Annotated in this window: 57 protein-coding genes and 6 pseudogenes (1 of these 63 cut by a window edge); 29 read left to right on the top strand and 34 right to left on the bottom strand. The window is 58.3% G+C overall.

The annotated features are described in order from the left end of the window. The 3 genes from ftsE to rpoH all read left to right on the top strand — a co-directional run. A protein-coding gene (gene ftsE / locus CAI21_RS07560; RefSeq protein WP_116301735.1) for a cell division ATP-binding protein FtsE crosses the window boundary here: on the top strand, positions 1–272 show its 3' portion. It extends 403 nt beyond the left edge of the window; only the last 272 of its 675 coding nucleotides appear in the window; the start codon falls outside the window, past its left edge; its stop codon occupies positions 270–272. Continuing rightward, complete coding sequence (ftsX, locus tag CAI21_RS07555) at positions 272–1231, top strand: permease-like cell division protein FtsX (protein WP_116301734.1); 960 nt, start codon at positions 272–274, stop codon at positions 1229–1231. The genes ftsE and ftsX overlap by 1 nt, the downstream gene beginning before the upstream one ends. 243 nt (positions 1232–1474) lie before the next feature. Further along, positions 1475–2344, top strand: coding sequence for an RNA polymerase sigma factor RpoH (rpoH, locus tag CAI21_RS07550; protein WP_116301855.1), 870 nt, complete (start codon positions 1475–1477; stop codon positions 2342–2344). Positions 2345–2417: 73 nt separating this feature from the next. Here rpoH and CAI21_RS07545 read toward each other — a convergent pair whose 3' ends face one another. Both CAI21_RS07545 and radC read right to left on the bottom strand, forming a co-directional pair. Further along, positions 2418–2666, bottom strand: coding sequence for a hypothetical protein (locus tag CAI21_RS07545; RefSeq protein WP_147305057.1), 249 nt, complete (start codon positions 2664–2666; stop codon positions 2418–2420). Between the two features lie 52 nt (positions 2667–2718). Next, positions 2719–3393: a RadC family protein gene (gene radC / locus CAI21_RS07540; protein WP_116301732.1), complete on the bottom strand. Its 675-nt coding sequence runs from the start codon at positions 3391–3393 to the stop codon at positions 2719–2721. A 109-nt stretch (positions 3394–3502) separates the two neighbouring features. On the opposite strand from radC, the gene coaBC reads away from it, so the two are divergent. The 4 genes from coaBC (at position 3503) to argB (ending at position 8668) form a co-directional block, all read left to right on the top strand. Continuing rightward, positions 3503–5134, top strand: coding sequence for a bifunctional phosphopantothenoylcysteine decarboxylase/phosphopantothenate--cysteine ligase CoaBC (coaBC, locus tag CAI21_RS07535; RefSeq protein WP_116301731.1), 1632 nt, complete (start codon positions 3503–3505; stop codon positions 5132–5134). Between the two features lie 43 nt (positions 5135–5177). Beyond that, positions 5178–5567: a hypothetical protein gene (locus CAI21_RS07530; RefSeq protein WP_116301730.1), complete on the top strand. Its 390-nt coding sequence runs from the start codon at positions 5178–5180 to the stop codon at positions 5565–5567. After that, entirely contained in the window at positions 5510–7669 is a 2160-nt protein-coding gene (locus tag CAI21_RS07525) for a phosphomannomutase/phosphoglucomutase (protein WP_258868037.1), read from the top strand. The genes CAI21_RS07530 and CAI21_RS07525 overlap by 58 nt, the downstream gene beginning before the upstream one ends. Before the next feature lie 96 nt (positions 7670–7765). Then, the gene (argB, locus tag CAI21_RS07520; RefSeq protein WP_116301729.1) at positions 7766–8668 is read left to right on the top strand and encodes an acetylglutamate kinase; all 903 of its coding nucleotides are present in this window, start codon (positions 7766–7768) and stop codon (positions 8666–8668) included. Positions 8669–8783: 115 nt separating this feature from the next. On the opposite strand, the gene CAI21_RS07515 is transcribed toward argB, so the two are convergent. From CAI21_RS07515 to icd, 6 genes and pseudogenes are all read right to left on the bottom strand, one after another. Beyond that, positions 8784–9425 (bottom strand): DUF4124 domain-containing protein, encoded by a 642-nt coding sequence (locus CAI21_RS07515; protein ID WP_116301728.1) that lies wholly within the window; start codon positions 9423–9425, stop codon positions 8784–8786. A 287-nt stretch (positions 9426–9712) separates the two neighbouring features. After that, positions 9713–10714, bottom strand: coding sequence for a 6-phosphofructokinase (gene pfkA / locus CAI21_RS07510; RefSeq protein ID WP_116301727.1), 1002 nt, complete (start codon positions 10712–10714; stop codon positions 9713–9715). Positions 10715–10723: 9 nt separating this feature from the next. Further along, entirely contained in the window at positions 10724–11374 is a 651-nt protein-coding gene (gene pyrE / locus CAI21_RS07505; RefSeq protein ID WP_116301726.1) for an orotate phosphoribosyltransferase, read from the bottom strand. Between the two features lie 58 nt (positions 11375–11432). Further along, positions 11433–14072, bottom strand: coding sequence for a phosphoenolpyruvate carboxylase (gene ppc / locus CAI21_RS07500; protein WP_116301725.1), 2640 nt, complete (start codon positions 14070–14072; stop codon positions 11433–11435). A 182-nt stretch (positions 14073–14254) separates the two neighbouring features. Beyond that, the gene (locus CAI21_RS23690) at positions 14255–14671 is read right to left on the bottom strand and encodes a CBS domain-containing protein (RefSeq protein WP_116301724.1); all 417 of its coding nucleotides are present in this window, start codon (positions 14669–14671) and stop codon (positions 14255–14257) included. Positions 14672–14775: 104 nt separating this feature from the next. Beyond that, positions 14776–16013: pseudogene (icd, locus tag CAI21_RS07490) on the bottom strand (isocitrate dehydrogenase (NADP(+))); the annotation flags it as partial. A 597-nt stretch (positions 16014–16610) separates the two neighbouring features. Between icd and CAI21_RS07485 the strand changes: the two are divergent. From CAI21_RS07485 to CAI21_RS07480, 3 genes and pseudogenes are all read left to right on the top strand, one after another. Further along, positions 16611–17633, top strand: a pseudogene (locus CAI21_RS07485) (acetyl-CoA C-acyltransferase); the annotation flags it as partial. 86 nt (positions 17634–17719) lie between these two features. Continuing rightward, positions 17720–17965 (top strand): hypothetical protein, encoded by a 246-nt coding sequence (locus CAI21_RS25510; RefSeq protein WP_309544677.1) that lies wholly within the window; start codon positions 17720–17722, stop codon positions 17963–17965. A gap of 184 nt (positions 17966–18149) precedes the next feature. Beyond that, entirely contained in the window at positions 18150–18923 is a 774-nt protein-coding gene (locus tag CAI21_RS07480) for an exodeoxyribonuclease III (protein ID WP_116301723.1), read from the top strand. Positions 18924–18998: 75 nt separating this feature from the next. Here the strand turns inward: CAI21_RS07480 and CAI21_RS07475 are convergent, their stop codons facing one another. Together CAI21_RS07475 and CAI21_RS07470 are read right to left on the bottom strand one after the other, a co-directional pair. After that, positions 18999–19277, bottom strand: a complete 279-nt coding sequence (locus CAI21_RS07475) for a glutaredoxin family protein (RefSeq protein ID WP_116301722.1) — start codon at positions 19275–19277, stop codon at positions 18999–19001. A gap of 99 nt (positions 19278–19376) precedes the next feature. Further along, positions 19377–19973 carry a transglycosylase SLT domain-containing protein gene (locus tag CAI21_RS07470; protein ID WP_116301721.1) on the bottom strand — a complete coding sequence of 199 codons (597 nt, stop codon included), beginning with the start codon at positions 19971–19973 and terminating at the stop codon, positions 19377–19379. A gap of 271 nt (positions 19974–20244) precedes the next feature. On the opposite strand from CAI21_RS07470, the gene CAI21_RS07465 reads away from it, so the two are divergent. From CAI21_RS07465 to CAI21_RS07455, 3 genes are read left to right on the top strand one after another with little or no spacing between them, the layout of a single operon-like run. Then, positions 20245–20976, top strand: a complete 732-nt coding sequence (locus CAI21_RS07465; protein WP_181919309.1) for a PA14 domain-containing protein — start codon at positions 20245–20247, stop codon at positions 20974–20976. Further along, positions 20973–21173 carry a PA14 domain-containing protein gene (locus tag CAI21_RS07460; RefSeq protein ID WP_258868036.1) on the top strand — a complete coding sequence of 67 codons (201 nt, stop codon included), beginning with the start codon at positions 20973–20975 and terminating at the stop codon, positions 21171–21173. Before CAI21_RS07465 ends, CAI21_RS07460 begins: the two co-directional genes overlap by 4 nt. Positions 21174–21202: 29 nt before the next feature. Continuing rightward, the gene (locus tag CAI21_RS07455; RefSeq protein ID WP_116301718.1) at positions 21203–21754 is read left to right on the top strand and encodes a hypothetical protein; all 552 of its coding nucleotides are present in this window, start codon (positions 21203–21205) and stop codon (positions 21752–21754) included. Positions 21755–21811: 57 nt separating this feature from the next. On the opposite strand, the pseudogene trxB reads toward CAI21_RS07455, so the two are convergent. From trxB to CAI21_RS07440, 3 genes and pseudogenes are all read right to left on the bottom strand, one after another. Beyond that, positions 21812–22773, bottom strand: a pseudogene (trxB, locus tag CAI21_RS07450) (thioredoxin-disulfide reductase). A gap of 180 nt (positions 22774–22953) precedes the next feature. Continuing rightward, positions 22954–23322, bottom strand: a complete 369-nt coding sequence (locus CAI21_RS07445) for a response regulator (protein ID WP_116301717.1) — start codon at positions 23320–23322, stop codon at positions 22954–22956. Positions 23323–23624: 302 nt separating this feature from the next. Continuing rightward, positions 23625–25172 (bottom strand): AmpG family muropeptide MFS transporter, encoded by a 1548-nt coding sequence (locus CAI21_RS07440; protein WP_181919308.1) that lies wholly within the window; start codon positions 25170–25172, stop codon positions 23625–23627. Positions 25173–25314: 142 nt separating this feature from the next. On the opposite strand from CAI21_RS07440, the gene CAI21_RS07435 reads away from it, so the two are divergent. The 3 genes and pseudogenes from CAI21_RS07435 to CAI21_RS07425 all read left to right on the top strand — a co-directional run. After that, positions 25315–25644 carry a Rieske (2Fe-2S) protein gene (locus CAI21_RS07435; protein ID WP_116301715.1) on the top strand — a complete coding sequence of 110 codons (330 nt, stop codon included), beginning with the start codon at positions 25315–25317 and terminating at the stop codon, positions 25642–25644. A gap of 286 nt (positions 25645–25930) precedes the next feature. Then, the gene (locus tag CAI21_RS07430; protein ID WP_116301714.1) at positions 25931–26341 is read left to right on the top strand and encodes a tetratricopeptide repeat protein; all 411 of its coding nucleotides are present in this window, start codon (positions 25931–25933) and stop codon (positions 26339–26341) included. Positions 26342–26719: 378 nt separating this feature from the next. After that, positions 26720–27748 (top strand): annotated as a pseudogene (locus CAI21_RS07425) (response regulator); the annotation flags it as partial. 77 nt (positions 27749–27825) lie between these two features. Here the strand turns inward: CAI21_RS07425 and nfi are convergent. The 3 genes from nfi to CAI21_RS07405 form a co-directional block, all read right to left on the bottom strand. Continuing rightward, positions 27826–28524 (bottom strand): deoxyribonuclease V, encoded by a 699-nt coding sequence (gene nfi, locus CAI21_RS07420; RefSeq protein WP_181919307.1) that lies wholly within the window; start codon positions 28522–28524, stop codon positions 27826–27828. Beyond that, positions 28521–28814 (bottom strand): DUF6763 family protein, encoded by a 294-nt coding sequence (locus CAI21_RS07415; RefSeq protein ID WP_116301712.1) that lies wholly within the window; start codon positions 28812–28814, stop codon positions 28521–28523. Before CAI21_RS07415 ends, nfi begins: the two co-directional genes overlap by 4 nt. Positions 28815–29099: 285 nt before the next feature. Continuing rightward, positions 29100–30143, bottom strand: a complete 1044-nt coding sequence (locus tag CAI21_RS07405; RefSeq protein ID WP_116301710.1) for an NADP(H)-dependent aldo-keto reductase — start codon at positions 30141–30143, stop codon at positions 29100–29102. Between the two features lie 286 nt (positions 30144–30429). Here CAI21_RS07405 and CAI21_RS07400 point away from each other — a divergent pair, with 286 nt between their 5' ends. Then, positions 30430–31071: a hypothetical protein gene (locus CAI21_RS07400; protein WP_147305056.1), complete on the top strand. Its 642-nt coding sequence runs from the start codon at positions 30430–30432 to the stop codon at positions 31069–31071. A 170-nt stretch (positions 31072–31241) separates the two neighbouring features. On the opposite strand, the gene CAI21_RS07395 is transcribed toward CAI21_RS07400, so the two are convergent. Continuing rightward, the gene (locus CAI21_RS07395; RefSeq protein ID WP_116301708.1) at positions 31242–31655 is read right to left on the bottom strand and encodes a VOC family protein; all 414 of its coding nucleotides are present in this window, start codon (positions 31653–31655) and stop codon (positions 31242–31244) included. A gap of 359 nt (positions 31656–32014) precedes the next feature. On the opposite strand from CAI21_RS07395, the gene CAI21_RS07390 reads away from it, so the two are divergent. Further along, positions 32015–33967, top strand: a complete 1953-nt coding sequence (locus CAI21_RS07390; protein ID WP_181919306.1) for a right-handed parallel beta-helix repeat-containing protein — start codon at positions 32015–32017, stop codon at positions 33965–33967. A gap of 152 nt (positions 33968–34119) precedes the next feature. On the opposite strand, the pseudogene CAI21_RS25850 reads toward CAI21_RS07390, so the two are convergent. Further along, positions 34120–34659: pseudogene (locus tag CAI21_RS25850) on the bottom strand (DUF1349 domain-containing protein); the annotation flags it as partial. Positions 34660–35152: 493 nt separating this feature from the next. Between CAI21_RS25850 and CAI21_RS07380 the strand changes: the two are divergent. The 3 genes from CAI21_RS07380 to CAI21_RS07370 are packed head-to-tail and all read left to right on the top strand — an operon-like array spanning position 35153 to position 38394. Next, positions 35153–35773: a hypothetical protein gene (locus CAI21_RS07380; RefSeq protein ID WP_116301705.1), complete on the top strand. Its 621-nt coding sequence runs from the start codon at positions 35153–35155 to the stop codon at positions 35771–35773. A 5-nt stretch (positions 35774–35778) separates the two neighbouring features. Then, complete coding sequence (locus tag CAI21_RS07375; RefSeq protein ID WP_181919305.1) at positions 35779–37368, top strand: sensor histidine kinase; 1590 nt, start codon at positions 35779–35781, stop codon at positions 37366–37368. A gap of 42 nt (positions 37369–37410) precedes the next feature. Then, on the top strand, positions 37411–38394 hold the full coding sequence (locus CAI21_RS07370; protein WP_116301703.1) for a hypothetical protein: 984 nt from the start codon (positions 37411–37413) through the stop codon (positions 38392–38394). A 130-nt stretch (positions 38395–38524) separates the two neighbouring features. Here CAI21_RS07370 and CAI21_RS07365 read toward each other — a convergent pair whose 3' ends face one another. From CAI21_RS07365 to CAI21_RS07315, 11 genes and pseudogenes are all read right to left on the bottom strand, one after another. Continuing rightward, a complete protein-coding gene (locus CAI21_RS07365; protein WP_147305054.1) occupies positions 38525–38776 on the bottom strand; it encodes a hypothetical protein in 252 nt (83 codons plus the stop codon). Next, a complete protein-coding gene (locus CAI21_RS07360) occupies positions 38773–39105 on the bottom strand; it encodes a hypothetical protein (RefSeq protein WP_116301701.1) in 333 nt (110 codons plus the stop codon). The genes CAI21_RS07365 and CAI21_RS07360 overlap by 4 nt, the downstream gene beginning before the upstream one ends. 133 nt (positions 39106–39238) lie before the next feature. Next, positions 39239–39598, bottom strand: coding sequence for a hypothetical protein (locus CAI21_RS07355; protein WP_116301700.1), 360 nt, complete (start codon positions 39596–39598; stop codon positions 39239–39241). After that, complete coding sequence (locus CAI21_RS22865; protein ID WP_147305053.1) at positions 39595–40071, bottom strand: hypothetical protein; 477 nt, start codon at positions 40069–40071, stop codon at positions 39595–39597. The genes CAI21_RS07355 and CAI21_RS22865 overlap by 4 nt, the downstream gene beginning before the upstream one ends. A gap of 127 nt (positions 40072–40198) precedes the next feature. Beyond that, the gene (locus tag CAI21_RS07345) at positions 40199–41056 is read right to left on the bottom strand and encodes an alpha/beta fold hydrolase (protein WP_116301698.1); all 858 of its coding nucleotides are present in this window, start codon (positions 41054–41056) and stop codon (positions 40199–40201) included. A gap of 69 nt (positions 41057–41125) precedes the next feature. Continuing rightward, positions 41126–41248: pseudogene (locus CAI21_RS24675) on the bottom strand (DNA-3-methyladenine glycosylase I); the annotation flags it as partial. A gap of 203 nt (positions 41249–41451) precedes the next feature. Beyond that, the gene (locus tag CAI21_RS07335; protein ID WP_116301697.1) at positions 41452–41664 is read right to left on the bottom strand and encodes a hypothetical protein; all 213 of its coding nucleotides are present in this window, start codon (positions 41662–41664) and stop codon (positions 41452–41454) included. Between the two features lie 25 nt (positions 41665–41689). Continuing rightward, on the bottom strand, positions 41690–42094 hold the full coding sequence (locus CAI21_RS07330; RefSeq protein WP_116301696.1) for a GFA family protein: 405 nt from the start codon (positions 42092–42094) through the stop codon (positions 41690–41692). A gap of 130 nt (positions 42095–42224) precedes the next feature. Continuing rightward, on the bottom strand, positions 42225–42857 hold the full coding sequence (locus CAI21_RS07325; protein ID WP_116301695.1) for a glutathione S-transferase family protein: 633 nt from the start codon (positions 42855–42857) through the stop codon (positions 42225–42227). A 62-nt stretch (positions 42858–42919) separates the two neighbouring features. Further along, a complete protein-coding gene (locus CAI21_RS07320; RefSeq protein WP_220347786.1) occupies positions 42920–43471 on the bottom strand; it encodes a putative glycolipid-binding domain-containing protein in 552 nt (183 codons plus the stop codon). Positions 43472–43621: 150 nt separating this feature from the next. Beyond that, on the bottom strand, positions 43622–43969 hold the full coding sequence (locus CAI21_RS07315) for a winged helix-turn-helix transcriptional regulator (RefSeq protein ID WP_116301694.1): 348 nt from the start codon (positions 43967–43969) through the stop codon (positions 43622–43624). A gap of 115 nt (positions 43970–44084) precedes the next feature. On the opposite strand from CAI21_RS07315, the gene CAI21_RS23685 reads away from it, so the two are divergent. From CAI21_RS23685 to CAI21_RS07305, 3 genes are read left to right on the top strand one after another with little or no spacing between them, the layout of a single operon-like run. Continuing rightward, positions 44085–44531, top strand: coding sequence for an NAD(P)-binding domain-containing protein (locus tag CAI21_RS23685; RefSeq protein ID WP_220347785.1), 447 nt, complete (start codon positions 44085–44087; stop codon positions 44529–44531). Then, on the top strand, positions 44447–44947 hold the full coding sequence (locus tag CAI21_RS23680; protein ID WP_220347784.1) for an imine reductase family protein: 501 nt from the start codon (positions 44447–44449) through the stop codon (positions 44945–44947). Before CAI21_RS23685 ends, CAI21_RS23680 begins: the two co-directional genes overlap by 85 nt. Before the next feature lie 11 nt (positions 44948–44958). After that, on the top strand, positions 44959–45966 hold the full coding sequence (locus CAI21_RS07305) for an alcohol dehydrogenase catalytic domain-containing protein (RefSeq protein WP_220347783.1): 1008 nt from the start codon (positions 44959–44961) through the stop codon (positions 45964–45966). 146 nt (positions 45967–46112) lie between these two features. Here the strand turns inward: CAI21_RS07305 and CAI21_RS07300 are convergent, their stop codons facing one another. After that, positions 46113–47003: an alpha/beta hydrolase gene (locus tag CAI21_RS07300; protein ID WP_116301693.1), complete on the bottom strand. Its 891-nt coding sequence runs from the start codon at positions 47001–47003 to the stop codon at positions 46113–46115. 106 nt (positions 47004–47109) lie between these two features. Here CAI21_RS07300 and CAI21_RS07295 point away from each other — a divergent pair, with 106 nt between their 5' ends. Continuing rightward, positions 47110–48126: a GlxA family transcriptional regulator gene (locus CAI21_RS07295; RefSeq protein ID WP_116301692.1), complete on the top strand. Its 1017-nt coding sequence runs from the start codon at positions 47110–47112 to the stop codon at positions 48124–48126. A 45-nt stretch (positions 48127–48171) separates the two neighbouring features. Then, entirely contained in the window at positions 48172–48459 is a 288-nt protein-coding gene (locus tag CAI21_RS22860; RefSeq protein ID WP_147305052.1) for a hypothetical protein, read from the top strand. Between the two features lie 734 nt (positions 48460–49193). On the opposite strand, the gene CAI21_RS07290 is transcribed toward CAI21_RS22860, so the two are convergent. The 3 genes from CAI21_RS07290 to CAI21_RS07275 all read right to left on the bottom strand — a co-directional run bounded on the left by CAI21_RS07290 (position 49194) and on the right by CAI21_RS07275 (position 51750). Beyond that, on the bottom strand, positions 49194–49592 hold the full coding sequence (locus CAI21_RS07290; RefSeq protein WP_147305051.1) for a hypothetical protein: 399 nt from the start codon (positions 49590–49592) through the stop codon (positions 49194–49196). Positions 49593–50140: 548 nt separating this feature from the next. After that, a complete protein-coding gene (locus CAI21_RS07280) occupies positions 50141–50395 on the bottom strand; it encodes a hypothetical protein (protein WP_147305050.1) in 255 nt (84 codons plus the stop codon). A gap of 467 nt (positions 50396–50862) precedes the next feature. Further along, a complete protein-coding gene (locus tag CAI21_RS07275; protein ID WP_116301688.1) occupies positions 50863–51750 on the bottom strand; it encodes a hypothetical protein in 888 nt (295 codons plus the stop codon). A gap of 353 nt (positions 51751–52103) precedes the next feature. Here CAI21_RS07275 and CAI21_RS07270 point away from each other — a divergent pair, with 353 nt between their 5' ends. The 3 genes from CAI21_RS07270 to CAI21_RS07260 all read left to right on the top strand — a co-directional run bounded on the left by CAI21_RS07270 (position 52104) and on the right by CAI21_RS07260 (position 54603). Then, complete coding sequence (locus CAI21_RS07270) at positions 52104–52655, top strand: histidine phosphatase family protein (protein WP_116301687.1); 552 nt, start codon at positions 52104–52106, stop codon at positions 52653–52655. Positions 52656–52958: 303 nt separating this feature from the next. Then, positions 52959–53873: a HEPN domain-containing protein gene (locus CAI21_RS07265; RefSeq protein WP_116301686.1), complete on the top strand. Its 915-nt coding sequence runs from the start codon at positions 52959–52961 to the stop codon at positions 53871–53873. Between the two features lie 97 nt (positions 53874–53970). Next, a complete protein-coding gene (locus tag CAI21_RS07260; protein WP_181919304.1) occupies positions 53971–54603 on the top strand; it encodes an ankyrin repeat domain-containing protein in 633 nt (210 codons plus the stop codon). A gap of 402 nt (positions 54604–55005) precedes the next feature. Here CAI21_RS07260 and CAI21_RS07255 read toward each other — a convergent pair whose 3' ends face one another. Next, the gene (locus CAI21_RS07255; RefSeq protein ID WP_116301684.1) at positions 55006–55398 is read right to left on the bottom strand and encodes a hypothetical protein; all 393 of its coding nucleotides are present in this window, start codon (positions 55396–55398) and stop codon (positions 55006–55008) included. Positions 55399–55618 lie beyond the last annotated feature (220 nt).

Raw genomic sequence — 55618 nt, 5'->3', positions numbered from 1 at the left:
CCATTACCTTGTCCGGCGGCGAGCAACAGCGCGTGGGGATTGCTCGCGCTGTGGTCAGCCGCCCGCCGATTTTGATTGCCGACGAGCCGACGGGCAATCTAGACCCTGCGTTATCCGCCGAGATCATGGGCTTATTCCAGGAGTTCAATCGCGTTGGCGTCACCTTGTTAATCGCCAGTCATGACTTGGAGCTGATTCGCCGCTTAGGGCAACGCGTGGTATGCCTTGAGCACGGCGAGGTGATCGACGACTGGGCGGGGGTGGCGGCGTAATGGCGGCCGGGAACCCGCGCGCACGGTCTAATCGGCTCCGGCAGTCGGTGGACGCCTGGGGTAGTGCCCACTTACGTGCTTTATTCGCCTCGCTGGGGCGCTTGTATCGGGCACCGTTACCGAGCTTGATGACTGCGGCGGTCATTGCCATCGCGCTAGCGTTGCCGGCGGGCTTTTTGCTGATGTTGGCTAACGCCGAGCGCGTCGTCGGTAGTTGGGAAGGCAATGCCCAGATCTCCCTATTCCTGGAGCTAGGAACCGACGCCGAACATTATCGAGCGCTGGCCAGGGAGCTGCGGGGGCATACCCAAATTGACTCGGTGGACGTGATCACGCCAGAGGCAGCGCTGGAGGAATTCCGGCGTTTATCCGGTTTCCAGGAAGCTATGGACTTGCTGGACGATAATCCCTTGCCGCCGGTTTTGGTTGTCCGGCCGGTATCGGGGCTGACGCCGGCGGAAGTCGACGAGCTGGTTGGCGACTTGCAGACACAGTCCGCTGTCGAGCAATTACGGCTCGACCAAGAGTGGTTGCAGCGGCTGCATGGCATTATGCAGCTTATCCAGCGCGGCATATGGGTGATTGCGGTTTTACTGGCCGTTGCGGTGATCCTGGTCGTAGGCAACACGATTCGGCTGGATATCCAAAATCGCCGCGACGAGATTGTGGTAGCCAAATTGATTGGTGCCACCGATGCTTTTATCCGCCGTCCCTTTCTGTACGAAGGTATCTGGTATGGCATAGCCGGAGGCCTCTTGGCTGCCTTATTGATCGAAGTCGGACGTTTGTTGCTGGGTGGGCCGGCGCGGGAGCTGGCTGTCTTATACGGCAGTAGTTTCTCGTTACAGGGCTTGGGTTTTGTCGGCATTCTCCGATTGACTCTGGCCGGAAGCCTGTTAGGCTTATTGGGCTCTTGGACGGCGGTGGGGCGCCATTTGGCTGCCATCGAACCACGTTGAGTAGCGCCCGCCTAGGATGGGCAGGCGGCGAGTCTGAGACGACTGGCGAGATCGACGGGCTCAGGGAAGAGTAATGTCGTTGTTCATGGATTGAACACTTCCTTCGGACGCGAATTTCCTCCGCGTTGAAAACTCTTTCCTCGGCCACAGGTCTAACTGAACGTGCGGGACGCATAATGAGCCGTTCCCCACCCGCCAGAGAGTGACATGGAACGTTCCTACACCTAAGGGGGGTCAATGGAAATGAGCTCCGCCTTGATTACGCCACAAGGCCCGAAACTTCTTGTCCAAGTGGGCAGCGAAGAGTCTTATATTCACACGGTCAACCGTGTTCCCATGCTGAGTGCCGAAGACGAGTATGCGCTTGCCGTTGCATATCGCAATGAGAGCAATGTCGGAGCTGCTCGGCAACTGGTGATGTCTCATCTGCGCTTTGTGGTTCATATCGCCCGTAGCTATACCGGCTATGGTCTGCCGTTGGCGGATCTGATCCAGGAAGGCAATATCGGGTTGATGAAGGCCGTTAAACGCTTCGATCCGGAGGTTAAAGTTCGGCTGGTTTCGTTCGCCGTGCATTGGATTCGTGCCGAGATCCATGAATTCATTTTACGAAACTGGCGTATCGTCAAAGTGGCCACTACCAAGGCTCAACGTAAATTGTTCTTTAACCTGCGCGGTCGTAAGAAACGGCTAGGCTGGTTGAGTTACGATGAAGTGAGAGCGGTGGCAACGGACTTGAACGTGAAGCCGGAAACCGTACTAGAGATGGAATCCAGGCTTAGCGGGCAGGACGTCGGTTTCGATGCGAGGCCGGACGATGACGACGAAGACAGTGTTGTCCGAGCCCCAGCGGCTTACTTGGAAAATAACAGCCTTGATCCCGCAACCGAGATCGAGCAGGACGATTGGCGACGCTATCAATCCAAGGCGTTGCATCAGGCGCTATGTCGGCTCGATGAGCGGAGTCGCGATATTGTACAGCGGCGATGGCTGGGCGAGCAGAAAACCTCGCTGCAAGAACTGGCCGATGCCTATCATGTTTCCGCCGAGCGCATCCGGCAACTCGAGAAAAATGCGATGAAGAAACTTCACGCCGCGATGGTCGTTTCTTAGCATTCCTTTTAATATCTAGGCTTGATGCATAAGAGGGGGCGCTTTCTTGGTGCCCCCTCTTTTTGTCAGGCTCTTAGCGGTCGTTCTGAAACCAGTCTTGCGACTCCCAGGGCTGAGAACTTTCCAAGCGTTCTTGCAGTGCTTGCCGATTGAGCGAATCGAGTTCTTGTTGAGCATCCAGGCGAGTGCTCGAGCCCATCATCGCTTTGCGGATTTCGCCGCCGCCGCGGGGAAAGAACAACAGCACTTGCATGCCGTAAGATTCGCGCCCTACGGCAACGTCCCACTCCTTGCCTTCGACATCGATGAGTGTGCGCATCATTCTCCCCTTGGAAAGTCCGGAACAGTCCGCACGCGACGCTTCCCTTAATCGATTACAGTAGGCCGCGCTCCGCGAACGATACTGTCATACCGTCGCCGACAACGAAATGATCCAATAGGCGAATATCCACTAAAGCTAATGCTTCCTTCAGTCGTCGCGTCAATGCTTCGTCGGCACGACTCGGCTCGGCAACCCCTGAGGGGTGGTTGTGAGCAATAATGAGCGCTGCGGCGTTGTAGCCCAAGGCTTGTTTCACCACCTCGCGAGGATACACGCTGGCGCTGTCGATAGTGCCGCGAAACAGCTCCTCGAAGGCGATTACTCGGTGGTGAGTGTCGAGAAACAGGCAGGCAAAGACCTCGTGGGGTTGGTCGCGAAGGCGAGCGAGTAAAAACCGGCGGGTATCGTCGGGGCTGGTCAGTGCATCGCCGCGCTGCAATCGCTCCCACAAATGGCGGCGCCCCATCTCCAACACCGCTTGTAACTGCGCGAACTTCGCAGGCCCCAGACCAGGGTGCAGGCAGAACCGAGCCAAATCGGCTTGTAATAACCCGCGCAGGCTGCCGAAGGTTGCAAGCAGCTCCCGAGCCAGATCGACGGCCGTTCGGCCTCTGACGCCGGTGCGGAGAAAGATGGCGAGTAATTCGGCATCGGATAAGCTTTGTGTCCCTTGAGCGAGTAATTTCTCGCGCGGCCGTTCGGTTGCCGGCCAATCCGTTATCGGCATGTGACCCTCCTGGTCGTAAGCTTGAGAAAATTATTGTGTGTTTGCTTTACTTTGACGAGCGTGACGTTTCGGTTAATCTGTCGCCACTTTCCCGCAGTTTCCAAATGATATGCCAACTTTACTCGGTAGCAACATCTTACTTGGCGTGACCGGCGGCATCGCTGCGTATAAAAGTGCCGACCTGGTGCGTCGGCTCAAGGACGCAGGGGCCGAGGTCCGGGTAGTGATGACGGAGGGGGCGACACGTTTTGTCACGCCGCTGACGTTTCAGGCTGTCTCGGGCAATCCGGTACGGCTCGATTTGCTCGATCCGGCCGCGGAGGCTGGAATGGGGCATATCGAGCTGGCGCGTTGGGCGGATACGATCCTCGTCGCTCCGGCCAGTGCAAACTTCATGGCTCGCCTAGCGCAGGGCATGGCGGATGATTTGCTAACGACCTTATGCCTGGCCACCGAGGCGCAATTGGTCCTGGCTCCGGCGATGAACCGCATCATGTGGCGTAATCCTGCGACACAAGCGAATGCGGACCTCTTACGAGGGCGTGGAGTCCGTTTGCTCGGCCCGGGCGAAGGGGAGCAGGCTTGCGGCGAAGTAGGCGCCGGACGGATGTTGGAGCCGACCGAGTTGGTAGCGGCCTTGATGTCTGGCGAGGAGTTGGCGGGCGTGGAGGTATTGATTACCGCCGGGCCGACCCGCGAGCCGATCGATCCGGTGCGTTACATCACCAATCGCAGCTCCGGCAAAATGGGCTTCGCGGTGGCCGCCGCCGCGCAAAGGGCCGGTGCGCGCGTTACCTTAGTGAGCGGGCCGGTTGCCTTGCCGACGCCGGTAGGCGTTGAACGAGTCGATGTCGAAACGGCTGCGGAGATGCATGCGGCTGTGATGGCGCGGGTCGAGCAGACAGACGTATTCATCGGCTCGGCGGCCGTTGCCGACTATCGTCCGGCCGCGGCAACACAATCTAAGATCAAAAAGAACCAAGCAGAGATGGCGCTGGCGCTGGCACGTACCGAGGATATTCTCAGTGCGGTGGCCGCACATCCGGCCCGCCCCTTTACCGTTGGTTTCGCCGCGGAAACCGATCGGCTTGCCGAATATGCCCGAGGTAAGCTGGCGCGTAAACGCTTGGATATGATCGCAGCGAACTGGGTTGGCGGCGAAACCGGGTTCGATAGCGCCGACAATGCCCTTGAGGTTTTCTGGCCGGAGGGGCACCAAGCCTTGGAACGGCAGCCGAAGGCCGAGCTTGCCGAAGCACTCATACGACTCATAGCCAAACGGTACCATGAAAAAATACAACTTAAGATTCTCGATTCGCGCCTGGAGCGCGATTTTCCCCTGCCTAGTTATGCAACCGACGGCTCTGCCGGTCTGGATTTGCGCGCTTGCCTGGACGCGCCCTTGACGCTGGCGCCTGGAAAAACCGAGCTGATCCCGACCGGGATCGCGGTTCACATGGACGATACCGGTTTGGCGGCGATGATTCTGCCGCGTTCGGGGTTAGGTCATAAACACGGTATCGTCTTAGGTAATCTGGTCGGTTTGATCGATTCCGACTACCAAGGACAAATCTTCGTATCTTGTTGGAACCGATCGGAAACGGCGTTTACCGTGGAGCCCGGCGAGCGCATTGCTCAGCTTGTGTTCGTACCGGTGGTGCGGGCCGACTTCGAGCTGGTCGACGAGTTTGCCCCGAGCACGCGCGGCGATGGTGGTTTCGGTCATTCTGGGCGTCACTGAGCGGGGTCGTACGACACGCCGGCGCAGGGCAAAGGGATAGGCTATGAAGCTCAGCGGACGACGGCAAAACAAGGCGAGCGAAGCTGTGCGACGGGAGCAGGGAGCATCGCGCAGTAGCCGATTCCTGTGGTTGCCTTATTTAGCGATACCGCTTGCGGTTGCGCTAGTCGCAGCGTTGGTTTTGAGTAGCGTTGCCCGACAAGCGTTACAGCGGGATGCCGAACGGGCGGCGCTTGAGCAGGCCGGACAGCATGCTCAGGAAGCATCCGCCGTGCTGGCCAATTGGTTACGCCGCGATTACTCGCGGCTAGAGCGCTTGGCTCGCGAGGAAGGTTTGGGCGAGGTGTTGGCCGGCCTGCCGGAGGGGGCGGGTTTTTGCCTGTCGAAACCTATATCGATCGTTTTCCAGACGCTCAGCGCCTATTACTGGTAACGGGAGAGCATTTCGAGCCGGACCTGCAAGCCGAGCCGCCGATCGGTTATGCGATGGTCGATATGGCCATGCAAGCCCGCGAGACGGGAGAGCGGCCAGCGGCCGAGGTTCATTTCCCAGGGCGAGACGAGGCCCACGTTAATCTGCTGCAACCGGTGGTCGAGAACGGGGTCGTTATCGGGCATCTCGTACTGACTTACCCTATGAATTACGTCCGCAACCTGCTGCCGGCGCAGTTGGGGAGCGGATGGCAGTTGCAACAAGCTACCGAGCGGGACTGGGTGACGGTTCTGCAAAGTGGGCGGCTGGGCGAGCATTTAGCGGGAGCCGACGTGCAGGATAGCCGTTGGCATTTGCGGGTGTTAGCCGATCCGGGGTCGCAATCCGGCCGTCTGCCGGTATCGGTGTGGGCGCTATACGGTGCGGTCTTTGTGCTGCTAACGCTAAGTAGCGCCTTCGTTGCCGGGTATTTGGCGCGCCGACGTCGCGCCCGGCAGGAGGCTCGCTTGGCGAGTAGATTAGGAGGTGCCAAATCTACTGGTACGGAGCCCGCCGTCGCAACGCAGGAGCTGCAGCCGGTTGCTGCCGAGCCCTTGCCGAGTGTGGCAGGTCTAGCCCTGGAAGAGGTTTATCAGGAGAGGGTGATGGAGCACCGGAACGCGGACTCGGCTCAGGAGGAGCGGTTGGTTGTGCGGGAGGGGCGTGCCGAGGAGGCGCCGACGGCATCGCTCGATGCGGCGATTTTGCGCGCCTACGATGTGCGCGGCGTTGTCGGTGCCGGCCTTAATGCGGATGTGGTGCGTTTACTAGGCCAAGCCATCGGCAGCGAGGCGGCCGATCACGGCCAGCAGGAAATCGTCGTCGCCCGCGACGGACGATTGACCAGCGAAGAACTGGCGATTGCGCTTATCGAAGGACTACAAGCAGCCGGGCGAGATGTCGTGGACATCGGGCGGGTGCCGACGCCGTTGATGAACTTCGCGACCTTTCATCTGCAGACCGGTGCCGGAGTGATGGTAACCGGCAGTCATAACCCTCCCGAATACAATGGCTTAAAGATAGTCGTCGGCGGTCGGACGTTATCTGGCGAGGCGATTCAAGCCCTTGGGAAACGGGTAGAACAGGGCCGTTTTGTCGCCGGCGAAGGCGGTTATCGTCGCCTGGATATCCTGCAGGATTATATCGAACGGGTCGTCGGCGAGATTACCTTGGCGCGGCCGTTGCGCATCGTCGTGGATGCCGGAAACGGCGTCGCCGGCAGCGTCGCCCCGGCTGTTTTTCGAGCCTTGGGTTGCGAAGTCGAAGAGCTGTATTGCGAGGTCGACGGTCGTTTCCCTAATCACCATCCCGACCCCACCGTGCCGGGAAACCTGATTGGGTTAATCGACCGCGTGCGCACGCTTGAGGCAGACGTGGGTTTGGCATTCGATGGCGATGGAGATCGGCTCGGCGTGGTTGACGGGGAAGGCCGTATTATCTGGGCCGACCGCCAGATGATGCTGTTCGCCCGCGATGTGCTGATGTGTCATCCCGGGGCCGATATTGTGTTCGATGCAAAATGCTCCGCCGATTTAACGCAGCTGATTTTGGATCACGCCGGCGTGCCGGTCATGTGGAAAACCGGCCATTCCATGATCAAAAACAAAGTCCACGAAATCAATGCGCCGTTAGGGGGCGAGTTGAGCGGCCATATTTTCTTCAACGACCGTTGGTATGGCTTTGACGATGCGGTCTATGCCGGTGCTCGTTTGCTGGAAATACTGGCTCTGGACCCGAGAGAGCCGGCGGCTGTTTTCGCAGAGTTACCGGATGCCCTGAGCACGCCGGAAATACGTGTCGACCTGGCCGAAGGCGAGCCGGAGCGGATTATGGCTACCTTGTTGGCCGACCCGGGAGCCTTATTCGAGCAAGCCCATTACACCCTGGTCGATGGTATTCGTGCCGATTTCGCCGACGGCTGGGGCCTGGTTCGTGCGTCGAATACCACGCCAAGCCTGGTGTTGCGTTTCGAGGCGCGCGATGAGGCGGGGATGGCGCGGATTAAGGGCATGTTTCGGAAGCGTTTGTTAGAGCGCTTTCCTGAACTCAGTTTGCCTTTCTAGCCTTCTACGAGCGTGTTAGCGGCCACTTAAGCTTGACACTGTCCCTGGAATCAGCATGCTTGCGTACCTGCACGTTTATCACCGGAACGGAGAGCCATGAGCGCACCCGCGACCCAAGTAGCCCACGTACTGATCGAAGCCCTGCCATATATTCAGCGTTTCAGCGGCAAGACCATCGTCGTTAAGTACGGCGGTAATGCCATGACCGAGGAACACTTAAAGCACAGCTTCGCCCGCGACATCGTTTTGATGAAACTGGTGGGATTTAATCCCGTCGTCGTACATGGCGGCGGGCCGCAGATCGGCAAGTTGCTCGATCGGATCGGCAAGGAGAGCCGGTTTATCGAGGGGATGCGGGTTACCGATGCCGAGACCATGGACGTTGTGGAAATGGTGCTTGGCGGCTTGGTCAACAAGGAAATCGTCAATCTGATCAATGCTAAAGGCGGACGCGCTGTCGGCTTGACCGGCAAAGACGGCGACCTGATTCGTGCGCGTAAGCTGACCTTGAGCCGCCGTCAGGCCGAGCAAGGTAGTGAGGATGTCGATATCGGTTTTGTCGGCGAGGTGGCGAGCATCGACGCCAGCGTCGTCGATATGCTCGACCACGGCGAATTCATACCCGTTATCGCGCCGATCGGTGTCGGCGAGGATGGTCGTTCCTATAACATCAATGCCGATTTGGTGGCCGGAAAAATTGCCGAGGTACTGGGTGCGGAGAAGCTTATTCTGCTGACCAATACGCCCGGCGTGCTCGATAAGCAAGGCGAGTTGTTAACAGGCTTGAATGCTGCCCGGGTGGAGAGCTTGATCGAAGACGGCACGATTCAAGGCGGTATGTTGCCAAAGATTCGTTGTGCGTTAGATGCCGTGCAAGGCGGTGTGCGCGCTGCGCATATCATCGACGGCCGAGTGGAGCATGCGGTGTTGCTGGAGCTGTTTACGGATCAGGGGGTGGGTACTTTGATCCATGGCAGCGGTCAAGGGGGCGCCGAATAAGCGTCCCGAGCACCGAAAGGGGCACGCGCCCCAGGCTTGCCAACCCATAAAGCCCCGCCTTAGCAGGGTGCTTGCGGAAGTTATCGCCTGTGCCCCGTAAGGGGCTACAGGCCCCCTAGCGTTCCGCCGCCTCTCGCCTGAGCAGGTACTGGAAGCGCTCGATATCGGCCTCGTAGCGGGCTTCCGTCGTGGCGATTTCGGCTTCTGTCGTGGCGATGAAGACCTGGTTTTCCTCAATACGAGCACGTAGCACCTGGATGCGCTCGTGAGCGTCGTCGGCATCGCGCCCGGAACGCTCTAAGTCGGCGGCCCGTTGGCGAGCTTGGTTAAGCTGACCTTCCAGGTTGACGATTCGGCCTTCGGCAAGATGAATGCGGCCGCGCAAGGCTTCGATACGATCGTCCCGAATGCGTTCGATATCCCGCACGCTGGAGAAGGTAAGCCTTAATACCCGGTCGTGTTCGGCTTGTCGTGCGGCTTCCTCTTCCAAGCGCCGGCGTGTCTCTGCTTCCGCTTGCTGTTGCCGCTTTTCCGCCTCGATTTCTTCGCGGGAGCGCGCGGGTGCTACGCGATCAAGCGTTCGGCCGTCCGAGCTTTTTACGTCGCGCCCCTGATGCGCGTGCTCCGGTGGCACATGGTCGCTGTAATGCACATTGCCGTGTTCGTCCACCCAGCGATATAGCCGTGCTTCGCCGAGCACCGGCAGCGCTAAACACAGGGGTAGGACGAGTTGAAAAAGCCTGACGGTTGCCTTCATGGTCGTTTCTTCTTGTTTTCCTGTCGCTGTTGCCGTCTCGGGCGAATGGCGAAGCGAGACCCGAGATCATTTTATAATTCATCTGAAAATCAACGAATCATCTCCGTTATCTACATCCTAACGTATATAACGAAAAAGAGGGGAAGATCGCTACCGTTAAGCATCAAGAGCAGAAAGAAGGTAATTAAAACAAGGTAATGCTGGGAGCACGTCATGTCGCTCCCAGCGCTTTTCTTCCGGTTGGCCTGTTCGGTTTGGCCCCGGAAGCCAAAGTTATCATGCAGTGTCTAGGTGGCGAGTATCTGGGCAAGATCTATGAGTTCGTCGGGAACCACTTTTTTGTTGCTGACAATATCTTGCAGCGGTACGGTGACCACTTCAGCCTTGCGCACGCCGACCATGACGTTCGACGTCCCCGCTAACAGATAATCGACCGCAACGCTGCCCAGATACGAGGCCAGTACGCGGTCGTGGCCGGTTGGGCTTCCCCCGCGCTGTACGTGGCCGAGGATGCAGGCTCTGGCCGGATAGCCGGCCACACCGAGGTCATGCGTCAACTGGCTCGTCAGTTGTGGGTCCTCGCCTTCGGCGATAACGATCAGGCTGGAGAACTTGCGGCGCCGCAGGCTGTCGTTGAGCCGTTCGCAGATCAATTGGAAGTCGATCGGGTGGCCGGGCATGATGATGTTCTCGGCACCGCCGGCGATGCCGACGGAGGTGGCGATAAAGCCCGAGCTTCGCCCCATGACCTCGACGACGAAAACACGCTCGTGCGAAGTCGCGGTATCGCGCAGTTTATCGATCGATTCCAAAGCGGTATTCACCGCCGTGTCGAAACCGATGGTGTCCTCAGTGCCGAAAATATCGTTGTCGATCGTGCCCGGTAAGCCGATGACCGGAAAACCGGTTTCCTCTTCCAGCCGGTGCGCCCCGGTCAACGAGCCGTCGCCGCCGATGACGACTAACGCCTCGATGCCGGCAGCGCGTAGTCGTTCGGCGGTATCCGCCCGTACCTGCGGATCGCGAAACGCATCGCTGCGATCGGTTTTGAGGATTGTACCGCCGGTTTGCAGAATATTCGCCACCGAGGTGCGATCCATACACTGCCAATCCCCATTCACTAGCCCGCTATACCCTTTGCTGACCCCATATACTTCGACGCCGCGGGCTAATGCGGTCCGGGCGACGGCCCGGATAGCAGCGTTCATCCCCGGCGCATCGCCGCCGCTGGTGAGGACAGCTAGGCGCTTTAAATCGCGGCATCGTTTAGGGCTGGGTATTTTCCACATAGGGTTTCCTTAGCGGGTGCCGTACTCGTGACGGTAAGCCTGGACGGCTGCCAGTTCCTGCGCAAGCTCGCCTTTCTGCGTTAAATAATCCACGAGCGTATCCAACGATGCAATGCTCACGACGGGCACCTTGAACTGGGTCGCTACTTCCTGCACCGCCGACTGGCTGCCTGTGCCGCGCTCTTGCCGATCCAGGGCAATGGCTACGCCTGCCAGTTCGGCGCCGGCGGCATCGATCAGCGTTGCCGATTCCCGCACCGATGTGCCGGCGGAGATCACATCGTCGATGACGAGTACTTTGCCGGCCAAGGGTGCGCCGACAAGCGTACCGCCCTCGCCATGATCCTTGGCTTCCTTGCGGTTAAAGGCAAACGGCACGTCCCGGCCATGCTCGTCGGCGAGCGCAATCGCTAACGCGCTCGCAAGCGGTATGCCCTTATAGGCGGGCCCGAACACCATGTCGAACTCAACGCCGGCCTCAATGACGGCACGGGCGTAAAAACGGCCTAACTCGGCCAATGTCCGGCCGGTATTAAAAAGCCCGGCATTGAAGAAATAGGGGCTGCGACGGCCCGATTTGAGGGTGAACTCGCCAAACCGCAATACGTCGGTTGCAAGGGCAAAGTCGATAAAGGCTTGTTGGTAGGTTTTGTCGCTCATTGTGGTTCCATCTCGGCTGTCCCGCTGGCGGCAAGTCTGCCGCCAGCGGGCGCCGCGATCAACCGGTATTGCGCATTCCGGCCGCAATGCCGTTAATGGCGACCATCAAGGATTTGCGAACTTGCTCTTCTCGCCCGTGTCGAACCCGATACAGAAGCTCGACCTGAATGAGGTTGAGCGGATCGACGTAGGGGTTACGAACCTCCACCGATCGGCGGGCGATCGGGAAGTCGCCGAGCGGGTGGTCTTGGTCTGTCACTTGCAGTACGGCTTCTAAGGTATTGCGGAAATCCTCGCGCAGGCTCTCGCCCAAGCCATGCAGCTCCGGCGGTACCAGGCGGCGGTCGTAATGGGCCGCTACGTTCGGATCGCCTTTCGCCAACACCATGCCAACCATGTCGATAAAGGCCCGGAAGAACGGCCATTCTTCGAACATCGCCCGCAGCTCGGCTTCGTGACCGGCATCGAGCACTTCCCGCAGCGCAGTCCCGACGCCCAGCCAAGCGGGTAGTAGTAGCCGTGTTTGGGTCCAAGCAAAGATCCACGGGATCGCCCGTAGCCCTTCAACGCCGGTTGTCGGTTTACGCCGCGCAGGGCGGCTGCCGATGGTTAGCCAGCTGATTTCGTGCTCCGGCGTGGCGGAACGGAAATAGTCGATGAATGCGGGCGTTTCCTTGACCAGGCCTCGGTAGCGCTGCATGGCCGTCTCCGAAAGCCGGTGCATGACGTCGCGCCACTGCGGTTGCGGCGGCTTGGGCGGCCGTAGGGAGGCTTCCAGCACGGCGGTAGTGTAAAGCTCCAGGTTGCGCAGGGCGATGGCCCGCATGCCGAACTTGGCCTGGATGACTTCGCCTTGCTCGGTTACCCGTAGGCTGCCATCGACCGAACCCGGCGGCTGCGACAAAATCGCGGCGTGGGTCGGGCCGCCGCCGCGGCCGATCGACCCGCCGCGGCCGTGGAAGAGGGTGAGCTTGATGCCGGCATCGCGGAACAATTTCACCAGCGCTTCCTGAGTTTCATACAGCGCCCAGGCAGCGCTGAGATGACCGGCGTCTTTCCCCGAGTCCGAGTAGCCGATCATCACCTCTTGATGGCCTTGCAGACGGTTGCGGTACCACGGAATATCCAATAGCTGCCGCAGCGTTTCGTGTGCGCCGCGAAGGTCGTTGAGCGTTTCGAACAAGGGGACGACCCGTAGCGGCTGCGCTACGCCGGCTTCCTTTTGCAGCAGCTGTACCGCCAGTATGTCCGACGGCCGGGAGGCCATCGATATCACATAGGCTCCGAGCGACTCCGAATTTTGCTCGGCAATCGTGCGGAAGGTAGCCAGTACCTCCGCGACTTCCTCGTCGGCCTCGAAGTTTTGGGGAGTGAGCGGGCGGCGGTTTTCCAACTCCCGAATCAGGAACTCCTGTCGTTGGGACTCCGTCCATTCCAGATAAGAGCCTAAGCCGAGTTCGCGTGTTATCGCGTCAAGTGCTGCATTATGGCGGTCCGCTTCTTGGCGGATATCGACGCGCATTAGGGTGAGCCCAAAGCACTCTACCCGCCGGATCAGATCGAGTAGCCGGCCGTCGGCAACGTCGCCTGCGCCACAGGTCTGTAAGGACTGATAACAGGCCAATAGCGGCGCGAGTAATTCTTCCTTGCGCTGAAATATCTCGCCGTCCTGCGGCCGGCGCCCGGCCAAGCGGGCTTCGACCCACTGTTGCGTAAGCCGAACGCGGGCGCGGACCCGTTTAAGCAGCGCCCGATAGGGTTCGTGCGCATGGTCTGCCAGCGCGCGAATATCGTCCGTCGCGCATTGCATGGACAGTTCGCTGATCAACTCGGTCAACTCTTGTTCGTACAGCGAATTAGCCATCCAACGTGCCAGCAGGCAAGCTTCGGCCGTAATACGGTGGGTGACGCGGGGATTGCCGTCCCGGTCGCCGCCCATCCAAGAGCCAAAATGAATCGGCATCACATTCAACGGCAGTCGTCGGCCGGTGCGGGCGAGCAGGGTTTTGTCCAGGCGCCGGGCAAAGCGCGGGATAGCATGCCACAAGGTTTGCTCGACCACGGTAAAGCCCCAGCGGGCCTCGTCCAGCGGCGTTGGGCGGCGTTGGCGAATTTCGTCGGTCAGCCAGATCGCGACGACCTCGCGCCGCAGCGCGCGCCTGAGCTCGTCGCGCTCGTCCGGCGTCAGGTCTGGCCGGTCTTTCTCGCCGAGCAAGGACGCAATGCGGTTGTACTTTTGCAAGAGCGTGCGACGGCTGACTTCAGTCGGGTGAGCGGTCAGTACCAGGTTAATATCGAGTCGGCGCACCGCTTCGAATAGCGTTTCGTCCGGCACTTCGGCCAGCCGATCGAAGACGTCTTCCAGCGAGCCTCGCAGCGGCGGCGCTTCGGTATCGCGTGCCCATAACCGGCTTCGCCGCACCCGGTGATGTTGTTCGGCAATATTGGCCAGCGATAAAAAATGCGAAAAAGCGCGTACTACAGGGAGAATCAGTTCTTCGGGAAGATCTTCCAGTGCCTCTTCCAATTTTCGAGCAGCGTTCTCCTCGCCACTGCGTGCCAACTTCGACAGTTGTCGAATACGTTCGACGGTATCGTAAAGTTCTCGACTACCTTGCTGGCGCAAGGTCTCGCCCAACAGCTCGCCGAGCTGCCGGATATCCTCTCGGAGAGGGGCTTCGCTATTGTTATCGTTCACGCCTATTACTCGCTCTGCTGCTCGTAAGTAGATTTCAGCGCATACCGATACGCGTGCCGGACTAGCGTATGGTGATCGCTATCGGTTGTAGTCTGTGTTGTGGAAAAAATAAAGGGCAAAAGGTGGCGGCCGTAGCGAGTTTATCGCTACGGCCGCTGCCTATTTTTCGTCTAGAGTCGGTCTTACTCGGGAAGCCCGAAATGCTCGACGCTGGCGAAAATATCCGTATCGGAGATGATTCCGATCGGTTCGCCGCCGGCATCGACCACGGCGACACGACGAATGTTGGACTGCGACATTCTGTCTGCACATTCGTGCAGCGTCATGTCGGCGGGAACCGTGATCAGCGGTTTGCTGGCAACCTCGCCCACCGTGGCGCTGTTGGGCGAGCGGTTGGCCGCAACAATGCGGGAGAGCACGTCGCGCTGGGTCATGATGCCCCATTGACCGTCGTTACCAGGTTGGCTCATAACACTGCTAATGCGTTTCTCCCGCATCAGGTGCATGGCGTCTTCTACCGTCGTCTCCGGTGCGACCGAAATGGGGCTTGGGTTCATCAGGTCGGCGACGGTATGCGGCGTCCGGCCGGATGCGATCATCTCTTCTAGCGGATTGCGTACCCGGCGTTCTTCTCGTTCCTTGCGATCTTGTTCGATAGCCTGTTCGCGTTCGCGACGAACTCGCTCAAGATCACCCCGCCTTTCATCTGCTCGATCAAGGCGGTGGCGAAACCGGACGTCGACACCTCGGTAGCGCCTTCGATCTGGCGAGCGAAGTCATAGGTTACAACGCCTTTGCTGACGACCTGACCGTAAGCGACGGTGATCAAATCGGCCGCTTCCGTCCAGCCGATGTGCTCCAGCATCATGACGCCGGAGAATAGCAGCGAGCCAGGGTTGACCTTGTCCAGGTTGGCGTATTTCGGTGCGGTGCCGTGAGTGGCTTCGAAGACGGCCACTTCGTCCGACATGTTGGCACCGGGAGCGATGCCGACCCCGCCGACTTCTGCCGCGCAGGCGTCCGACAGGTAGTCGCCGTTGAGGTTCATGGTCGCCAGAACGTCGAATTCGTTCGGCCGTAACAGCATCAACTGGAAGATGATATCGGCAATACGGTCTTTGATGACAATCTTGCCTTCCGGCTGCTTGCCGCCATAGACGCTGTAGAGCTCTTCCTCGGTAATGGTGTGGTCGGGAAACTCCTCGCGCGCAACTTCATAGCCCCAGGTGCGGAAGGCACCTTCGGTGAACTTCATGATGTTGCCTTTATGCACCAACGTTACGCTCTCGCGCTTATGTTCGATCGCGTACTCGATGGCTTTGCGCACCAGGCGTTTGGAGCCGAACGGGCTGATCGGCTTTACCCCAAGCCCGGCTTCGTCGAAGAAGTTGGCGCCCATTTCCTCGCGCATGAACTTGGCGAGCTTTTCGTTTTCGGCGGTGCCGGACTGGTATTCGATGCCGGCGTAGACGTCCTCGGTGTTCTCACGGAAGATGACGACATCGACATCTTCGGCTTTTTCAACGGCGAGGGCACGCCCGGGTAGTGACGGACCGGGCGGACACAAGCGAACAGGTCGAGATCCTGGCGGAGGGAGACGTTCAAGGAGCGGAAACCGCCACCGACGGGAGTGGTCAACGGACCTTTGATGGAGACGACGAGATCTTTCAGCGCGGCTTTGGTTTCGGCTGGGAAATAGTCGCCGTCGTACATCTGGGCGGCTTTTTCCCCCATAAACAATTCGGCCCAGTGGATTTTGCGTTTGCCGCCGTAAGCTTGCTCGACGGCTGCATCCCAGACTTTGAGGCAGGCCCGGGTGATGTCGGGACCGATTCCGTCGCCTTCGACATAACCAAGGATAGGATTATCGGGAACTTGCAGCTTACCGTCTTTTAAGGTGATTTTGCTGCCGCTTTCCGGGTAGGAAATATGCTGACTCATTCGTCCTCCTTAGGTATCTCCACCACACCCTGCGGACTTTTGATCCGCCGATGAGGCAATAGGGCCGCTGGCCTTTACTCTTAGTAATCGATACGTCCCTTTCGAGACGTAACCAAATTTTTCATCCCAGCCATGCTAAGGCCGGCGATTGCGTCCGGGCCATGCTGCCGTTTTGCGGAGCAGGCCTAGGAGCGGGCAGCTTGCGGCAAGTGCTGCGCTCGTACGCCTTCATGCTTAGATTTGCCTGTTCAGCAGGCCGGCAAATCATAAGTGTGACGACGTACGGTTGGCGTTCGGCGAATGCCAACCGTAATTCTGCCGCGACTTGCAAGTGGCAGCCGCGCGCAACGCACCTGACCGATGGGGCGACGGATAAGACGCTTTCGCATCAACCCGAACGTCGGCTAGTTGCGTGATCGGAGTCATATTTTGACCGAGCAATGATTCGCGATCAAGGTGGCTGGTTATCATCGCGACTTGACGGGCGTTTGGTTTCATGTTGCGCTGCGTCAGGATCGACAGGAGTGTCCTGCGCTGGCCAGGCGTCTGGGCGGTAGCCAGTCAGAGCTCGGCAGACCCAAGGCGTATGCCGTTACGATGCGGTTTGCAGCCGACGCCTCTGGATTTCTACCGCCCAGACTCCTAGAATGCCATCGCCTACAAGGGATTTTGTGGGCTCGAATTCGCCAAGTGACGGTCCGGTCAATATTTACGTTCCGGCAATCCGCCACGGCAATCTATAGTATTGAAAAGGGAGAAAAGTTCATGAGCGATAACCGTGAAGTCGTCATCGTTGGGGCTGTCCGTTCGGCTATTGGTAGCTACGGTGGCAGTTTAAAGGACATGCCTCTGGGAGACCTGGCGGCAACGGTCGTTCGCGAAGCTGTGCAGCGTGCCGGCGTCGCGCCCTCGGATGTTGGTCATACCGTCATCGGCAGTGTCGTGCACACGGAGCCGCGCGACATGTATTTGGCCCGTTATACCTCAGTTACGGCCGGCATGCCCTACGAGACGCCGGCGCTGACGCTGAACCGGCTGTGCGGTAGCGGCTTGCAGGCAATTTGTACTGCTGCCAGCTACATCGAACTGGGCCAGGCCGATTGCACGGTCGGCGGTGGTGCCGAAGCAATGTCTCGCGTGCCTTACTGGTTGCCTGCTATGCGGTGGGGGCAGCGGATGGGCGATGGCAGCACAGTCGATGCCATGGTCGGTGCGCTGACCGATCCGTTCGACAAGTGCCATATGGGCATCACGGCCGAAAATATCGCCGAAAAGTGGGGTATTTCCCGCGAAGATCAGGACGAAGCGGCTGCCGAAAGCCACCGTCGCGCGGTTGCCGCGATCGATGCCGGCCACTTCAAGAGCCAAATCCTGCCGATCGAGATGAAGACCCGTAAGGGTACGGTTGTCTTCGATACGGACGAAAATCCGCGTCGCGAAGTCGATGCCGCTGGCATGAGCAAAATGCGGCCGGTGTTCAAAAAGGACGGCACGGTTACCGCCGGTAACGCTTCCTCGATCAACGATGCTGCCGCGGCGGTCGTGATGATGGCGCGTGAAACCGCCGAAGAGCGCGGCTTGAAGCCGATGGCCCGCCTGGTCGGTTACACCGTCGCCGGCGTCGATCCCAAGTACATGGGAATCGGCCCGGTGCCGGCGATCAAGCAGCTGCTTGAAAAACCGGCGTCTCCAAAGACGAGGTCGATCTGTGGGAAGTCAATGAGGCTTTCGCAGTACAGGCACTTGCCGTATGCCGGGATCTCGACCTGGATATGGCGAAAGTCAACCCGAACGGTTCCGGCATCTCGCTGGGACACCCGATCGGTGCAACCGGCGCGTTACTGACGGTGAAGTCGGTCTACGAGTTGCAGCGTACCAATGGCCGTTACGCGGTTATCAGCATGTGCATCGGTGGCGGTCAGGGCATCGCCGCGTTGATCGAGCGGATATAAGCTAAAATGACAACGGGGAGATGCCGGTGGGCATCTTCCCGTTTTTCTATCCGCAAGGAGCGGGTCGTGCCCCGCCTCCTAAGCTCGTTACGTTTATGAACGCTGCACCCGCCAATGGAAAGGAGATCCGCCGCTAGCGGCAAGGAGGTGGCCGCGCGGGTTTGCCTACTGAGTTTGTACGACGATGAAAATCACCTCCGTTAATGTCAACGGCATCCGAGCCGCTGCCCGTAAGGGTTTTTTCGATTGGTTGGCCGGGGAGCAGCCGGACGTGCTGTGTTTGCAGGAAATCAAAGCAAAGCCCGAGCAATTAATGGATGCGACCTTCCGCCCCGAAGGTTACTTTCCCTTCTTTCATTCGGCGGAGAAGCCCGGCTATAGCGGTGTCGCCTTGTACGCCAAACGTGAGCCGGATGCTGTACAGACTGGTATCGGTTGGGCCGATGTGGATGCCGAAGGGCGTTATCTCGAAGCCCGTTTCGGCGACCTTTCCGTCATCTCCCTCTATATGCAATCAGGCTCTTCTAGCGAAGCGCGACAGGCGGTCAAGTACGATTTCATGGACCGTTTCTACGAGCACCTGCGCGAGTTGTCGACCAATGGGCGGGAGTACATCATCTGCGGCGACTGGAACATCGCGCATAAAGAAATCGACCTAAAGAACTGGAAGAGCAACCAGAAAAACTCTGGGTTTCTACCCGAGGAGCGAGCGTGGCTTACGCGCGTGTTCGACGAGCTGGGCTTCGTCGACGCCTTTCGTGTGGTTAACCAAGAGGCCGAACAATATACTTGGTGGTCGAATCGTGGCCAGGCTTGGGCGAAAAACGTCGGCTGGCGGATCGACTATCATGTGGTTACGCAGGCATTGAAGGAGAGAATACGCAGCGCCGCAATCTATACCGACGAGCGCTTCTCCGATCATGCGCCTCTGACGCTGGAATACGACTACCCGTTCTAGTTATTCGATTTGCCGGTTCGGCGGGCAGAGCGTTTACCGGCGAGCCGTACCCGTAGGGACGCTGACCGCTTCTGCTTAGCCGAAATGCGTTCTCAAGTAGTCGATTATGTCGGCGGATTCGTACATCCACTCCGTGTCGCCATCAGTGTGGTCGATCCGAAGGCAGGGGACGGTACCGCGGCCGCCACCGGCAATGAGTTCGCGGCGATGCTCCGGTTGCCGCGTCGTGTCGCGAATCTCGAGTTCTAACCCTAACTCTTGCATCGCGATCCGGACTTGGACGCAGAAGGGGCAGTAGTCGGACTGATACAAGGCTAATTGTTCTGGTGCCGGATGCGGTGCGTTGTTGCTCATACTCTCTTTTCCATGCGTCGATTCAAAGAACGCCGACATCCTTGCTGCCTGCGTCCGTCCCGCCGAATCTGCAAGTGGGTAAGGTTTGTTCAGCGCTTCCTAAAATGGGTTCAGGGCTCGCCGTACACGCCCTCGCTGGCAGTCCCGAAGTTGCTGCTCGTAGCGTTGAGCATTGCGCTCCACCCGATGCGAGACATCGATCAGCCAGCTCTTGTCGCGGTAGGTTTGTCGCCGAAACCCTCCGTGCCCTTCATGATAAGCCAGGTACTGGTTGCGAGCATCGGTTTTTGCAATTCCAAGCGTACGTGCGCTGACGTCAGTGTACCAGCCGATAAAGTCGGTCGCATGGGCGAAGCGTGTACGCCGTGCAAAGCGGCGCCCGGTTTGTTCGCGGTACCAGTCCCAGGTTCCGTCTTTGGCTTGCGCAAACCCATATGCGGATGACGGTCGTACAGTCGGAATGCCGAGAAAGCGCTTACGGGGCGGCCGGGCGCGTGCTCGAAAGCTCGATTCTTGATGAATGATCGCCATCTGTACGTGGACCGGCACACCCCATTGTCGTTCGGTGCGCTCGGCAGCCCGCTGCCAATGCGGTTTCTCGGCGAAAATATCGCAAACATTGTTGATGTTGCTTGGGGGCGTACTAGCGCAGCCGCCGATCATGAGTAGCGCAAGAAGAATGAGGCTCAGACGCATGGCATGTTCTTGTTTGAGTTGACCCGCGCAAGTTTACCCTGCCAGAGCCGGGAGCGGTTACATCTTGATCGCCTAGTGTGACGTAGGCCACGTTGTCCAAGGTAACGTAGCACTCTCTGCCGCCTAACCTTTGTTTACCCTTAGCGGGGTGCTGAAAAGAAGGCACTGACGGATGCATTTCCTTGGCAGGGGCGCGATGTGCAGCGGTCGGGCACCGTTCGGTTTACGAGCCTTCGCCTTCGGCAAGAATTTTCCTGATGCGGATGCCACGATGGAGAAAGCGCTTAAGCAAAGGAGACCGCAAGGGCGAGTCGGCGGCGTCCGGTGGGTGTTGCGGATCGGTGCGACGATGTTGTTGTTGGGCACCGGTTTGGCGAGCGCTGCAAGCGTTATGCAAGAGATCTGGGATGATGTGCCAGGGCCGCAACTGGAGTCTTTGCTCGGACATCCCGACTTTCCCCACCGGCCCGATCGTCTACAGCCCTTATCTCGCTTCGAGATCTCCGCCAATAGCGGGAATCACTACGGTAGCCGCGTGCGGGCTTATCTTAAACCCCCGCGCAGCGGGTGGTACACGTTTTGGCTCGCCAGCGACGATCAGGGCGAGTTGTGGCTAAGTACCGACGAGCGGCCCGAGAACAAGGTGCGCATAGCCTCAGTGCCCGGTTGGACGATGCCGCGGCAATGGGATAAATATGCCGAGCAAAAGTCCGCGGGCGTGTGGTTGGCCGGCGGGCGCCGCTATTACATTGAGGCGCTGCATAAAGAAGGCATTGGAGACGATCACTTGGCCGTTGCCTGGGCTGGCCCCGATAAAGCGCGGCAAGTGATCGGCGGAGCCAATTTGTCCCCCCTGGCAGTGCATCGTCAGCAGGACGTTTTAGTCGGCGGCGGTTTGACTGCGGATTACTACGGCGAGCCGGGTCTTCGTCATTGGCTCTTGACCCGCGTCGATCCCAAAATCGATTTGCCTGGGGTAGCCGGGCGCCGGCAGCTCATATGAGCGAAGCGCCCTTTAGTGTGCGTTGGACCGGACGTTTGCGAACGCCGCATGAGCACGGGACGCAGATTTATAGCTTCTATGTCGTAAGCGATACAGCGGTGCGGCTCTGGGTGGGCGAGGAGCTTCTGCTCGACGGTCGCGGGGCGCGCGAAGCACAACATACTCTGCAAGGGGGGACGAATACCCCTTACGCTTAGAGTACGTTCGCGCCGGTGCCGAAGCCGAAGTGCGCTTATTATGGCAGACGGAAGGCGTGCCTAAGCAAGTCATACCGACCTCGGCCCTGCTGCCGGCCGATAGCACAACTCCGCCGGAGATTCGAGACAGCGACGGCGATGGTTTGCCCGATTATTGGAAGTTCGCTCACGGCCTCGACCCCTTTAGCGGAGAGGGCGGCGAAGCGCCTTTCGGTCAGAACGGCAAGAGCCATCGAGATGCGTTCTTGAGCGGCGCAGGCCCGTACGGTTGGTCGAACCGTCAGGTACGAATGCGGTGGGCTGCTCCCTTGGTTCGAACCGATGGCAAGCCGATGGCTCAGGAAGAGTTGGCCGGTTACCGGTTACGGATCGATAGCGATACCGGCTATCACTCTTGGACATTGGATATTCCCGAGCCGAAGCGGCGAGAACTGGTGCTGCAGGGCTTGGCGCCGGAATATAACTGGTTTCTAAGTGTTCGCGCATACGACCGGCAAGGGCGGGAGGGGCCGCCGGCGCGTCATAGGCTGCCGGCTAGCGAAATGGAGCCGCAGCCGATCCGTATTCGTCCGGATCGTTAGTGCTTCGTAGGTTGCGAGTTAGGTCACTCGCAACCTACGCGAGCAGGGCGGGTGCGATTAGTGCGCTTCGCCGACTTCTTCCAGATAACGCTCGGCGTCGAGAGCCGCCATGCAACCCGTGCCGGCGGAAGTAATAGCCTGCCGATACACGTGGTCCATAACGTCCCCAGCGGCGAATACGCCCGCTACGCTGGTGGCGGTAGCATTACCCGCTGTACCGCTATTGACCTTGATATAGCCGCCTTCCATGTCGAGCTGCCCCTCGAACATGCCCGTATTGGGCGAGTGGCCGATGGCGATGAAGACGCCGGCCAGTTCGATGTCGCGCGTGCTCTCGTCCTGGGTCGAGCGAATACGCATGCCGGTGACGCCGGTTTCATCGCCCAGTACCTCGTCGAGCGTATGGTTCCAGACGATATTGACGTTGCCGTCGCGCTCTTTCGCGAATAATTTATCCTGTAGGATTTTCTCCGAGCGCAGGCTATCGCGCCGGTGAACGAGGGTCACGCTGCGGGCGATATTCGACAGATACAACGCTTCTTCAACAGCTGTGTTGCCGCCGCCGATAACCGCTACGTCTTGGTTGCGGTAAAAGAACCCGTCGCACGTTGCGCAGGCGGATACGCCTTTGCCCATAAACGCTTCCTCCGAAGGAAGTCCAAGATAGCGAGCGCTGGCGCCGGTGGCGACGATGAGGGCGTCGCAGGTATACACGCCTTGGTCGCCAGTCAGGCGGAACGGGCGCTGCTTAAGGTCGACCTGATTAATGTGGTCGAAAATAATCTCCGTCTCGAAGCGCTCCGCATGCGCTTGCATTCGCTGCATTAGCTCCGGGCCTTGCACGCCTTCTGCATCACCGGGCCAATTGTCGACATCGGTAGTCGTGGTGAGCTGACCGCCCATTTCCATACCGGTGACCAATACCGGCTTCAGATTAGCTCGGGCTGCATAGACGGCTGCTGTGTAGCCGGCAGTCCGGACCCGAGGATCAGTAGCCGTGCGTGCTTGTTCTCGCTCATAACAATACTCCAATCTAAACGCCGCCAGCATCACGAAAGCGTAGACGATACCGTGACAATCCTTGCTGCGAGTGTACGCAGTGGGTGCCGATTAATGAAATACATTTCAAGAATCTGACCCATAGGTAAGTTCTATCGTCGTTGCCGATTCTTAACCGGCCCCGAAGCTGCGTCATCGTATCAGGCAGACGTCAGAAGCGTATTGATGGTGCGCAATAAGTCCGCTTCGGTCGGTGGTTTGATGAGGTAGCCGCTGGCGCCTTGGCGTTCGCCATAAACCTTATCGATAGGTTCGTCCTTAGTGCTGACGATAACGACGGGAATCGCGGACAGCCCCGGATCGCGGTTGATTTCGCGGGTGGCTTGAAAACCGTTAAGCTCCGGCATGACCACATCCATGAGAATCAAATCCGGTTTTTCCTGGCGAGCAGCTTCGATACCGAGGCGGCCGTTCTCGGCTACCAGGACTTCGTGTCCATGCTTTTCCAGCATTCGCCGTAAAGTCAGTGCTTGTACCGGCGAGTCGTCCACGACCAGAATTCGCGCCATCTTACCCCCTCGTAAGGAATATGCCCTTTAGCTGTTGTGGGCCGTCGATCATCCACAGGAAAGTCGTCCGCGGAGCAGTGTTTCTCTCAACAACCCTGTTATATATAGAGAGTGTCTTCGTGATATAGGTTACCGCATCTTGGCGAGCCCTCTTAAGGAAACGCTATTTCCTCTGCCCGCGCCGCCATATTACAGCGCGTTTTGGATACAAAGTCATGTATGAACTGCTGACGAGCCGATAAACGTTGTGGTATTCACGACGGTACGGCGAGCTGCTGTTGCTAATCCTTTTATAAACATTATCAGGTTTCAGCGGGTTTGGACGGTTTGCCGATACCCGTGCCCGCGCTTGTTGGGGTTGCGACCGGTTTATCGCTCAAGCGGCTCATCGCATACCAAAGGGTTAACAGCACGGCAGGAATGCCGGCGATGGATACCAGAATAAAGAACCAGGGGTATCCAAATGTATCGGCAATGATGCCGGAGAAACCGCTTAAGAACTTGCCCGGCAGGGTCATGAGGGAGGAGAACAGGGCGTACTGTGTGGCCGTGTAAGCCTGGCTGGTCAAGCGCGACAGAAAGGCGATAAAGACCGCACTAGCAAAGCCGTTGGCCAAGTTATCCCCGGAAATCGTCAGCATCAGCATGGCGACCTGCGGCGTGATAACGAATGGTGGCGGGTCGCCCGGTAGCACCAATTCCCGCGCGGTCAGCGCCGGTGCCGTGACTTCCGGCAGGGTCAGTACCGGTGAGGTAAGTGCCGCCATGGCAAACGCCGGATCCAACATCGCTGGGACTACCACGGCGAGTAAAGCAAACAATAGGTTGGTCGCTGCGGTGGCGATCGCCCCAATCACCAGCATTCGGCCAATGCCGAAACGAATGACCAGCACCCCGCCGAGGGCGCCGCCGACGAGTGTCATGGCCAAGCCGTAGATGCTGGTCACCACGCCGATTTGGGTGAGAGAAAAACCAAGGTCGATGTACAACGGCTGTGCCATCGCCGCCATACCGATATCGGAGATTCGGTACAGGCCGATCAGTAACAGCAGCACTAGCGCGGTTAATCCGTAGCGAGTAAAGAAATCAAGCAGCGGACAGTAAACGGCCGCAATGAGCCAAGCGCCGATGCGTTGCAGGCGCTTGTTCAGAGACGGGTAGCGGTTTAGAAAGCGCTGTACCTGTTCTTGTTCGACGGCGATGGAAAGCCGGTTGATTTGTCGCGTCGGTTCCGGGCGCACCAGTACGGTGAACAGGCCGATCGACATCAATACCGCCATCGTGAAGTAAGCGACCGTCCAGGATACTTGATCGGCAATGAACAAAGCGCCGGCGCCGGACGTTAGGATCGCGATACGATAGCCGGCGACGTAACTTGCCGCGGCGGCCGCCTGCATATCTTCCGGGGCGGACTCAATGCGGAAGGCATCGATAGCGACGTCTTGAGTCGCCGAGCCAAAGGCGACTACTAACGCGAGTAGCACAATCCAGCCTAGGTGGTCGTTAGGGTTAGCCATTGCCATGCCTGCAAGGCCGCCGGCGATCAGTAACTGTCCGGCGACAATCCAGCTGCGGCGTTGGCCGAGCATAGGCGTCAGTGCGGGCAGGCGCAGCTTGTCAATAACCGGCGCCCACAGAAACTTGATTGAATACGTAATGCCGATCCAGGAGAAAAAACCGATTGCCGTACGCGAGATGTCCTCGGTACGCAGCCAGGCCGTTAGGGTAGAGAATACCAGCAGGAACGGTAAGCCGGCAGAGAAGCCGAGGAAGAGCATGGTCAACACCGGTGCCCGGAGATAAACCGTGAGTGCCGTGTACCAAGAGTGGCTTGGGGTATCCTTAATCATTCGAAGCAAGCTACCTGCCGAAGAAGATTCTTCCGGCATAGTGTGCGAAGCCCATAGGACAGACAAGTACGCAGCGCACATGGCGTGCGAAAATTTGATCTTTAATTACCAGCAGGCTGATGAATAGGGAGGAAGCAGCGTTATGCAAGCGATTTGCCGCTTGAGCGAGTTGCCGGACAACCAGGCGCGCGGCTTTCAAGTAAGTATGGCGGGCGCAGCGGTCGCCATACTTATCTACCGGCATAGCGACGATGTATACGGCTACCGCAACGTATGCCCGCACCGCGGTACGACACTGGACTGGATGCCGGACCGTTTCATGTCGCTGGAGGGCGATTATCTCCAATGCGCAACTCACGGCGCCTTGTTCGAGCCAACCTCCGGGCGCTGTGCGGCCGGCCCCTGTAAAGGGAAAGGTTTAACGCCGGTTGCGCTGACCGTTAGCGACGATCAAGTGTGGTTGGCGGAGTAATTAATTTGCCCCTCAGCGACCAAAACTGACGTAACGCGTCACCTTTAGGAGGAAAGGCCGTTACCGATCTAGGTCGTTTGCTTGGTCTGAGCGGAAGTTATCATACCCTTTTGCCGATCCGGTCCGCTTTCCCGTTGCCTTGGCTTTGTTTGCCTTAACTCTTTTGCATCAGTCGTTTATTGTTTTTTGCCAGTATTTTCGCTTCGTGCTTCTGGCTGCTTTTGTTAAATTGGCATGAAAGCTGCTTTTCGTAGAGCGTTGTCGTTAGAGCACTAGGGGGGAAACCATGCTCAGCGCGTTGGATAAGGCACGCATCGATTATTTGCGGGGTCAGTACCTCGAGCGAGGTGAGGGGCGTCCGGCGGATCTGCCGGCGGCTGTTCGGTTATATCGCCGAGCCGCTATGCGGGGGTTACCGGAAGCACAACATGCACTTGGGTTCTTGTATGCCATTGGTTACGGCGTGGCACGCAACGAAGCCATGGCTGTTGCTTGGCTCAAGGCCGCTGCGAAGCAAGATCATGCGTCCGCCCAACACAATCTCGGCGTCATGTATGCCGAGGGGCGTGGTGTCGAGCAGGACGAGCGAACCGCCATTTACTGGTTCTATCGCGCCGCCCTCAACGGCAACGAAGTGTCAAAAGACTGGATCTCGACTACGCGCGAACATATGTGTGGCGACGGTTCCAGCGACTAGAACGAACAACAAGAAAACTTGTGCTGCTTGATTGCGTTGCTCGGCGAGGGCTTAATGTCTCGCCGAGCTTTTTCTTTGTCATCCCGCCATAATAGCCATCCATATGGTAATCTTCCGGTATCGCAGCCGATCTTAGGGTGCTGCAAATAGTCTTTCAGTACTCTGGTAAGCGAGTGTGGCCGGTCGCCCTGCGACACGCGCGGCTGCGAAACAGACGTTACCCACGGAACGGGCCGTCCGTTGGCGGATTTTTCGTGGTTTGGTGCCCAAAACTTGAACGATCCAGCTACTATCTGGGGGTGCAATGGCGCGGACTATCAGTAGAGCGCTTGTGGTTGACGATTCCCGCCTGGCCCGTATCGCGTTGAGCAAGCAGCTAAAAAACGCGATATAGAGGTTGACCTAGCCGCTAATGGCGGTGAAGCCATCGACTATCTTGCTGCCGTGCGACCGGACGTTGTGTTCATGGATTATATGATGCCGGACATGGACGGTTTTGAAGCGAGCCGCAGAATTCTGCAAAGAAACCCGGGTCTACCGGTCATTATGTATTCTTCGCAGGACACCGAAGAAGACCGCGCACGCGCCGCGGCAGTCGGTATACGTGGCTTCCTCAGTAAACCGAGCAGCGAAGATGCTCTGGATTCGTTACTGAATTCATTAGGCGCGGGCGCTAAGGAAAGCGCGCCGGCGCCCGGTGCGGCCGTGGTGGAGCCAAAGCCCGCCCCGAGCCCGGCGGCCGCGCCGGCATCTGAGCCGGTGATTCCATGGGAGGAAATTCGTAAGGCTGCCCGTAATGCGGCAGTCGAGGCCGCACGTAACATCAGTAACGACGAGTTAGCCCGTTTCCGAGACGATTGGGAGCGTCGCGACGCGGCCGATGCCGAGTTTGTGCGGACAACGGCCGAAACCGCGGCCCGGGATGCTGCAGTAGAGGTCGCGGCCGCCGCCGCACGCAAGGCGGCGGAGGAGGTTGCTGCCGGCATTGCCGAAGAGGTTGCTGGCCGCGTCGGCGCCGATGCCGCTAAGCGGGCGAGTCTGGATGCCGTTTATCCGCAGTTAGATCAGCTGCGCACGGAAGTCATTACGCAGCTGGCAAACCTTAATGCCAGCGATGACTTTAAGGTGCAGGTAAAGGGCGTTGTTATCGAGCACGCCTTGCCCGCTTTGCAACAAGCGCTACAGCCGCAAATCAAAGAAACCGCCCTTGCTATTGCCGAGGAAATGCGCAAAGAGCTGGAGTCGCAGTACGAAGGCGATCTGGACGCGCTGCGGCGTAAAGTTGGCGAGCTGGAAGGGAAGGATATCTCGGCTCAGATAGACGGTTTGAAAAAACAGTTACGTCTGCTCGCCATTGGCGGCGTCATCGCTTTGGGTGTCGTAGCAGCCGTGGCCGTTGTGCTGTAAAGCGCCACACGACCGCATCCCCTTACCCTCGCGGTATGCCGGGGGGTAAGGGCGGTTTGTTATTCCCGTTTCCCGAGCTACGTGTTTGGCTTGCGCCCACGGTTTGATGCAAGTCGATCGGCCGCCCGGATGGGTTCCGGCAGACGATAGCGGCCGATGGTGGCGAGCGTCCAGTCCACGGCTTGTTGGTGGTCGACCCGATGGCCGGGGGAAATGTACAAGGGCTTAACGCCTGTACGGGTTCGAAGTACCGTGCCGATTCTCTCATCCCCGTCCCACAGCGGTTCCCAGGCGCCTTTTTCCGGCCCCGGCTCCTGATGACGGCCGGTCAGCCGACTTTTGCCTACCCCAATTGTCGGAATATCGACAACGAGCCCAAGATGCGTCGCAATGCCTAAACGACGCGGGTGAGCAATGCCCTGCCCATCGCAAAGAATCAAATCCGGTTTAAGAGAGAGGCAGGCGAGGGCGTCGAGAACGACCGGCAACTCGCGAAATGACAGCAGTCCCGGCACATACGGAAACCTGACCGGGGCAAAGGCGACGTGCTGCTCGATTGGCTCCAGCTCGGGCCAACGGTACAGCACAACGGCGGCCCGAGCCGTCGAGCCGCCGTCGGTAAAGCCGGTATCGACGGCGGCCAGATAGCGGACTTCGCCGACGAGCGGCGCGATACGCAAAGCTTCCCGCAGCCGTTTCTGGATGGCGACCGCTTGTGCCGGGTCGTCCGTCCAGTCGTGCAGCGACTCAATCCTTACCGTGTTTGTCTTGCTCAAAGCCCGTCGAGTTCGTCTAAAGGGTTGTTATGGTCGTGCGAAGCCGGCCGGTCTAGATCGACACCATAGTCTTCCGTCATCATATCCAGGGAGCCGGACCAATCCTCCGGCGGTTCTGCTGCTTCGATATCCATTTCCAGCCAAGTGTCGAGATCGAGCTCTTCCAGTGCCCCGTCAAAGTACTGGATATCGATGCTCTCATCCTCAGGATCATAAGCTACGACCTCGAACGTATTGCCATCAACGGTTTGATACCAGTCGCCGACAATCGGTAAAACCTGTTGCGCCATGCTCGTGCTCCTCTGTGGATCCCGTTGTCGATCACCCGCCCGAACTGGTTCCAAAGCTATCGTAGCCTTTGCCGCTTTGGTGCCTGCTCTGTCTCAGGCTAACGTGCTTCCGTGCGGTTGATGTTGCCGACAAGCGGCTGATCGGCAGAGCGGATGGTCGGGGAGGCCGTATTGTCGTGCCCGGCCTGTACCACAGGTATAGGAGTGACGACGAAACCCTGCAAGGTCGAATCGGCGGTAATCTGCCGCCGATTCCGTATTTTCTTAATGAGTTTCGGCAACCTGTTAGGGGCAGGGGTTAGGGTATTCGGTATGAATCGCCTCGATACCTTCCAAAACCGCCTCCGGTAAGATCAGATTAGCGCTATCGATATTGGCTCGCAATTGATCCAGCGACGTCGCGCCAATGATATTGCTGGTCAGAAACCCTTGCTCGTTAACAAACGCCAGCGCCATTTGCGCCGGGTCCAGGCCGTGTTCGCGGGCCAGGGCGACGTACTTGGCTGTTGCTGCCTCGCCGGCGGGTTTCGTATAACGTTGAAAGCGCTCGAATAGCGTCAGGCGAGCACCGTCGGGGCGTTGGCCATCGAGATATTTGCCGCTGAGGACGCCGAAGGCAAGCGGCGAGTAGGCGAGCAGGCCGACCTTTTCCCGATGCGAGACTTCCGCCAACCCGACTTCATAAGTGCGGTTCAGCAAGTTGTACGGGTTCTGCACGCTTACCAAGCGAGGCAAGCCCAGGCGTTCGGCGATGGCCAAATACTTCATCACGCCCCAGGGCGTTTCGTTCGATACCCCGATATGGCGGATTTTTCCGGCCTCGACCAGCTCGCCCAAGGCTTTCAGCGTTTCTTCCATCGGCACCGGAAGCTCGTCGTTCTGCGGCGGCTTATAACCGAGGCGGCCGAAGAAATTCGTTTGCCGGGCCGGCCAGTGCAGTTGGTAGAGGTCGATATAATCGGTTTGCAGCCTCCGCAAGGAGTTGTCGACGGCTTCGATGATCTGGTTCCGCGCAAATACCGTGCTGCCGTCACGCAGGTAGGTTAGCCCGTTGCCGGGGCCGGCGATCTTGCTGGCGAGCACAATGTCGTCCCGCTTGCCGCGCTTGCTAAGCCAAGTGCCGATGTACTCCTCGGTCCGACCTTGAGTTTCCGCCTTCGGCGGCACCGGATACATCTCCGCGGCATCGATGAAGTTAACGCCATGATCAAGCGCATAATCGAGTTGTTGGTGCGCATCCTGCTCGGTGTTTTGCTCGCCCCAAGTCATCGTGCCGAGGCAAATCTTGCTGACCTTGATGTCGGTATTCCCGAGCTGGCGGTATTCCATCGATGATCCTCCGCGTATCGCTACTCAATGATGAGCCGTCATTCTCGGCGAGGCGGCCGCAGGAGGCAAGCTGGTGGCGGATGAATGCAACGCTCGCAGTAACGTGAAGTTTTATAATGAAGTGCGATGGAGTGCGATTAACCTAGCCGATCCAGTTTCAACCGCCGCGGCCACCTCGGCATGCGTTGGCGATGGCGCTAGTGTCTTGGTTGTCGCTGCAAAATATATAGAGAATACTGAAAGCCGCTTCGGTCGTTGGTTAAGTGGGTAGATTTAAGGGGGGCTGATGAGGTTATTAAGAGGAGCGCTATTGCTATTGTTGCTCGGGAGTTTTGTCGCTTGCAGCAACAACCAAAGTGCGGAGGCGGTGGCAACAGACTATGTCGGTCTCGATGACACCTGCATCTCGCTCATCCTCGGTTATCAACCGGTATTGGATCGGCGCGACGAGGGATGGACGAAAGCGGAGCAACTAGCCGCATTGTCTGTGCCGGGTCCGACATGGGTCGAAGTGATTGAACGGGCATATGCGCAGCCTTCTCAATCTGCCGGCCGCGTTAAGGCAGCCGCATATCGAGACTGCGTGTTCAGCCGAGGCAACGTTGCGTTAGAAAATACGAAGGATGTACAGACAATCGATAAGGATCTAGTTTGCTTGTTAGTCGCGCATGGCTATGCCCAAGTTGCCGTGAAACGTGATCAGGGCGTGGCCGAAGCTGAGCAGATTGCGGTGGCAAGATCCTTGTTTAGTTCATTGGGAGATCTGCCGGATACCGTGGCAGAGGTTATCGAGCAGACGGTTGCTTTGAGTTTGCGGCAAATTGACGTCGCTTATCGCCATACGACTGCGTCGCCCGCGGAAATTCTTGAGCTAGCCTACGACGCTTGCGTGGCGAATAGCGGTTCCGGACAACCGTTCGAGCTTTAAGGAAATGCAGCATATCCTTTCCCGGATTAGCCATACGGCTAAAGCGCCTACAGCGAGCGTGTAATGCTCAAGTGCGTGCCGTTATCGCTCGATTCGGCCTTCCACCGGTGAGGAAGCGAGCAAGGGGTAGCCATGCCGGTTTGGCTAGCCCCGCTCGTTGCTATTAAAGGTTATTCCTCATCTGCGGGGCCAACCCAAAAGAACGGGTTATGCGCCACTTCCCATAAATACCCGTCCGGGTCGGAGAAATAACCCGCATAGCCGCCCCAAGATGTTTTCTCGGCCGCCTTAGTAATGGTGGCGCCTGCGGAGGCTGCTTGCGCCAAAACTGCATCGACTTCAGCCTCGGACGCCACATTGTGGGCTAGAGCGAAGCCGGAAAATCCATGAGATTCTGCCGTCACGGCAGCATCCGCAGCCAGCGCTTCGCGTCCATACAATCCCAACCACGTCCCGTTCAGCGTAAAGAAGGCAACGTCCGGGGGCGAGTCCATCCGCGGAAGGTTTAGCCCCTGTTCGTAAAACGTTACCGATTGCGCTAGATCGCGCACACCCAGCGTGATCATGCTAATCCGTGGTTTCATTCTTCGCTCCTGTGTGGTGTATGCGGCGAGATTGTGCGGCCGTGTTCGATGGTTTGAGTGGCCTCCAGATCGACCTGGCTTTAGCTTCCTAAGGATGCGGCTGAGCCGGCCAGCGGGGCAAGTCATGAACTTTAGCGTAAACCGCCTCGGTGAATAAAACCTAAGGTCTAAGCGGCCGAGGCGGATGCTCTCGGCTCGCAAACCGAATCCCTTCTCAGCGCGCTGCAGGCGCACCTTGATTGTCCAAGCACCAGATCCCTCCCAGGCTGTCTGGCAGCGAAACCTTCCTGTCATAACTAGGCGTTAAGGTGGCGCCACTAATGCCTACCTGTAACCAAAACGAAAACGAGGGTTTACCCATGCCGAACGCGTTGCGCAAGAAGGCTGCTCTGGCGCTGGCCATTACCAGTGCGTTGGCTGGCTGTGGCTCCAGCTCGGACAGCAACAAGCAACCTGTTGAGAATCGGGTTATCTATGTTAGTCCCGCCGGGGGCGGAGAGGGGAGCGCAGCATCTCCTACGGATCTCGCAGCCGCGCTGGAAATGGCGAGCAGGGGCGACACCCTGCGCATCCTCGCGGGTACCTACGACAACCTGCCGCTGCCGATCAGCATTAGCATCGAGGAGCTGACGCTGGAAGGCGAAGGCGCAGATGCCAGCATCTGGCTGCTGGATGACTCCGTAAGCGCGTGTTCCCTGATCGATCTGACAGCCCGCAACCTGCGGCTGACAGGTCTGGGCATTGACGCTAGTGTCTTGACGCTGGCACCCGATAACTGTGCCAACCCGACGCTGCTACGCGCCGAGGCGGATGGCCTCACGCTAAGCAATTTGTCCCTCGCCGGCGGTAATCCGTTACCGACTCCGGGCTCCCTCGGGTTGCCGGAGGGCAACGCTTACAATCTGCTGGCCGTGAGCGATGTCGAAGGGTTGGTCGCGACGGATCTAAAGCTGCTCAACGCGCCCCGCCACGCAATGATGGTCAGCCGGGCAACCGGCGATATCGCGGTAGATCGTGTGGCGGTTGAGAACGCCGGCTACCGGGGCATTTACCTAACGGACAGCGGCGGCTATATCGAGGTGGTTAACAACACCGTGCACGGTGTTGTTAATGAAGGCATCTACCTGCGCGACGTCACCGGCGAGGTCAATATCCTACAAAACGAAGTTACCGATGTCCGCTACCGCCCGACCGTGGCGGGAGGCTCCGGCATCGAAGGCGGTATCGTACATACCAATTTCGAAGGCACGGTGGTTACCGTTCTGCGTATGAACACCGTGGACATCGACCCCCAGGGGCATAACCGAGCCCTCAGCGGAGAACCGTTGCTGGATATCGACGGTATCGAAGTCAACATGTTCGGTACTGCCCGCGGCTACGCCTTGGTGGAGGATAATGTCGTTCGCAACACCGACGATGACGGCATCGACAGCGATACCGCAGATACTGCCGAGCTGGATATCGTCATCCGCAACAATATCCTAACCAACATACAGGACCGAAGTATCTCCTTCGTAGCCGCCGGTCAGGGCGTGGTTCGGGGCCTGATCGAGGGCAACACCATTACCGGCCCGACGGTCTTGTTGGATAACGACGATGTGGATGCCGATGGCATTGGCATTCGTCCTCGCGAAGCGTCCAACGTCAACCTGACCGTGCGCAACAACACGGTGAATCGGCCGGGCCGCAAGGGCATCGATATAAACATGAACCGCGGTGCCGGCGATACTGGCCCGGTCAACAACGCGCGCGCGGTATTCCGCTTCGAAGCTAACACCGTGACCGATGCCGGCCAGCGCGCCCTGGATGTGCAGCTCGAAGACACCGCGGAAGCGACCGGCGTGCTCATCAACAACACCGTCTCGGGCGCCGCCGAGGACGGTATCCGGGTGCGGTCCGGCGCGGGCGACAACGACTCCGTCGTGCAGACAACCACCTTGTCGGTTGCGGTCATCGACAATCAGGTGACCGACAGCTCAACCGGTGGCGATGCCGGCATCTTCGCCCGGGTACAGCGCGACGCTCGCTTGTGCCTGACCCTGACGGGCAACGAGTCCCGCAACCCCGGCGCCGATCGGGACTACTTCTTGCGTTCGCAACAGAACTCCGTTCTGGAACTGCAAGGCCTGACGGCCGCGATGGCCGCCGCCGACCCCAGCGCACCGCTGCGTACCGCTCTGGTAGCGGCGGGTAATAGTGGTCGCGACGCCGAGTTCCCGGCACGAGTTCAGAATAACGACGTCGAGATACCCACGCAGGCATGCAGCTTCGTTGCTGCGGAGCTGATGCCAGCCCTGCCGGAGCTGCCCTGAGCTTAGGGGGCGCACGCGTTGGCTGTGCTAGGGGGAGCCGGGCCCCCTGGCATTTTCTCCACCCGCAAATGACCTTGCGCGGGTTGTATCGCTCCGGTGACACAGCCATGCCCCGGCGCTGGTGCGACCAAACCCGTTGTTAGAACAGTGCGTTATTTCCAATTAGAATTTGCAATGGAAAGCTGGCTAAATTCGGCAGAAAAACTGCTATCCATTGGGCTGCAAGCGTAAATGCCAATATCGACAAATGATTTGGCTTCCAGTAAATGTGTTATACGAAGCTGCTTCCAATTGTCCCCATCTTCCGAGAATTCGATTATGTAATCGCTCAGATCGTTTTTCGATTGAATCCTGTACCACATTTCATTGACTGGTTCGTTAATGTCAATCGTGGCCCAGTCCGAGTATCCACTGTTTGTTACCACTGACCCTAGGCGCGAATGGTTGCCGCTTTCGAATTCGGTAGATGTTTTTATCCAGTTGTCATGATCTAAGCGCACGATTAGCCCGCACTGATCATACTGTTTTTTCGGAGAAAAAGTGGTTTTCACGCTAATGGAGAAGTCAGACTCTTTCCTTGTGAGTAAGCAATGGCCATTGTCCCTTCGGAAGCCATAATGTGTGCGCTGCCAGAAGTCGGTGTCGGGGCTTGTTCGAATGGTTAAGCGGTCGCTCGATGCCTTATGCTCAGGCTCGTTGAACCACCAAAATCATTTTTAATATCTTTGTCATCAAACGAAATCATACCTGTTTCTCTTTTGACAATAATGATTGCTAAGTGTTGGTTGGTGTGCTTGATTTCTACGTTGTCGAGTAAAATTGCAATGTTATATTAAGTGAAAAATAAAGCAAACTGCGCGCGCTAATCATCCGGGTCCGGTTTACGAACCTGAATGTGGAGTAGTCGTCCGCGACCCACTGCTATATGGATTCTTTTGGTCCGATCTAGTCCGTGCCGTTGCGTGAATCTCAAAAGAGGTGCTGGTGAGGAAGAGTTTAGAAGACCGGGCGGTCCGCTTGATGCAGGATGCTAGAAAAGCTAGGTTTCTAGCCCATGACTTTACTTTTTCGCTTCTATCGAGCAATTTTTTGTTGCGTGTCCTTCAGTTACGGCGCGTTTAGTTTCCGTCCGGTCGGCGAGGACACCAGCAGGCGCGCCGATGTGGCGTCGCCGGAGTCGGTGCCATGAGCCCGATGCAGAACCGCCCGGGTCTTCTGGCGCCGCGCACGCAACTGCTATTGCTGTGCATGTTCGCCTTGCTGGCGACGCTGCTGAGTACGCTGTGGGTGGCCACCACCCCCTACCTTGGCCTGGAATTGAGCAAGACCGAGGACGCCCCCGGCGTACGGGTCGAGAGCGTACGTGCCAATAGCCCCAACTTATCGAAGATAAACGCCGATACCGTACTCGTGGCCGTGTGGCAGGGTGGCGAACGCATCCCGTTGCACAACGACACCTTGATCGAAGACCCGGACCTCCTCGATTACGACCGTTATAACCGCTTTCTGCACGAGCAAAGCCAGCTCTGGCAGGCTCTAGCCTCTCCTCCGGTGGTCGTGGAAACGGATGACGGCAGCCGTATTGCGTTGGCGGTGGGGCAGCCCTGGTGGTCGCCGGCGATGACCTACGCGTTGTTGCATGGGCTCTATGGTTGGGTTGCCTTGCTGGTGGCGCTGGGGCTGTGGGTATACAACCCGCGGCGCACGGAGACGCGTCTGTTCGCCGCTTCCGGGGTGGCGCTGTTTGCCACCACCTTGACGCTGGCCTCCTACGGCGGCCGCGAATTGGCCTTGCCGGGGAGGTGATTGCCGTGTTGATGTCGGTCAATCACCTTGCGGTACTGATGGTGTGCGCTACCTTGGCCACCTTATTCTGGGTTTACCCGATCCGTCTGGGTCGGGCACCGGTGCCAATGATAGGTATATTGCTAGCGCTGCTCGTCTGGGTGGCCGATCAGTTGCAGCTGACGAGCAGCCCGCAGTACACCATCTACAGTAGCATTCTGGGCGGCTTTGTTTGCGGAATTATTATTATGAGCCTGCAATGGCGAGCGACCCGCGGCCATCCGCTGGAGCGTGCGGCCCTTAAGTGGTGTTTCCTCTCTATCTTTATCGGCTCGTTGTTACTAATAGCGCTGATCATGCTGCCCGCCGCGCTGGGCGGTACCCGTGCGGTGCCGCTAGTGATCAGCCTAGCATCCGTGTTGGTACTTTATCTGGGGCTGGCGGCCGGCCTGCACCGCTATCGGTTGTTCCACGTCGAGCGTTGGTGGTTCCGTACCTGGCATTGGTTTTTCGGCGGCGCGCTGGTGCTGGTGCTGGACGCGCTGCTGGTGTTCGTCATCGGGCTGGCGGGTGGTATGGCTTTGCTGTTGTCGCTGGCCATTGCCGGTTGGGTATATTTTCCGTTGCGCCAATGGTTGATGGGTTTGCTCGGGCGGTCCGATCAACGTTTGCTGGACAGCACCTTGCGCCAGCTGGTGAACAACCTGTTTGCCGCCGACAGCGAAGCCGGCATTCGTAATGCTTGGCCCGGACTGCTACAGCGTATGTTCAATCCGCTACAGTGCCGTGCCGCCGAGATACCGGTGGTGAGCGACGTGCAGGTATCCGCCGACGGCGCGCGCTTGTATCTGCGCGCCCTGACCGCAGCGGACCCTGACCTGATGCTGGAGCATCCCGATCAGGGCGGTCGGCTGTTCACGCCGGAGGATTTGCGCGTGGCGACCCTGCTGCGCGACCTGACGGACAAGGCGGTGGCAGCCGTGCGTGCCCGAGAACTGGGAGCGGACGTGGAGCGGCAGCGTATCTCCCGCGACCTGCACGACGACGTGGGCGGGCGCATTCTGAGCCTGTTACGCAACGCGCCGGATGAACAACAGGAAAAACTGGCCCGCAATGCCCTGCAATCCCTGCGCGAAGCGCTACAGGCACTGGATCAGAGCGCCAGCTGTCGGCTCGCTGACAGCCTGGAAGATTGGCAGAAGGAGTGCAGAGAGCGCTGCGAGGAGATGCAGGTGCCGCTGCTATGGCGGCAATCGGTGGACGCCGGCGGCGCCAAGTTGAGTGTGCGCTACGACATCAATGTGCGGCGTATCCTCTCCGAGGCGTTGACCAACGCGTTCCGTCATGCCACGCCGGGGCAGGTCGAAGTGGCTGTGCGTGGCGACGAGTGTCGCCTGGATATTCACGTTATCAACGACGGAGTTAGTGCCGGCCGTGCCGAAACTGACGTGCTCGCCGGGCGTGGGCTCAATCACATGCGCACTCGCGCGGAAGAACTCGGCGGTACGTTCAGCTTCCGACTGGAAGCCGATCAGGCCCGGCTACATGCCAGCGTTCCGCTAGATCCCCCATATGGGGTAGCCTGTTGCAGCGATACCGCCACTACCCTTCGGTAGCTACGATCAGGGTGGCAATCAACCCCTGTCCGGAGACTACGGATGATCTATAACGCGACTGCGCGAAAAGCGTGGTTAACGCTGCCGGCAGCTCTGCTGGTGGCCTGTGGCGGCGATGGAAGTAACGGTAGCGGCGATAATGGCGGCACGCCGACCACCTCGGTGATTGCCGAAGCGGAAGCCTTGCTGAGCACCTATGATACCCACTACAGCGGCGCGACCGACTGGGCGACAATCCAGGCCGGCGATGACAGCATGGCGGCGCTGGCGGATGCCGCATATGTGGCCGAGGTGTTGCGCGTACTGGTGGAAGAGCTTGGCCGTTACGGCGGCCTGTCCTTGCTTGAAGGCAGCCCGGCAGACCCTGAGGAGGCTTTCGGTCAGAGCAAACCATGCGCCGGGACGGCGGCGGACGAGCCGCCTCCGGGCTCGGTCGCCCTGGCCTCGGGTGCCGCTGCCGGTAGCGGCACCCTGATCTTTAACGATTACTGCCGTAAGGACATCTCGCTAGGGCATCCCGGGCCTTATGTGATCACCGGGGAAGTGTCGTGGAAGGAGCGCGACGGTTTCGTCGCCTGGGATACGACTTTCGACGATCTGGAAGTGACGATCGCGTACGGCGAAGAATTGAGTCTCCAAATCGCGCCGTTGTCGGGGACTCGCCGCGCTACCGACAGCATGATTCTGCAGGCGCTGGATGCCAGCGTGGCGGTGTCGTCCGCGCCGCCTGTGGCCCTGCGTTTGCTGTATGCGGACTCCGCCACCCATGCGGATTGGGATTATCAGGTCTACCGGGATAGCCATGGTCGCATCCGCAGCAATCCGCGACAGTTGCTGATCGACCCCTGCACCACCAGCAGCACCTACAATGCCGGCTTTCAGCTCCTTGAGCCGATAGGTAACGCGGAATTTGCCGCGGAAAGCATCGAGCCGGGCCATTGTGAGTACTATCTGCTTGATGGCCAGGATAGCAGCGGCGCGATAGTCGCCGGTAAGCAGGCGACCTGGCTGGAGACGCTGGACTGACGCTATCGCCAGGCCCGGCTTGGTCAGTTGGCCCCGCGGGCGTGCACCCGCGGGGCAGCGCGCGCCGAAACACGTCCAGGATGGGCTTTTTCGGCACCCTGTTAGGGCTCGATGGTATTTAAGATACTCATTACGTGCTGCGCTTTTTTGTTCGCAGTTGCTTCCAGTCTTTCGTATCTTTGAGGTCGGCTTTGTCCGATAAAAAAGCCCACTCGGGGTTCGGTCGCGTGTGAGCTTCCTTCGCTCTTAACCAGGCCGCCGCGTATTCGCGATAAGTAGGCGCCACGCCGTTGCTCCAGAATTCATTTAACAAGATTCGCGCAATAGCGCCATCTTTGAATGCCCCGCTGGTCAACTGCTTTAACAAGGCGATCATGGTCACATTGCCCTTGCCGTACTGCCCGTAAAAATTCGATCCGATTCTTTAGGGTTTTTCGCGAACTCATCTAAGCAGACAATGCCGGCGGGAAAGCAGGTTGGCTCCATGATGCTGCCGGTTCCTAAATAATGCCGAATCCGATTTAGGATCACACCTTTTCGATCGCTCTCCGTCGTTTTTCGACGGCCGCCGTCTCCCGTTTCTATCCATATCGCATAGGGAATCGAGTGCTTCTTGCAGAAAGCCTTTATCTCGCCCATGTTCAGGTAGTTAAGGTCGTTGAGCAGGCCTTCTTGATCGTCTTTTCCGAGGTGCGAGATAAGTGATGGCATAAAACGCTATCGATTCATGTGATAATCGGCCGCTAGGTGCTTAGCGGGGCGCTCGCTTGACGGGCTTGGGCGTACTCGGTCGGGTAGGTGTCTCCTTATTAGCTATTTTCGCAAGAGGCCTCGCCGCGGCTGCTTACACGAATAACTTCCCGACTATCGTGACGGTTCCGCCGGCCAGCAACAGCCACAATGGGATGTACCAGTAGGCGGACGGCCGTAGCGACGAAAGGACGAAGGCTAACGGTGCCAGCATAGCCGCGATGCCAAACTGCAGCATGGTCACACCATGCCATACTGCGGAGACTCCGTAGTAGTCGGTGCAGTATACGCGGCTGCTGTATCGGCCGGAGGTACAGAATGTGGCAGCTTGTTCGGTAACGGCCTCCCACCCGTGCATGAACAGGTAAAAGCCAACGTATAGAAAGAACATATTAGTGGCCGCAATTGTTAGCGCGAACAGCGGCAGAAATAACTTTCCTTGGGGTGACTTCACTGTTTATCTTCCAGTGTAGGGGTATCTCGGTTAAAGAGCATCCAATAGGTGGCCCACATTGCAGCTCCCGAGTACAGCAGAAGGATATAGACTACTTCACGGTTTTCATATAGAAAGTATGCTGCCAAGTTGTACGCAATGGCGTGCACAATCGTAACCCCTAGAAATGCAGCCAATACGGTCGTTGGGTTGCAGCGCCGAAAGCATGCGAGCGTCAAGCGCAAGCAAACGGCGCTGAATAAACCAACCATTGCAAAGCCTTGCGCCATATAAACAATATAGCCAACACTGAGCATTGAGTACGAATCAAAAAGCCAAGGAATGAGAAGCCTTTGGTGTAGGGGGGAGTACAGCTCGATCAGCGGAATTCCAAATAGAAAGAATACCAAATAGGCTGTCGCGGCGACGATAGAGGCACCGACTGTATGTGGTATTGTGATCTTTTCGTTCGGGTGTTTTTCTTTTTCTGTCACAGTGTCCACGTGGAACGCGCAGCCTCCGCTTAGGTAAAACCCGTACCTTAACGCTACGGCTGTCCCAGTCAACCACGGCTGTCCCAGTCAACCGGCGAGAGCGCCGCTCCGTTAGGCGTCGTGGCGGTTACCTTTGGCTCCGCAACCAACTCAGTAAAAGATTATCGAACGCTTCCGCTTGCTCAAGTTGCGGTGTATGCCCGCTGTCTTCGAGTAGGTGAAAGGTAGTATTTCGAAGTTTCGGCAGGACGCTTTCCCAAAGGGTAGGAGGGACAGCGAAGTCGTTCCGGCCTGCGATAATCAGAACCGGCGCCTTAAGCGACTGGCTATCCCAATGGAGTTCGTATGACTTATAAAGGTCGCGAAAAGCATGGATCGCCTCCATGCGGAACTGCATGCCCTCCCATACCCAAGCCGCATCGTAAGTCGGATCGTTCCAATACAGAGGGGCATCGGTAACGTATTGGGCGATATAGGCCTCAGAGGGCGATAGGCGTGCGAGACGGTCTTTATCGACGGCCTGCCGTCGATCTTTAAGAATCGCCTTGCGCTCCTCCGAGGCGGAGGAAGCCCAATACTGTTCAGCGCCGGCGATAGTTCGCGAGACATCCACCGGGGGCGAGCCAATCATTACCACATGCGAAACCTGGGTAGGATTTCGCCGCGCGTATTCCAACGCTACATTCCCGTGATGCGAATGCCCGACGATAACTACCTTGCCAAGGCCGGCATCGACGCGAACGGCTTCGATACACCTCGAATAGAACTCAAAGTTTATCGCTTGCAGCGAGAACTCGGGGCTTAGGTTCACGAAATGCGGCAGGTCGGCACAAACAAGCGTGCACGATTGTCGGAGGTTTGCCGAGAAGGTTCGAGGATAGTAAACCGAGGAGCCAACCACGAGTAGCGGGATGCCGGAGCCGTCGATACTATACTCCAGCGCGACATCATCGATATGAACCAGGCCTTTACGACTACGTGTCATGCGATCCGCTCCGTAGGGTTAGGTGTTAATTTTGTCCGGCGGAGCGGGTAGGCCACGAAACGCCGGCAGTTACGCTGCGGTGGGCCGTTTGAAGTTCAAACGGGCACGTTCGACCTCATCGCGGACCACACAGCCCACAGCGTGGTCGTTTATCAGCCCCATCGCCTGCATGAATGCATAAACGGTCGTAGGGCCTACAAATTTTCAGCCTTGCCTCTTTAACGCCTTTGACAAGGCTTCCGACTCAACCGACGTTGAGGCGGTTTGCGGCTCGATGGCCCGGTCCGGAGCTGGCTCATAGGAGGGGGCCGACCCGATGGCTGTCCTCGTCGTAATTTGAGGCCTCCTGATGGGGCATTTGACGCATGGGCGCGGTAAATGACGCAGGCCGATGTTCACCACTGGTTGCGGAACTGCTCGATATCCAGGATCGGCGAGGCGAGGGCGGCCACGTAGTGCTCCAGATCGCCACGAAGTTCATCCAACGTTTCGCCCTGCGGAGCGACGGGGTCTGCCGTGCACGTCTCCGGTTTCCCATCCTCGTCGTAATAAACCTCAAAGACAGCGAGAACGCCTTGCTTTCGAACGATGCGATAATTCCATCTCATACTTGATTATCCGTTAACCTATTAGTCATAGGTGCCGTGTCTCAGCGGGCTCCGTCCACCAACAATCGTCGCGACCATTGGCATATGTAATCGGTGCCCGCACCAGTTCAACCGGGTCAACGTCATCCAATGTGCACAGCTGGATAGAGACGTAATCCCCTCCGATCTGTTCGACATGCCCCCGACCAAAGGGGCGGACTCCGCAATGCTTGCAGAATAGGTGGTGCCCGCTCAGCGTACCGAACTGGTAGTCGCTGAGATCAGCCTCTCCGGACAGCAAGCGGAAATCTCCCGGCTTAATGAGCGCATTCCAGTTACGTGTTTTGGTGCAGATCGAGCAATTGCATTTGCCCGTACCCGCGTTCAGATCGATATCGGCCTCGTAACGCACAGCACCGCAATGGCAGCTACCGGTGTAAGTTTTTTTCACGACGATGCTCCTCCTGGACCGATATAGATGCTCAACGCCCGACATGAGCGGCGGGGAATAGCGCCAGTTTTTGCGCACCCTTCCGGGAGATGCTCTAGTGGCCGAGCACCCCCGGATGAGCGTAGCGGGGTTACTCCTGCGTCGCGGTCTGTTGAGCAGCCGCCTGCTCGGAGAGCTCCGCTACCCGTTTATGCGCAGGGCGATCTTTCAGCCCCGCCCAATAGGCTTCGAACTCTGGTCGCTTCTCCAGACTATCGAACTGCATCCCCCAGCCAATGTGCGAGCCGAGGTAGACATCGGCGGCGGTAAACTTGTCGCCCGCGATATAGCGGCGTCCCTTAACAGCCTGCGCAAGGGTGTTCACCACTGCCTCGTAAGAGCCGTAACCGAGCTGCATCTGTTGTTCGGGCGTCGGCGTGAAGCCGCAAGGCTTCAGGGAAAGTGCAGCCTCCAGCGGCCCGGCACCGAAGAATAACCACCGGTAGTACTCGCCGCGGGCTTGCAGCTCCGGCGCCAGCCCGGCTGCGGGGAAAGCATCGGCCAGGTAGGCGCAAATGGCGGCCGCTTCGGTGACTACCACGTCGCCATGGCGGATAGCCGGAACCTTGCCCATCGGATTGATCGCCAGGTACTCCGGCGCCTTCATGGTGGTGCCGTACTCAAGAGTTTCCATTCGGTACGGCACGCCGAGCTCTTCCAGCATCCAGTGAACAATGGCACCGCGTGACCAGGGGTTGGTGTAAAAGACGAGTTCCCGCTCCATCTGTGTCTCCTTGCCGTTGAGTGATAAGCGGCGAGTATAGTTCGGGCTCCTGTCAGGTTCTGTCAGTAGGTTTTCCCGTTCCCGTTATGCTCTGATCCGTCGCCGAAGCGTTGGGTGCCGGTCGACTCCGCTTCCCACAGCCCCGGATACTTCACGACAAAGCCCGCCGGACTGACTCGAAGATGAGCGGCGTATTCGAACTGTGGCGCCTGGTAGTCGTATTCTTCGGCACTGCGTCGCTCGTAGCGTTGACGGAGCACTTCGAGGCCCCCATCCGGCACATCGAGCCAAGCAACAGAAATTTCTGCGGCCTGTCCGACTTGTAGTGCCATCCGTCTTAGCTGGAATAGGTTTGTCGCTGGCGTGAAACCCAGATCCAAATCAACGCACCCATCCAACCCGTCTACTACTTGGTCATTAAGTATCCACGGTCCGTTGGAAACTCGGCAGAGATGTAAATTCAGGCCATAGGCGCCGACCCAGCCCCTAACCTCGCCAATGCGGGTGCGCCACTCCTCGTCGCATTCGACGGCATAGGAGACACATGCCGCCGTGCCGTCCTCATGGCGGAATGCGGCCGTGCCTTCCAAGCGCCAGCCGGGCGCCTGTCGCACCAGACGACAGCGTCGTGGCCAGGAGCATCGAGACGGCGCCAGAGAATCCTTTCCGTTTCCATCGACACCCTCCATGTGTGTGCCAAATGCCTAAGTTAACCCGACACGCAACGACGGCTGCCTATCGGCGCCGGTGCCTATACGTATGGCCTACCCGGCCGCATCGCTTGTCTGCGCAATCTTTGCCGAGTGCCGCTTACCCCATTCGGCCAGCGTGTGCACGGCCTCGTTCAGCGCACTGCCATCTGGGGTCAGCGAGTACTCGACTCTGGCCGGGAGCTCGTCGAACACTTCTCGGTGGACAACGCCATCGTCTTCCAGCTGGCGGAGCTGCTCGAACAGAATCTTTTCGCTGATCCCGTGAATGCGGCGCTTCAGCTCGCCAAAGCGCGCCGGCCGATAGTGGAGCTCCCAGATAATTGTAGGCTTCCACTTGCCGCTGATTACCTGTAGCGCCGCACCCAGACCGCACTCGGACGCTGGCTGTTTAGTGCTCATCTCTTTCCTCGTGTAGGCCCGAAATTCTACTTACATTTTTGTAAGTAATTGAAAACGAATAAATTTAAGTTGACTATCGCGGAGTATTGTTCGCCATCTAAGGGTACTGAGGAATATGAGCGAAGTCACCGTTATCGGTTTGGGCGAAATGGGCTCGGCATTAGCCGGTGCATTAGTTCGCAGTGGGCTGCGCGTTACGGTTTGGAACCGCACTCCGGACAAAGCGGCCGCACTGGTTCAGAACGGAGCGGAGCAAGCGGTAACGGCCGCGGCAGCCATCGCCGCCAGCCCCCTGACGATTGTCTGCGTATCGCACTACGCAGCGACGCGCGAGATTCTAAGTAGCGACGCCGTCCGGCGTGCGCTCGATGGCCGAACGCTGGTCCAGCTGAGCACCGGGACACCCAAAGAGGCACGCGATCTCAGCGCCTGGGTCCGGCAACAGGGCGCAGCTTATTTGGATGGCGCTATCCTAGCGTGGCCCAGCCAGATCGGGGGGCCGAAACGGCAATTCTGTATTCGGGGGAGGAGGCGAGCTTTCGCGAACAGGCTTCGCAACTGACGACCCTAGCGGGCAAATCGACGTATCTGGGTGACGAAGTTGGTTTATCGGCGGCCCTGTTCGGGGCAGTGTTGTCATACCTTGCCGGTCGCTGGATCGGGCTGTGCCACGGAGCGTTGATTTGCGAAGCCGAAGGGTTGGACGTGGCCTCGTTCGGTGAGTTACTCGCCAGCTTGGCCCCGGTGCTGGGGGACGATGCCAGGCATATGGGGCACGTTATCGCGACCGATAGCTACTCCACCCCCGAAAGCACACTGAAGACGGCCGGCGAAGACATTGAGCGGCTTGTCCAGCACGGCGACGAGGCGGGCATCAGCACCGAGCTGCCCCGTTTCGCTGCCGCCTTGTTTCGCCGCGCGATCGACGCCGGATACGGAGCTGAGGAGCATGCCGCCGTGATCAAGGTACTGCGCTAACGAGTTTCCCGATGTCGTTTGCATTTAGTGGTGCGGTCAGCCTGCGAGGTCCAGCTATGAAAGCCGTTATCGCCTCTTCTGGAGAACAAGCGTGGCAGTTGCAAGACGTGCCCGTGCCCGAACCCGCTGAGAATCAAGTGCTGATTCGCGTGCACGCGAGCGGTGTCTGCTACAACGACCTGCACCAAAGTCGCGGCACGCCGGGGCACGAGCCGGCGGGGGAGATCGTAGCGGTTGGCCCAGGCGTGCGCAGCCGCTGTGTCGGCGACCGGGTGGGAGTGCTGTTGTGGCAATCGGCCTGCGGGCGTTGTGAGTGGTGTCAGCGCGACAAGCCTTTGTTCTGCAGCCATATCGTTGGTACCAGCATGCATCTGCCGGGGAGCCACGCCGAATACATGCTCGCATACGCCGATGCGACGGTGCTGCTCCCCGAGGGGCTCACGTATGAGCAGGCAGCACCGCTATTCTGTGCCGGCTACACAGCCTACGCGGGCCTGCGCGCGGCCGACCCTCGGCCGGGCGAGACCGTCGCGGTTGTCGGTATCGGTGGGCTTGGGCATTTGGCCGTGCAGTATGCTAAGGCGAGCGGCTTTCGAACCATCGCAGTAACGCAATCCACAGACAAAGAAACGCCGATCAGCGACCTGGGTGCCGACGAGATTGTGCGTGACGGAAGAGCACTCGCCGCCGTCGGCGGCGCCGACGTGGTGCTCGGCACGAGCCGCTCGATGAGCGCGCAAAGCGACGCCATGCAAGGGCTTCGCCCGGAGGGACGGATGGTGATCATGGGGTTGGGTTCGGCCCCGCTCGAGGTTTCTGCCGGTCAGTTGATCATGAAGCGTGCACGTATCGTCGGCAGCCAGCACAACGGCCGCGAGTATCTCTACCAAGTGCTGGACTTCGCGGCGCGCGGTAAGGTGACGGCGGTTACCGAATCCTACGATTTGGCTGAGGCCGCCGCGGTGCGCGAGAGGCTTTTGGAGGGGGCCGTTCGTTTTCGAGCCGTGCTGGTGATGTGACTGGATCTATTTCGGTACTCTTGAGTTCTCCGGCCCAGCCGCTGCTGCGTTGTCTGAGTGCCGTCGATATGGCTTGCTCGGCTGCCCCCGGACGCCGAGGATGTGGGGCGGGCCGCCACCGCCCGCCTCACACCCGTGGCTATTCGTTAGCGGCCGGCCCCGGCGAAGCGCGGCGGCACCGCCCCCGCGCCCGTCGCGCGCGTGTGGTAGGCCAGAAAGTCCACCGCTTCCCCGATGACTGCCGAGTCCGCCAGAATCCGAGTATGACCCAGCCCGGTGGTCCAATGGGTGCGGGCTTCAGGCCAGATCGCCGCCAAGCGCCGGCTCTCGTCGATGGAGACCCGCGAGTCCGCTGTGTCGTGGATGAGCAGCGCCGGCGTCTCCAGACGCTGCGCGTAGCCGACGGGGTCCACGCGCTCCATGGGCACGCCGGCAATGGCCTCCGTTCGTGCCTTTATGCGCTGGATCATTTCCAGGGGCAGATCGAGCAGACTACCGAAGAGCCTGGTCAGTTGCTGCGGCACCGTGGCGGTGCCGATGAACACCGCGGAAGGCACCGACAGGCCAAGACTCATCGCGTATAGCGTGGCGAGCCCGCCGAACGAATGCGCTACCACGCCCGCCAGCGGAGCCTCGGAAGCGGCCACGGCGCTGATGGCGGAGGCCGCCGCCGCGACGTTGGTCCGCTTGCCGGGAGCGCCTCCGTGGGCCGGCAGCTCCAGCAGCAGAGCACCCAGGCCGATCTCGTTCAGGTGGGCCGGCCAGTCCTCGAACTGCCCCGCATGGCCTCCCCAGCCGTGTACCAGTAGCACCGGCGGCCCGTCGCCGATGCGCCGTACCACCGCCGTTCCTCTATCCGTTGCCACCGTCTTGGTGTCCGGCACGGGTGGCCGCTGCGGGCGCCTGCGCGGAGTGAGCATGAGCGCTGTCGCCACGCGTGCCGCCTGCTCCGGCGCCACACGGTGCATAGTCCGCAGCCCGAGACCGACAAGCCGCAGGGCCAGCGGTCGGGTTGGATGGCGTTGGTTCTCGTTCATGGCGGTCGTTCTCCTGTGGGAAGCCGGTGTCGTATCTGTGAACGTACCGGCAGACCGGGTGACGCAGGAGAGGCGAAACTGACATCTTTATGGTTAAAATTGCCATATGACCACATTCGCCTTGCTGGGATACGCCAACTGCCAGATTACCGGGCTCAGTGCCTCGGCCGACTTCCTGCACCTGTTGAACACGCTTTCGCAGCGGGAGGGGGATGAGAGGCTTTTCCAGTGGAAAATCCTGTCGCCGGACGGGCGCGACCTGGCCACCCCGGCCGGCCTGCGGCTGGCTGTAGACGGCGACTGGAGCCTGGCCCAGGATGCGGACGTGATCGTGGTCTCGGCCATGGATTACGGGCGCATGGGCCCCTTCATCGCCGCCGTCGAGGCACTGCGCGCCGAGCTTGCCCGGTTGCCGGAGTACTGGGCCGGCGGCGCGCGCATTGCGGCGGCCTGCACGGGGACGTTTCTGCTTGCCGAATGCGGCCTGCTGAACCGGCGCCGCGCCACCACCACCTGGTGGCTCCGGGCCCAGTTCCGCGAGCGCTACCCGAAAGTCCGGCTGCAAGCGGATGCACTGGTGACCCAGGACGCCAACATCTACTGCGCCGGCCCATACAGCGCCCGGGACAACCTGATGCTACAACTGGTGGAGCCCGAGATCGGGCGCGAGCGCACCACGTTGGCAGCAAAACTCATGCTGCTGGACCTAAACCGCGCCTCACAGGCGCCCTATGCCATGCTCCAGCAGTACCACGGCCACGGGGACCCGCTGGTATCCCGGGCACAGCAATGGATGCAGGCCAGGCTCGGCGAGCCCCAGACCCTGGACGCCCTAGCGGCCACCCTGGGCAGCAGCGTGCGGACCCTGATTCGCCGCTTCACAGCAGCCTGTGGGCAAACGCCGGGCGGCTATTTACAGCGGCTGCGTGTCGACGCCGCCAAGCGGCTGCTGGAGACCACCAGCCGCTCCGTGGAGCAGATTGCGCCCATGGTGGGCTACCAGGATGTCAGCGCCTTCCGGAAACTGTTTCGGCGCGTTACCGGCCTGACCCCGCGGGAATACCGACGCGCTTCGGCGCCGGAGCGGCGGACTGACTCGCTCCCGGGGCCCAACGGGAGTTGACGGTTTTGCTATGATCTTGCCTTTTGTATCAAACGGTTAGAAGTCATGCGGCAACAAGTAAATTTTGAAATTCCAAAGCATTTGCCGTTTCTGGAAGCGGTATGCTGGGATTTGGATGATGTGCATGATCTTACTCCAGACGAAATGCTCAACAGATACGAAAGAAGCTGGGAGTATCGCGGCATACTGGCCGATGTTGAGGGGAAAGAGAAAACGTTTGTCTGGAAACTAGCTGTCGCAAAAGGTTCTTGGCTGCAGTTAGATGTTGGACCACGAACATCATCAAAGAATCCTGCACGTTCTAGTCTGTCTAGACCCAGAGATATTTTATGAAGTAGGTGCCTTCTTCGGTGGAGGCACCCTTATCACTCCCCTCTATGAAGAGTATCGTTGGAGCAAAGACGTAGATTTCATCTGTCCGATTAGTCCAGGATACAAGCGCCTGAGCAAAAGGTATCTGAAAGCGGCTTAATGCCAATAAAGTTTCCACTTGTTGCCGAAGCAAGGATCAAGCTTAAGCCGCAGAAACAAAAGACTGGCTCAATGTTCCGTGTTTAAGTAGCGTTGATAGGTATGCAGAGAAGTTATTGGCCAATTACGCCTACACGGTGAACAGTCTCAGCAAGCCACCGATAAGGCTGAAGAAGCTTATCCCGTACTAGCACCTCTCAAAAGGTCACTAGAAAAATTTCAAGGATCAAAAGAGTACAGGAGAAAGTGTTTTTCCGCGCTGAAGGTCATGAATCGCTGTCTAATACTAGATGGAATTGATTTGCTAGCTAGTGATTTCGGCCTCGAAAAGACTGACCGAGCTTATGATGAACTGGGCGAAGCTTAAACAGCTAATCCATCGCGTTCAGCTAGATGCCGCCCCGCACACCAGCCGGACACTATCGCCGCAGGTTTGGTCAGCGCGGTCTATCAGGGGCGGTTCCGAGTTGTTCAATACTACCGCCGGGCGCTTACTTTACTAGGAGGGCGAGTGTGCAGGGTGTTAACAGTTCAGTGCTGACGGAACCGCGCCCGCTCCGACGGGAGGGCGCGGTTCCATAACGGTCTCGGTCGGCCTAGTCTTCCCGCGAAAACTGGTTGACGATGACATAGCCTGAACTAACGAGGCCATAAGCGAGCCTGTCTTCAGTGCCTAGGTGATCGAGCAGCATCGCGTGGCCTTCATAACTGCCGGCGGCATGCGCGCAGCCTGTCGCAGTCATAGCCATACGGTAGATATTCTTTTCGGCATCGGGGATGTCTATTTCGCCGGAATATTGGCAGCCGTCTGTGGAGTCGCCGAAAAAGCTGCCATCTGAATCGATGGTAATACTCGATGCATATTCACCTTCACTCATGAACCACACGCCGGAAATCTTCTCTAGAGAAGCGGAGCGGTTAAACTGATCGTCAAATGCTAAATCTATTGTCGTGCCGTTTTCAGTCTCCCCACGGAGCCACTCTTGTTCGCGCACCGTACCCGATATAGGGTAGTCCCCTGCTGGGACTCATTGATTACATAGGAATCGATAGTTCCAGACCAGCTATTACCGTCAGCGTGTATTTCGCCAATCAGTATGATGTTGCTTTGCTCGCTGACTAGGTAAATCCTGTTGTCATAAAGGGCGCCTTGGAGGTCGAAAGTTACTCCTTCCTGGGTCCCTGTTCCCTGCCAAATACCGCTAAGGTCGGCATCGGGCGTGTTTCCCCCGCTACTGCCGCTGCCGTTGCAAGCCGAGAGTCCAAGCAGGATAGGGAGTAGGAGCGAAAATCTTTTCTTCATGAGTTTTCCTTCTTGTTTGTTGTCTTTCCTAATGGGAAAAGCAGTATAGCAGATGGTAATGTTATAACGTTGAGTTCGATTTGATTGGAGGCGAAAGCTTGGGATAGTTGGCTTAACATGCGTCGGCTGGGGAATGTGAATCGGGTGCTATGGAGGCTCAAGGGAGAGGAGCTTTTGGCCCGGCCGGCATCTATGGCCGGTGCCTGTCAACATAGTTCACGCCTGAGTTAATAGAGCTGTTTAAAAGCCAGTGGTCTTTGGGAGATTAAAGTTGCGGATGTCGCCCGAAAAGCGGTTGTGGCAGTGCTCGGTGTTGTACCAGTGCGCGAAAGCCTGCACGCGCTTCCGAGCCGCCGTCATGTTTTCAAAACCTGCGACCGGATATCCGGGGCGGCACTTGACGGTGCGAAACAACGCCTCGTTCGTCTCCCAATGTCCGGAAACTAACTGTCGCAAAAGGTTCTTGGCTGCAGCTGGATGTTTGATTAGGCCCATAGGAGGGTCAGCCAACCTAATGGCTGCCCCAAATGCTCGTTATAGCAAACCGTTAAGCGCAAGCTCCTTCTCAACCTCAACGGCGCGCGATCGGCTGCGAATCGCGAGGGAGTATTTTCGGATCTGGTTTGAAGGAGCGACGGAATTCTATAGTCACTATGAGTTCGCGTTTAACAAAGGTGATGGTTCGCCGAGCTAAGCAAAGCGACGGCCACCATTCTCATTCCGCCTCTACTTTCTTAACGAGACTGGGTGGGCGACAGGCGAGCCCCGCAGCCAGCGGCGAACAGACTTTCCGAACTACCTGCAAGGGCGCGCTAGCGTCTTTCGTCGGCAACGATAGCAAGTTTCTACACGACGATGGCTTCGCGCTCATAGGTTGGACCGATTTCAGCGTCAACAACTATGACGCACCGGAAGTACTACCCCCCGGTTTGAATCGTTATCCCCGGACGCTCTGCCACCTGTCAAACCCGAACAGAGATTCCCGTCGGTACCGCCACTGCAAGGCTGGGCATGCGCAGCGCCTGGACAGCTTTCTCGGCGCTGGCCAGTTGCTTGTCGATATTATCGTACTGCTTGTCGGCCTCTGGGTCCTTGCCACGTGAGCCGGCCTTCACTAGATCCACCAACTCCTTCAACTCCTGAAGCGCCTTTGCAATTAGCTCGGCATCGGTACGTCGCTGAGCATCACCGCCATTGCTCATCGGAGGCGAGAACACTAGGTGGGCCTGACCGTCATCAGAGCCGCTGTTCGTGTCCGCCTTCTGTTCTTCCACCGCCCTAAGCTCGACCTGAAGGCTGGCAAGCTCGCTCTCGGCCTGAGCCACGAGCGCTTGTGCCGACTGATCTCCCTGCGATTCGGCATCCATCGTAGATTCCTCGCCGGTCGGGACAGCCTGCGTCATGAAGGGTCCGGTGCCCTCTTCACTATAAATGAAGCTGCCAGATACTCCCGCGTTGCTGGTGCCACTTTCCTTAAGCTCGGACGATGCGTTATTGAGGTCGCGAGCCAGCTGTTGGAGCTGTTTGAGCAGACCTTTGGGCGGCTTACCCCCGAACAGCATGATGAACTGCTTCAGAATGCGGATAGTTTCGCGAATCTCATCAATCCGCTGGCGGGCGCTGTCCTTGCGTGATTCGCTGAACATGTCTGCGAAGGCTTCAACAGCTTTGGCGCTGTTCCTAGCTTTTTCTAGTGCTTCACTAAGTGCTTGCTGTGCTTTGGCTTTCGCGTCGCTAGGTGGCGTGGTTGGTTGAGAAGCTCCAGCCGCCTTATCGGCGCCGACCGCACGATTCGCATTGTGGGTTAACGTCATCGACGGCGGATTTGGGAAGGACCGGTTGATTATCATGATTATCTCGTCTGCAAAGCCCGAAACGCCAGACACGCTTGCGCCACCAAGCCTAAAGCTGCTTAAAGAACTAAATCGGCTGTAGACACAAGAACTTGAACAACTTGTCGAAGGCCTAGTCGTTCATGTTTTGGGGCCAAAGGAGGGGCGGGCGGTAGTCAGACACCCAGTCGGTAGGTTTCCTTGGCGCTTCAGGGTCGGACTTGCGTCACCCTTGGATATCGCGCGGTTGACGAAGAACGAAGACGTTATAAACAATCTATCGCAGCATCTAGCTTAGAATTGTCGCTCGGGGTCGGCGCATTTTTCACTGCCACGTCGCGCCGCGTGGCCATTGCTCGAAGGGATAGGTTATGCCATTGATTCACTTGGTGCGGCATGGGCGCGCTGCGGCGGGCTGGGAGACTGACCCTGATCCTGGGCTGGACGCGTTGGGTAGCCAGCAGGCCGACGCACTGGTTAATCATTTCCAACCGCTGGGGCCGTTGCCGGTCATGGTCAGCCCTATGCGTCGCACACGTGAGACCGCCATGCCGCTGCTGATGCACTGGCGGCAGAAACCGATTGTAGAAGTGCGTGTTAGCGAAATTCCCTCGCCGACCACCGATCTGCGCGCCCGGGGGGAGTGGTTGCGTTCGGTGGCGAAGCAAGAGTACGCAGTGCTGGACTCTGAGTTACAGGCCTGGCGTCAGGGCGTGCTGGATGCCTTACTGGCCATTGAGCAGGACACCGTGGTGGTAACCCACTTTATCGCCATCAACGCCGCTGCCGGTGCAGCCTCCGGGGATGATCGCGTAGTGCACTTCCGGCCTAATCACACCTCAGTCACTGTGCTGCGGCACGATGGCGATGGCCGTCTTCAGCTCGTTAGCCTGGGTGCCGAGGCTGAGACCAAGGTGCTATAAGAAATTGCTGACGCGTTCACGCTATGCCACCGGTGCCGAGTGCTCAGCGTCGGTGCAACCGTCCATGGTGTTGGCGCTTCGGACGATGTGCTCGTTCAGGCAACGAGCGCCTTCCGGAAACTGTTTCGGCGCGTTATCGGCCTGACCTAGCGGGAATACCGATGCCGCTTCGGCGCCGTAGCGGCGGACTGACTTGCTCCCGTCAATCCACCGCGTTTAGCCCCATGCTGTGTCTCTCCCCTTGCCTATGGCACTATTACGACATGCTTCCCCCACACCACGAAAAAGGAAGAGGGCGAGGGTATGCCGCCGCTGGAGTACGACCGTTTGGAACATAAGCACATGCGCACGTCGCTGAGCCACTTGCCGGCCGATAAACAGCAGGAGCTGGAGAAAATCGCCAGCCTGATCGACGAGGCCGTGCAACCGGAGCTGGTGATTCTCTACGGGAGCTACGCCCGAGGGGATTACAAGGAAGAGAAAGACCTGGCGCGGCCCCGCTGGTCGGGGCACGCCTCGGATTACGATATTTTGGTCGTGATGCCGGATAGCACCACGGAATCGGACGGCGAGTTGGAGCAGCAGCTCTACGAGCTGTGCAATGCGCACAACTTCTCAGCTTCGGTGCGGCCGATTGTTCATCGCCTTAGCCACGTGAATCAAAGCTTAGAGGAAGGCCGGTATTTCTTTCTGGATATTAAGCGCGAAGGGCGCGTGCTGGTAGGCAGCAATTTCGTGAAGTTGGCGGAGCCGGAAGAGTTGCCCGCGCGCGATCGGCTGCGAATTGCGAGGGAGTATTTTCGGATCTGGTTTGAAGGGGCGACGGAATTCTATAGTCACTATGAGTTCGCGTTTAACAAAGGCGATGGTCGCCGAGCTGCCTTCAATCTCAATCAGGCCACCGAATCCGCCTATAAATGCATTATCCTCGTCCACACCCTGTACTGTCCGCACGAGCACTTGTTGCGCTATCTCGCTCTCGACGCGGCCGAGTACGGCCCGGTGTTTAAAGAGATCTTCCCGCACACAACGCAGCTAGAGCGGGATATGTTCAAGCTACTCGACAACGCTTACATCGCGGCCCGCTATCATCTCGACTTCAATGTCATTCAAGAAGACCTCGATTACTTAGCCCCCAAGGTGCAGCGGTTGCTGGACGTCACCAAGACGCTGTGCGAGCAGGAGCTGGCGCGCTTGCAGGAGGACGCTCAGGAGTAAGGGCGAGCGGTATGGCTTGATCGCCTGAGGTGTGAAAAGAACCGAGGCGGGGGACGGGAGTTGAATGGCTGTCCCTTGTTTCGATAATGGGGGCAGAATGAAATTTATAGGCTCTTACAAAAGAACTCTATTGCTTTTTTCACTACTGTTCGCTGCCACATCGCATGCAGCCACCCCAAACCCTTGCCATACGATGGCGCAAAGCGTGCCGGAGAACCGCGTTCTCCCGCTTTTGGAAACCTCTGATGGCTCCGATACGGTGTACGGGAAAAGCATCATCGCTTATGCCGCCATTATGGGTGAGCTGGATAAAGTCAAAGCATGGGTTTCCGAAGATAACTGGCGGGAACTAGAGCCGGATATCCTTATCGATGCAGCCGCTGCAGGGCAAACCGAAATCGTTAAGACCCTGTTAAACATGGGGGTCGACCCTGATTGGCGCGAGGAAGGTGGGCCCACAGCACTCATCGCGGTAGCAGGCTGCGAACGATTGGAAATGCTAACTCTGTTGCTCGATGCAGGTGCAGATCCAAACGCTCGAAATGCGGATGGCATCGATGCACTGATGGTAGGCATAGGGTTCGGCGACGTTGAGGTCGTTCGCACTTTACTCGATGCAGGCTTTGACTTAAGCCAATCTCGCTTGGCGAATGGATTAGGCCCTTTCGATCTGGTGCGCGGCGGTGAGAATAAGGAGATTTTGTCAGTGTTAGAGGACTACACAAACTAGATGCTAGATGGCTGATGAGATGGGCGCCTCCTCTTCATTGACTTTGGTTTCTACCCAAAAGTCTGGCGCATCGTGACGCCGTGTGAAGGGGAGGCGTCCATATATGTCCTCTTCGTACGCGCCTTCTTTATTAAGCTGTAACCTGCGTCCTTTCAGCGACATATACAGCGGGATCTGTGCCTGAACCGGGAAATACTATTCGCTGGGTATGCGACTTCTGGTTTTTGACGAGCTTCTCACCGCGATATATTTTTGCGAAAGCGAAGATCGACAGCAGCGCGTACAAACCTAGTATAGGGAGCGTAATGGCGGATGCCTGTAGTATTTGCTTAATTTCAAGACCTAGTGGAGCGCCAAAAAGAGCAGGGCTTATCGCACCAAAAGCTAGGACAAAATAAGTGGTTAGGTAGAACCCTTTTCTCCACCTGCGAGACCAAGAATTCTTGTATTTTTCGAAAAGGTAATTTTAAGATCGCCCGCCGTTTCCAGATGTTCAAGGTAACTTCTGGCCAATACAAAGTCTCTCAAACAGGAGGCAGGGTTTTCAAGAGTGAGAATATATTGCACCTCTATGGCTTTGATAGCCGTAGTGCCGGCAATGGCTTGGCAGCCTTTCTCAAGGGCATACGGATGCATCTGCCTTCCAGAGGCTAGATCATCAAGAAACTCCTTCGCAAACCTGTATTCCTCCCTAAGCCTAATCTTTTTGCCAGCTATTATCCCGTACAGTATGGGCCATAAACCGATAACGGCAACGGCCGCAAGAACGACTTTGATAATCAGTTCAATGTTCACTGCACCCTCTTTTATATAACAGTATTTAGGCCGCGTGCTCTATGATTTTACAGACGCGGCGCGCTTCATCACTCTCCACTACAGGACACCCATCCAACCTCTGACTGCCCGCCGCTTTCATTTAGCCGATACTTCTACTCGTTGACAAGTCCCGTCGCCGCGGTTATTCCTAGACTGGTTGTTTATCCAGTGGAGGATGCCGCCGTGACCCGACCGAGAC

This window comes from Alkalilimnicola ehrlichii (genome assembly GCF_003399765.1).
Classification (GTDB): Bacteria; Pseudomonadota; Gammaproteobacteria; order Nitrococcales; family AK92; genus AK92.
The sequence above is the reverse complement of the archived record's forward strand: the minus strand, read 5'-3'. Positions and strand labels throughout refer to the sequence as shown.

Coding starts and splice junctions, on each gene's coding strand:
- CAI21_RS07360 (WP_116301701.1), bottom strand. CDS start 39,105: ATGCCATCACTTATCTCGCACCTCGGAAAAGACGATCAAGAAGGCCTG.
- CAI21_RS07325 (WP_116301695.1), bottom strand. CDS start 42,857: ATGGAGCGGGAACTCGTCTTTTACACCAACCCCTGGTCACGCGGTGCC.
- CAI21_RS07370 (WP_116301703.1), top strand. CDS start 37,411: ATGATCTATAACGCGACTGCGCGAAAAGCGTGGTTAACGCTGCCGGCA.
- CAI21_RS07260 (WP_181919304.1), top strand. CDS start 53,971: ATGAAATTTATAGGCTCTTACAAAAGAACTCTATTGCTTTTTTCACTA.
- CAI21_RS07390 (WP_181919306.1), top strand. CDS start 32,015: ATGCCGAACGCGTTGCGCAAGAAGGCTGCTCTGGCGCTGGCCATTACC.
- CAI21_RS07335 (WP_116301697.1), bottom strand. CDS start 41,664: ATGAGATGGAATTATCGCATCGTTCGAAAGCAAGGCGTTCTCGCTGTC.
- CAI21_RS07445 (WP_116301717.1), bottom strand. CDS start 23,322: ATGGCGCGAATTCTGGTCGTGGACGACTCGCCGGTACAAGCACTGACT.
- CAI21_RS07280 (WP_147305050.1), bottom strand. CDS start 50,395: ATGGGCCTAATCAAACATCCAGCTGCAGCCAAGAACCTTTTGCGACAG.
- CAI21_RS07315 (WP_116301694.1), bottom strand. CDS start 43,969: ATGAGCACTAAACAGCCAGCGTCCGAGTGCGGTCTGGGTGCGGCGCTA.
- argB (WP_116301729.1), top strand. CDS start 7,766: ATGAGCGCACCCGCGACCCAAGTAGCCCACGTACTGATCGAAGCCCTG.
- pyrE (WP_116301726.1), bottom strand. CDS start 11,374: ATGAGCGACAAAACCTACCAACAAGCCTTTATCGACTTTGCCCTTGCA.
- CAI21_RS22860 (WP_147305052.1), top strand. CDS start 48,172: ATGCGGCAACAAGTAAATTTTGAAATTCCAAAGCATTTGCCGTTTCTG.
- rpoH (WP_116301855.1), top strand. CDS start 1,475: ATGAGCTCCGCCTTGATTACGCCACAAGGCCCGAAACTTCTTGTCCAA.
- CAI21_RS07475 (WP_116301722.1), bottom strand. CDS start 19,277: ATGAGCAACAACGCACCGCATCCGGCACCAGAACAATTAGCCTTGTAT.
- CAI21_RS07300 (WP_116301693.1), bottom strand. CDS start 47,003: ATGAACGAGAACCAACGCCATCCAACCCGACCGCTGGCCCTGCGGCTT.
- CAI21_RS07435 (WP_116301715.1), top strand. CDS start 25,315: ATGCAAGCGATTTGCCGCTTGAGCGAGTTGCCGGACAACCAGGCGCGC.
- CAI21_RS07545 (WP_147305057.1), bottom strand. CDS start 2,666: ATGATGCGCACACTCATCGATGTCGAAGGCAAGGAGTGGGACGTTGCC.
- CAI21_RS07295 (WP_116301692.1), top strand. CDS start 47,110: ATGACCACATTCGCCTTGCTGGGATACGCCAACTGCCAGATTACCGGG.
- pfkA (WP_116301727.1), bottom strand. CDS start 10,714: ATGTGGAAAATACCCAGCCCTAAACGATGCCGCGATTTAAAGCGCCTA.
- CAI21_RS07305 (WP_220347783.1), top strand. CDS start 44,959: ATGTCGTTTGCATTTAGTGGTGCGGTCAGCCTGCGAGGTCCAGCTATG.
- CAI21_RS07440 (WP_181919308.1), bottom strand. CDS start 25,172: ATGATTAAGGATACCCCAAGCCACTCTTGGTACACGGCACTCACGGTT.
- CAI21_RS07460 (WP_258868036.1), top strand. CDS start 20,973: ATGAGCGAAGCGCCCTTTAGTGTGCGTTGGACCGGACGTTTGCGAACG.
- CAI21_RS07405 (WP_116301710.1), bottom strand. CDS start 30,143: ATGGAATACCGCCAGCTCGGGAATACCGACATCAAGGTCAGCAAGATT.
- CAI21_RS23685 (WP_220347785.1), top strand. CDS start 44,085: ATGAGCGAAGTCACCGTTATCGGTTTGGGCGAAATGGGCTCGGCATTA.
- CAI21_RS07265 (WP_116301686.1), top strand. CDS start 52,959: ATGCCGCCGCTGGAGTACGACCGTTTGGAACATAAGCACATGCGCACG.
- CAI21_RS07270 (WP_116301687.1), top strand. CDS start 52,104: ATGCCATTGATTCACTTGGTGCGGCATGGGCGCGCTGCGGCGGGCTGG.
- CAI21_RS07430 (WP_116301714.1), top strand. CDS start 25,931: ATGCTCAGCGCGTTGGATAAGGCACGCATCGATTATTTGCGGGGTCAG.
- CAI21_RS07480 (WP_116301723.1), top strand. CDS start 18,150: ATGAAAATCACCTCCGTTAATGTCAACGGCATCCGAGCCGCTGCCCGT.
- CAI21_RS23690 (WP_116301724.1), bottom strand. CDS start 14,671: ATGATCGCATCCGGCCGGACGCCGCATACCGTCGCCGACCTGATGAAC.
- CAI21_RS07395 (WP_116301708.1), bottom strand. CDS start 31,655: ATGAAACCACGGATTAGCATGATCACGCTGGGTGTGCGCGATCTAGCG.
- CAI21_RS07380 (WP_116301705.1), top strand. CDS start 35,153: ATGAGCCCGATGCAGAACCGCCCGGGTCTTCTGGCGCCGCGCACGCAA.
- CAI21_RS07275 (WP_116301688.1), bottom strand. CDS start 51,750: ATGATAATCAACCGGTCCTTCCCAAATCCGCCGTCGATGACGTTAACC.
- CAI21_RS07530 (WP_116301730.1), top strand. CDS start 5,178: ATGAAGCTCAGCGGACGACGGCAAAACAAGGCGAGCGAAGCTGTGCGA.
- ftsX (WP_116301734.1), top strand. CDS start 272: ATGGCGGCCGGGAACCCGCGCGCACGGTCTAATCGGCTCCGGCAGTCG.
- CAI21_RS07515 (WP_116301728.1), bottom strand. CDS start 9,425: ATGAAGGCAACCGTCAGGCTTTTTCAACTCGTCCTACCCCTGTGTTTA.
- CAI21_RS07400 (WP_147305056.1), top strand. CDS start 30,430: ATGAGGTTATTAAGAGGAGCGCTATTGCTATTGTTGCTCGGGAGTTTT.
- CAI21_RS07465 (WP_181919309.1), top strand. CDS start 20,245: ATGGAGAAAGCGCTTAAGCAAAGGAGACCGCAAGGGCGAGTCGGCGGC.
- coaBC (WP_116301731.1), top strand. CDS start 3,503: ATGCCAACTTTACTCGGTAGCAACATCTTACTTGGCGTGACCGGCGGC.
- CAI21_RS07470 (WP_116301721.1), bottom strand. CDS start 19,973: ATGCGTCTGAGCCTCATTCTTCTTGCGCTACTCATGATCGGCGGCTGC.
- CAI21_RS07415 (WP_116301712.1), bottom strand. CDS start 28,814: ATGGCGCAACAGGTTTTACCGATTGTCGGCGACTGGTATCAAACCGTT.
- CAI21_RS07345 (WP_116301698.1), bottom strand. CDS start 41,056: ATGACACGTAGTCGTAAAGGCCTGGTTCATATCGATGATGTCGCGCTG.
- radC (WP_116301732.1), bottom strand. CDS start 3,393: ATGCCGATAACGGATTGGCCGGCAACCGAACGGCCGCGCGAGAAATTA.